At 72.4% G+C, this 57,671-nt stretch carries 39 protein-coding genes (1 of these 39 running past the window's edge); 19 read left to right on the plus strand and 20 right to left on the minus strand.

Annotated elements, in window-relative coordinates; genetic code table 11:
- Positions 1-615, minus strand: the 5' portion of a protein-coding gene (locus ACICHK_RS05010; protein WP_406835888.1) for an NAD(P)H-dependent oxidoreductase. 165 nt of this gene lie to the left of the window's left edge; 615 of the gene's 780 nt are visible here — the first part of the coding sequence; the start codon lies at positions 613-615; the stop codon falls past the left edge of the window.
- A gap of 138 nt (positions 616-753) precedes the next feature.
- Here ACICHK_RS05010 and ACICHK_RS05015 point away from each other — a divergent pair, with 138 nt between their 5' ends.
- The gene (locus tag ACICHK_RS05015; RefSeq protein WP_406835889.1) at positions 754-1,656 is read left to right on the plus strand and encodes a helix-turn-helix transcriptional regulator; all 903 of its coding nucleotides are present in this window, start codon (positions 754-756) and stop codon (positions 1,654-1,656) included.
- A gap of 73 nt (positions 1,657-1,729) precedes the next feature.
- Positions 1,730-2,467: a hypothetical protein gene (locus tag ACICHK_RS05020; protein WP_406841163.1), complete on the plus strand. Its 738-nt coding sequence runs from the start codon at positions 1,730-1,732 to the stop codon at positions 2,465-2,467.
- A 132-nt stretch (positions 2,468-2,599) separates the two neighbouring features.
- Here ACICHK_RS05020 and ACICHK_RS05025 read toward each other — a convergent pair whose 3' ends face one another.
- The 3 genes from ACICHK_RS05025 to ACICHK_RS05035 form a co-directional block, all read right to left on the minus strand.
- Positions 2,600-2,917: an antibiotic biosynthesis monooxygenase family protein gene (locus ACICHK_RS05025; protein WP_384796641.1), complete on the minus strand. Its 318-nt coding sequence runs from the start codon at positions 2,915-2,917 to the stop codon at positions 2,600-2,602.
- Positions 2,918-3,038: 121 nt separating this feature from the next.
- A complete protein-coding gene (gap, locus tag ACICHK_RS05030) occupies positions 3,039-4,037 on the minus strand; it encodes a type I glyceraldehyde-3-phosphate dehydrogenase (RefSeq protein ID WP_406835890.1) in 999 nt (332 codons plus the stop codon).
- A gap of 119 nt (positions 4,038-4,156) precedes the next feature.
- On the minus strand, positions 4,157-5,113 hold the full coding sequence (locus ACICHK_RS05035) for a GlxA family transcriptional regulator (RefSeq protein ID WP_151467265.1): 957 nt from the start codon (positions 5,111-5,113) through the stop codon (positions 4,157-4,159).
- A 361-nt stretch (positions 5,114-5,474) separates the two neighbouring features.
- On the opposite strand from ACICHK_RS05035, the gene ACICHK_RS05040 reads away from it, so the two are divergent.
- Positions 5,475-6,647, plus strand: a complete 1,173-nt coding sequence (locus tag ACICHK_RS05040; protein WP_151467264.1) for an amidase domain-containing protein — start codon at positions 5,475-5,477, stop codon at positions 6,645-6,647.
- 87 nt (positions 6,648-6,734) lie between these two features.
- Here ACICHK_RS05040 and ACICHK_RS05045 read toward each other — a convergent pair whose 3' ends face one another.
- A complete protein-coding gene (locus ACICHK_RS05045) occupies positions 6,735-7,100 on the minus strand; it encodes a DoxX family protein (RefSeq protein ID WP_406835891.1) in 366 nt (121 codons plus the stop codon).
- A gap of 107 nt (positions 7,101-7,207) precedes the next feature.
- On the opposite strand from ACICHK_RS05045, the gene ACICHK_RS05050 reads away from it, so the two are divergent.
- The 7 genes from ACICHK_RS05050 (at position 7,208) to ACICHK_RS05080 (ending at position 15,158) form a co-directional block, all read left to right on the plus strand.
- Positions 7,208-7,585 carry a helix-turn-helix domain-containing protein gene (locus tag ACICHK_RS05050; protein WP_151467262.1) on the plus strand — a complete coding sequence of 126 codons (378 nt, stop codon included), beginning with the start codon at positions 7,208-7,210 and terminating at the stop codon, positions 7,583-7,585.
- A 112-nt stretch (positions 7,586-7,697) separates the two neighbouring features.
- Positions 7,698-8,873 (plus strand): epoxide hydrolase family protein, encoded by a 1,176-nt coding sequence (locus tag ACICHK_RS05055; RefSeq protein ID WP_406835892.1) that lies wholly within the window; start codon positions 7,698-7,700, stop codon positions 8,871-8,873.
- Positions 8,874-8,985: 112 nt separating this feature from the next.
- Entirely contained in the window at positions 8,986-12,312 is a 3,327-nt protein-coding gene (locus tag ACICHK_RS05060) for an ATP-binding protein (RefSeq protein WP_406835893.1), read from the plus strand.
- A gap of 131 nt (positions 12,313-12,443) precedes the next feature.
- Entirely contained in the window at positions 12,444-12,818 is a 375-nt protein-coding gene (locus ACICHK_RS05065; RefSeq protein WP_406835894.1) for a hypothetical protein, read from the plus strand.
- Positions 12,815-13,228 carry a hypothetical protein gene (locus tag ACICHK_RS05070; protein ID WP_406835895.1) on the plus strand — a complete coding sequence of 138 codons (414 nt, stop codon included), beginning with the start codon at positions 12,815-12,817 and terminating at the stop codon, positions 13,226-13,228. Before ACICHK_RS05065 ends, ACICHK_RS05070 begins: the two co-directional genes overlap by 4 nt.
- 326 nt (positions 13,229-13,554) lie before the next feature.
- Positions 13,555-14,625 carry a hypothetical protein gene (locus ACICHK_RS05075; protein ID WP_406835896.1) on the plus strand — a complete coding sequence of 357 codons (1,071 nt, stop codon included), beginning with the start codon at positions 13,555-13,557 and terminating at the stop codon, positions 14,623-14,625.
- Positions 14,626-14,699: 74 nt separating this feature from the next.
- Entirely contained in the window at positions 14,700-15,158 is a 459-nt protein-coding gene (locus ACICHK_RS05080; RefSeq protein ID WP_406835897.1) for a potassium channel family protein, read from the plus strand.
- 17 nt (positions 15,159-15,175) lie between these two features.
- Here the strand turns inward: ACICHK_RS05080 and ACICHK_RS05085 are convergent, their stop codons facing one another.
- Both ACICHK_RS05085 and ACICHK_RS05090 read right to left on the minus strand, forming a co-directional pair.
- The gene (locus tag ACICHK_RS05085) at positions 15,176-15,508 is read right to left on the minus strand and encodes a carboxymuconolactone decarboxylase (protein WP_151467257.1); all 333 of its coding nucleotides are present in this window, start codon (positions 15,506-15,508) and stop codon (positions 15,176-15,178) included.
- A gap of 326 nt (positions 15,509-15,834) precedes the next feature.
- On the minus strand, positions 15,835-18,222 hold the full coding sequence (locus tag ACICHK_RS05090; protein WP_406835898.1) for an ATP-binding cassette domain-containing protein: 2,388 nt from the start codon (positions 18,220-18,222) through the stop codon (positions 15,835-15,837).
- Between the two features lie 190 nt (positions 18,223-18,412).
- On the opposite strand from ACICHK_RS05090, the gene nhaA reads away from it, so the two are divergent.
- Positions 18,413-20,314 (plus strand): Na+/H+ antiporter NhaA, encoded by a 1,902-nt coding sequence (nhaA, locus tag ACICHK_RS05095; RefSeq protein WP_406841164.1) that lies wholly within the window; start codon positions 18,413-18,415, stop codon positions 20,312-20,314.
- A 2-nt stretch (positions 20,315-20,316) separates the two neighbouring features.
- Here nhaA and ACICHK_RS05100 read toward each other — a convergent pair whose 3' ends face one another.
- Positions 20,317-21,228, minus strand: a complete 912-nt coding sequence (locus tag ACICHK_RS05100) for a GlxA family transcriptional regulator (protein WP_406835899.1) — start codon at positions 21,226-21,228, stop codon at positions 20,317-20,319.
- Between the two features lie 10 nt (positions 21,229-21,238).
- Positions 21,239-21,838 carry an isochorismatase family protein gene (locus ACICHK_RS05105; RefSeq protein WP_151467254.1) on the minus strand — a complete coding sequence of 200 codons (600 nt, stop codon included), beginning with the start codon at positions 21,836-21,838 and terminating at the stop codon, positions 21,239-21,241.
- A gap of 490 nt (positions 21,839-22,328) precedes the next feature.
- Here ACICHK_RS05105 and ACICHK_RS05110 point away from each other — a divergent pair, with 490 nt between their 5' ends.
- The 6 genes from ACICHK_RS05110 to ACICHK_RS05135 all read left to right on the plus strand — a co-directional run bounded on the left by ACICHK_RS05110 (position 22,329) and on the right by ACICHK_RS05135 (position 30,162).
- A complete protein-coding gene (locus ACICHK_RS05110; RefSeq protein WP_406835900.1) occupies positions 22,329-22,781 on the plus strand; it encodes a phospholipase in 453 nt (150 codons plus the stop codon).
- 246 nt (positions 22,782-23,027) lie between these two features.
- Positions 23,028-23,708, plus strand: a complete 681-nt coding sequence (locus ACICHK_RS05115; protein ID WP_406835901.1) for a lipoprotein — start codon at positions 23,028-23,030, stop codon at positions 23,706-23,708.
- A gap of 300 nt (positions 23,709-24,008) precedes the next feature.
- Positions 24,009-24,500 carry a three-helix bundle dimerization domain-containing protein gene (locus ACICHK_RS05120; protein WP_406835902.1) on the plus strand — a complete coding sequence of 164 codons (492 nt, stop codon included), beginning with the start codon at positions 24,009-24,011 and terminating at the stop codon, positions 24,498-24,500.
- Between the two features lie 51 nt (positions 24,501-24,551).
- Positions 24,552-25,541, plus strand: coding sequence for a polyphosphate kinase 2 family protein (locus tag ACICHK_RS05125; protein ID WP_406835903.1), 990 nt, complete (start codon positions 24,552-24,554; stop codon positions 25,539-25,541).
- Positions 25,542-25,611: 70 nt separating this feature from the next.
- Positions 25,612-28,329 (plus strand): cation-translocating P-type ATPase, encoded by a 2,718-nt coding sequence (locus tag ACICHK_RS05130; protein ID WP_406841165.1) that lies wholly within the window; start codon positions 25,612-25,614, stop codon positions 28,327-28,329.
- A gap of 51 nt (positions 28,330-28,380) precedes the next feature.
- Complete coding sequence (locus ACICHK_RS05135) at positions 28,381-30,162, plus strand: SulP family inorganic anion transporter (protein ID WP_406835904.1); 1,782 nt, start codon at positions 28,381-28,383, stop codon at positions 30,160-30,162.
- Positions 30,163-30,250: 88 nt separating this feature from the next.
- Here the strand turns inward: ACICHK_RS05135 and ACICHK_RS05140 are convergent, their stop codons facing one another.
- Complete coding sequence (locus ACICHK_RS05140) at positions 30,251-32,743, minus strand: SpoIIE family protein phosphatase (RefSeq protein ID WP_406835905.1); 2,493 nt, start codon at positions 32,741-32,743, stop codon at positions 30,251-30,253.
- Positions 32,744-32,994: 251 nt separating this feature from the next.
- Between ACICHK_RS05140 and ACICHK_RS05145 the strand changes: the two genes are divergently transcribed.
- The gene (locus ACICHK_RS05145) at positions 32,995-35,061 is read left to right on the plus strand and encodes a SpoIIE family protein phosphatase (RefSeq protein WP_406835906.1); all 2,067 of its coding nucleotides are present in this window, start codon (positions 32,995-32,997) and stop codon (positions 35,059-35,061) included.
- A gap of 2 nt (positions 35,062-35,063) precedes the next feature.
- Here ACICHK_RS05145 and ACICHK_RS05150 read toward each other — a convergent pair whose 3' ends face one another.
- From ACICHK_RS05150 to ACICHK_RS05180, 7 genes are all read right to left on the minus strand, one after another.
- Positions 35,064-35,912, minus strand: coding sequence for a YhjD/YihY/BrkB family envelope integrity protein (locus ACICHK_RS05150; RefSeq protein ID WP_151467246.1), 849 nt, complete (start codon positions 35,910-35,912; stop codon positions 35,064-35,066).
- 175 nt (positions 35,913-36,087) lie between these two features.
- Positions 36,088-38,181, minus strand: coding sequence for a SpoIIE family protein phosphatase (locus ACICHK_RS05155; RefSeq protein WP_406835907.1), 2,094 nt, complete (start codon positions 38,179-38,181; stop codon positions 36,088-36,090).
- A gap of 145 nt (positions 38,182-38,326) precedes the next feature.
- Positions 38,327-39,526: a glycoside hydrolase family 64 protein gene (locus tag ACICHK_RS05160; protein WP_406835908.1), complete on the minus strand. Its 1,200-nt coding sequence runs from the start codon at positions 39,524-39,526 to the stop codon at positions 38,327-38,329.
- Positions 39,527-39,660: 134 nt separating this feature from the next.
- Positions 39,661-40,929, minus strand: a complete 1,269-nt coding sequence (locus ACICHK_RS05165; RefSeq protein ID WP_406835910.1) for a family 16 glycosylhydrolase — start codon at positions 40,927-40,929, stop codon at positions 39,661-39,663.
- Positions 40,930-41,263: 334 nt separating this feature from the next.
- Positions 41,264-43,018: a tetratricopeptide repeat protein gene (locus ACICHK_RS05170; protein ID WP_151467242.1), complete on the minus strand. Its 1,755-nt coding sequence runs from the start codon at positions 43,016-43,018 to the stop codon at positions 41,264-41,266.
- Between the two features lie 130 nt (positions 43,019-43,148).
- Positions 43,149-46,976 (minus strand): S8 family peptidase, encoded by a 3,828-nt coding sequence (locus ACICHK_RS05175; protein WP_406835911.1) that lies wholly within the window; start codon positions 46,974-46,976, stop codon positions 43,149-43,151.
- A gap of 213 nt (positions 46,977-47,189) precedes the next feature.
- Positions 47,190-48,359 (minus strand): serine/threonine-protein kinase, encoded by a 1,170-nt coding sequence (locus ACICHK_RS05180; RefSeq protein ID WP_406835912.1) that lies wholly within the window; start codon positions 48,357-48,359, stop codon positions 47,190-47,192.
- A 422-nt stretch (positions 48,360-48,781) separates the two neighbouring features.
- Here ACICHK_RS05180 and ACICHK_RS05185 point away from each other — a divergent pair, with 422 nt between their 5' ends.
- Positions 48,782-49,936 (plus strand): S1 family peptidase, encoded by a 1,155-nt coding sequence (locus ACICHK_RS05185; protein WP_406835914.1) that lies wholly within the window; start codon positions 48,782-48,784, stop codon positions 49,934-49,936.
- Between the two features lie 83 nt (positions 49,937-50,019).
- Here the strand turns inward: ACICHK_RS05185 and ACICHK_RS05190 are convergent, their stop codons facing one another.
- The 3 genes from ACICHK_RS05190 to ACICHK_RS05200 all read right to left on the minus strand — a co-directional run bounded on the left by ACICHK_RS05190 (position 50,020) and on the right by ACICHK_RS05200 (position 57,657).
- Positions 50,020-52,830 carry a hypothetical protein gene (locus tag ACICHK_RS05190; protein WP_406835915.1) on the minus strand — a complete coding sequence of 937 codons (2,811 nt, stop codon included), beginning with the start codon at positions 52,828-52,830 and terminating at the stop codon, positions 50,020-50,022.
- Between the two features lie 264 nt (positions 52,831-53,094).
- Complete coding sequence (locus ACICHK_RS05195; RefSeq protein ID WP_406835916.1) at positions 53,095-56,037, minus strand: hypothetical protein; 2,943 nt, start codon at positions 56,035-56,037, stop codon at positions 53,095-53,097.
- 180 nt (positions 56,038-56,217) lie between these two features.
- Positions 56,218-57,657: a lipase family protein gene (locus ACICHK_RS05200; RefSeq protein ID WP_406835918.1), complete on the minus strand. Its 1,440-nt coding sequence runs from the start codon at positions 57,655-57,657 to the stop codon at positions 56,218-56,220.
- Positions 57,658-57,671 lie beyond the last annotated feature (14 nt).

A 57,671-nucleotide genomic window follows, 5' to 3' on the forward strand; every position in this document is an offset into this window, starting at 1 on the left:
CGGGTAGTCCTCGCCGGTCATCCGGTCGGTGCCGTACAGCACGAACGGGGGCAGCACCTCGATGCCCGGGTAGTAGAGGATGCCGTGGTGGATCGGGAACAACAGGTCGTCGATGGGACCGTTGATCCCGCGAGCGGCGTAGTGCGACCGCGGGCCGCCGGCGGTCACCGACAGCAGGGCCTTCCTCCCCGCGAGAGTTCCCTCGCCGAAGCGCTCGCCGTACCTGGTGTCGCTGTGCTCGCCGACGCCGTACGCGAAGTTGTAGGTGAACACCCGGTCCACCCAGCCCTTGAGGATCGCGGGCATCGAGTACCACCACAGCGGGAACTGGAAGACGACCGTGTCGGCCCACAGCAGCTTCTCCTGCTCGGCGAGGACGTCCGGGGTGAGCGTCCCGGCGTCGAAGGCCCGGCCCGAGTCCGCCGCGACCTTCAGCGGACTCGAGGCGGCGGGACCGTAATCCGCGGCGTCCACCACCGCCTTCCAGTTCATCGCGTACAGATCGCTCACCCGTACCTCGTGCCCGGCGCCCTCCAACGTGGACACCGCGAGGTCCTTCAGCGAGCCGTTGAGCGACTTCGACTCCGGGTGGGCGTAGACGATCAGCGTCTTCACGGGAACTCCTTCGGATCGGATGCCTTCGATCCTGGACGCCCTGCCGCCCGGCGTTCAGGGACGCCTCTTCCACAGGACCGGACTTCCTGGTAACGGCAGGACCACCTTCACGGGCGCCGCCGAAGCGACACTGGGGGCATGGACGATCTCGCGGGCTTCCTGCGGACCCGGCGTTCCCGGGTCGACCCGGCGGCCGCCGGCATCCCCACCGACAGCCGCCGCCGGGTCGCGGGGCTGCGCCGCGAAGAGGTCGCCCACCTGTCCGGGGTCAGCGTCGACTACTACGTACGCCTGGAGCAGGGCCGCGCGACCCAGCCCTCCGAGCAGGTCCTCGACGCGCTCGCCCGTGTCCTCGGCCTCGACGAGACCGAGCGCGGCCACCTCCACCGGCTCGCGCGGCAGCGCCGCCGCCGCGCGAAGGCGCCGGGCGGGAAGGTCCGGCCGGAGCTGCTGCGCGTCCTCGACCTGGTCGCCGACGCGCCCGCGCTGCTCATGAACCACCGCCTGGACGTGCTCGCCGGGAACCGCCTCGCCGGACTCCTCTTCGGCCGGCCGATGCCGGGCCTGAACATCGCCCGGCACATCTTCCTCGAGGAGGCCGAGCACGGCCTCTACGCGGACTGGGAGAACTGCACCCTCGACGTGGTCGGGCATCTGCGCCTGGCCGCCGGCAAACACCCCGAGGACCCCCGACTGGCCTCGCTCATCGGCGAACTGGCGATGGGCAGCGAGCGCTTCCGCCGCCTCTGGGCCCGCGCGGACGTGCGCGCCCGCACGCACGGACGCAAGGCGTACCGGCACCCGCTGGTCGGGCTGCTGGAACTGCACCAGGAGAACTTCGCGTCGCCGGACGGGTCGGACGTGGAGCTGCTGGTGCTGTCCGCGGCCCCCGGCAGCCTCACCGAGGACGGGCTGCGCCTGCTCGCGGGCCTGGACGCGGACAGCGGCGACGCGCGTCCCTCGACACCCGCCCGCAGCCGGGATCCCCTCGGCACCGGCGGCTTCCCGGTCCCCGGGCCGGACTCCGCTTCCGGCCGGTGAAACGCCTCCTGCCGGCACGACGGTCGGCAGGACGGCCCGCGGGCGGCGGGCGGCGGCCAGCGGGGCAGCGGCCCTGTTACTGGCGACGGCGACCGGAGCGCACGCGGAGGGGCGCGGCGACATCCGGGTGGTGAAGACCGTCGTCAACAACGGCGGCAACGTCATCGTGGGAACGTCGAAGACGGTCCGGTACCCGATCGACATCACCGTCAAGGACGGCTCGGGCGTGAAGGGGCTGACGCACGTCAGCACGTACAACACCTCCAGCGCCGTCGGCGGCGGCTTCGTGGAATGGACCGGCGCCTCCTGCACCGAGAAGTCGGCGACGACGTCGGTGTGCAGGGCCACGATGTCCGTCACGCCGGCCTGGATCCCCGACTACAGCGACAGCGACAGCAACAAGGCCGCGGGGGTCTGGCAGGTCAACGCCACCGTCAAGGCGAACGACGGCGACTACTGGATCTCCGACCGTATCGCCCTGTACAAGGTCAAGCGCGCCGCCCGGCTCACCACGGTGATCGCACCCGAGAAGGTCACCAGGGGCACCAAGGCGACCGTCACCGGCAAGCTGTCGCGGGCCGACTGGGAGGACCTGAAGTACCACGGGTTCACCGGGCAGAAGGTGGAACTCCAGTTCAGGAAGAAGGGCGCCGCCCACTACGGCACGGTCAGGACCGTGACGACGGGTGACGCCGGAAAGCTGACCACCAAGGTGACCGTCACCTCGGCGGGCAGCTGGCGCTGGTACTTCCCCGGCACCACGACCACCTCGCGGAAGACGTCGACCGCGGACGTACTCGACCTGAAATAGCCGGCCTCGACCCGAGGTGACCGGCGTGGAAACGGGAAGGGCCCGGGCCGGCAGTGCCGGCCCGGGCCCTTCCCGGTGGGCTTCCTCCGGTGTCCGGAGCCGGGGCCCACGGACGTTCCGTTCGCGAGGGTGTCACGCGTTCTTGGGCGCCGCCTGCTGCACGACCTCGAACGACCAGACCGAGGACCCGCTGGCGGCGGGCTTGGGACGGTCGCCGCCGCCCTGGTGGGCCGACTTCATCGGGCCCTCCATCCACGCCTGGAACGAGGCTTCGTCACGCCAACGCGTGTACACCAGATAGTCGTCGGTGCCCTCGACGGGGCGGAGAAGCTCGAACCACTCGAAGCCGTCGGAGCTCTCCACGGCGCCGGCGCGCGAGGCGAAGCGCTTCTCGAGGGTTTCCCGCTGTTCTGCGGGCACGGTCAGGACGTTGATCTTGACTACGCTCATGGGTCCATCCTGCCGCACCGCGGCCCGCGGGAGGTTCAGGGGCCGCCCGACGCCCGCGCCGGACGGCCCTTCCGCTCCCGTGTCGCCCGGCCCGGGCCCGGCGGTGCCCCGTCGGCCGGGGTCAGCCCGCGGCCAGGAGCTGCAGCGTGTCGATGACACGGTTGGAGAAGCCCCACTCGTTGTCGTACCAGGCGACCACCTTGATGTGGCGGCCGTCGACACGGGTGAGGGCCGAGTCGAAGATCGACGAGGCCGGGTTGCCCGTGATGTCGGACGAGACGAGCGCGTCCTCCGAGTATTCGAGGACACCGGCGAGCGGGCCCTCGGCGGCCGCGCGGTAGGCGGCGAGGACCTCGTCGCGCGTCACGTCACGGGCCACGGTGGTGTTGAGCTCGACGATCGAACCCACCGGAATCGGCACCCGGATCGAGTCGCCCGACAGCTTGCCGTCGAGGTTGGGCAGCACCAGGCCGATCGCCTTCGCGGCGCCGGTCGTGGTCGGCACGATGTTGACGCCGGCGGCACGGGCCCGGCGCGGGTCGCGGTGCGGGCCGTCCTGGAGGTTCTGTTCCTGGGTATAGGCGTGCACCGTCGTCATGAAGCCGTGCTCGATGCCCGCGAGATCGTCGAGCACCGCGGCCAGCGGGGCGAGCGCGTTGGTCGTGCAGGACGCGTTCGAGACGATCGTGTGCAGGGCCGGGTCGTAGGCGTCGGTGTTGACGCCGAACGCCAGCGTCACGTCGGCGCCATCGGCAGGGGCGCTGACGAGCACCTTGCGCGCACCGGCGTCGAGGTGCGCTCCCGCGGCCTTGGCCGAGGTGAAGCGGCCGGTGGCCTCCAGCACGACGTCGACGGAGAGTTCGGCCCAGGGCAGCTGCGCCGGGTCGCGCTCGGCCAGCACCTTGATGCGCCTGCCGTCCACGACGAGGGTGTCCCCGTCGACGGTCACCGGTCGGCCGAGCCGGCCGGACGTCGAGTCGTAGGCGAGCAGCCGCGCGAGGGCGGCGGGCTCGGTCAGATCGTTCACCGCGACGACTTCCAGGTCCGTGTCGCGTTCGAGCAGGGCCCGCAGAACGTTGCGTCCGATGCGGCCAAATCCATTGATGGCGATACGAGTCATGAGTGATGTCCCTTCGGCTCCCTTCAAGACTCGCGCGCCGTGCCGGGCGGTGACAGCGGCGAGATCGCCATGGTCCGCAAGGATCGCGCCAGCCGCGGGAGCGGGCCGTCCGCGACCGCTCACTCACCCTGGGTGAAGGTGCGCCGGTACTCGCTCGGGGAGGTGCCGAGGATCCGGTGGAAGTGCAGCCGCAGATTGGCACCGGTGCCGAGGCCGACGCCCGCGGCGATCTGCTCGACGCTCCATTGCGAGCGCTCCAGGAGTTCGCGGGCCATGTCGATGCGGGCCCGCATGACCCATTGCATCGGCGTGTATCCCGTGTCCTCCGCGAAGCGCCGCGAGAAGGTGCGCGGCGACACGGCCGCGTGCTGGGCGAGCATTTCCAGGGAGAGGGGTTCGCCGAGCCGGTGCAGTGCCCATTCGCGGGTGGCGGCGAACCGTTCGCCCAGCGGTTCGGGCACGCTGCGCGGCACGTACTGCGCCTGGCCGCCGCTGCGGTACGGAGCCGCGACCAGACGGCGGGCCGCGTGGTTCGACGCGGCCACGCCGAGATCACCGCGCAGGATGTGGAGGCACAGGTCGATGCCGGAGGCGGCGCCGGCCGACGTGAGCACGCTCCCCTCGTCGACGAACAGGACGTTCTCGTCGACGTTGACGAGCGGGTGCTTCGCCGCGAGCGCACGTGTGTAGTGCCAGTGCGTCGTGGCACGTCTGCCGTCGAGCAGTCCCGTGGCGGCGAGCGCGAACGCGCCCGTCGAGATGGCCGCGAGCCTCGCGCCCCGGGCATGGGCCTCGATCAGCGCGTCGACGACGGCGGGCGGGGGGTCCTCACGGTCCGGGAAGCGGTAGCCGGGGACGAAGACGAGGTCGGCCCAGGCGAGTTGCCCGAGGCCGTGGGCGACGTGGTAGGACAGGCCGTCGCCGCCGGTCACGAGACCGGGTTCCGCACCGCACACCCGCACCTCGTACGGCATGCTCGCCCGAGTTGTGAACACCTGCGCGGCAATACCGACATCGAGCGGTTTGGCACCCTCGAGCACGAGAACGGCGACGCGGCGCAGGGGGGATGGTGGCACGGTGAAGAGGGTACGCGGGCGGGCCGCCCCGCCGGGTCGCCCGCAGGAGCGGCCCGCCGGAGTCGTCCGGCAGAGCTGTCCGGCAGAGCGCCTTCCCCTCCAGCACTCCGGCTCACACGCGTATGTGACGCTCCGGCACTGAAATCGGCGTAAGCTCCGTCGTCACGGTCCGGACGCCCTTCGGCCGGGCCGCCGGTCGCCGACAGGACGGCCGGCTGCCGGGATTGCCCTTTCGAGCGCGGAGCTGCGGCTTTCCGTCTCCGTGCCTCGGTACCGCTTCGGCAACCCCCTTCACAGGAGCCACACACGCCGTGCGAGGATGCGGCTCCGGTATTCAATACCGGTGTAGAGGGGATCCCCATTGAAATCAAGGAAACTGAGCCGTAAGCGGCAACGCACAGCCATAGTCACCGCGGCGGCGGCCTCGGTCGTCGCCGGCGCGGCCCTGCTGCCCAACTGGTCCGCGGGCGCGGCGAGCGTCAACGCCGACCCCACGGTGGACGCGGCCACGAAGGCGACCTTCCAGCGGCTGGCGGACGCGGTCTTCACCGACCGCACCGACGCCCTGGTCGGCGACGACGGAACGAAGCAGAAGACGTCGCGGTTCTCCGGCGACGTACGGCTGTCCTCGACCCAGTCGCGTGCCGAGAAGTCCGCGCTGGCGAAGCTGGAGAGCCGCAAGGCCCGTCTGGCGGAGCTCGGCGAGGAGTACCGTTCGGGCGACACCAAGGTGACGCTGGACCGTACGCGGGTGAAGGGCCGTAACGCCACGGTCGACGTCACCGAGACGACGACGCTGGCCTACGACAAGGCGACGGGCACCGAGCCGAAGACCACCGGCTTCGAGGCGCACCACACGCTGACCTTCAAGGCCGACCGCAAGGGCGACTGGCAACTCACGGGCATCCAGGACACGGACGACGGGGTCGCGGTCAACCAGGTCGAGGCCACGACGTTCGTCGCCACGCCGATGACCGGTGACACCACGCCGCCCTCGGCGACCCGTTCCGCCACCACGTGGCCTGCGCCGGCCAAGCCGAAGAACCTCTCGGCCACCGGCTACGACTACAAGGCGATGGCCGCGTACGCCGCGAAGTACTGGAAGAACTACAACCCGGCGTACCCGAACTTCAACGGGGAGGGCGCGGGCGGAGACTGCACGAACTTCGTCAGCCAGTCCCTGAAGGCGGGCGGCTGGAAGCACGTTCCCGGTTACGTGAACGACTTCCACAAGTGGTTCGGCAACGCCGACATCCAGTCGGACTCGTTCGTCGGTGTGAACGAGTTCTCGTGGTTCGCCCTGTCCTCGAAGCGGGTCACCAGCCTCGCGAACGTCTATCAGGCCGACATCGGTGACGTCGTCCAGGTGGACTTCAACAAGGACGGGTCCAAGGACCACACGATGATCGTCACGTACCGCAGCCCGCAGGGTGTGCCGTACCTGTCGTACCACTCGACCAACACCTACAACCGGTCGTTGGCGAGCATCATCGCGTCGTACCCGAACGCCGCGTACTACGCCTACCGCACCTGAGCGGTCGCGTTCCCGGGGCGGGAGTCCGGCACCACGTGCCGGGCTCCCGCCCTTCGCGTGGTGCCGGAGCCGTTGTCCGCCGGACGGTCAGAGCCAGGTGGTTCCCAGCCAGACGGCCGCGGCGGCCGCCGCCAGCAGGGCGATGTTGAGGCCGGTCATCCGTGCCTCGCCGCGCGAGACGTGGACGGCTATGCCGCCGACCTGGATCAGGACGAGGCCCGTCGCCGCGGCGACGGCGAGCCAGGGCGCGATCCCGGTGAGCGGCGGCAGGACCAGGCCCGCCGCGCCGAGGACTTCCAGCGTCCCGATGATCCTCACGACCGGCATGGGGACGCGGTCGACCCAGCCCATCATGGGCCGCAACTGCTCCTGGGTCCGCAGGACCTTGATGCCTCCGGCATAGAGGTAGAAGGCCGCCAGCAGCGCTGCGACGATCCAGTAGGCGACGTTCATGGCGGCCCCTCGCACAATGGTTACCAGGCGTAAGTGGCCCCATGATGAGTTACTGACGAGGGGCTTACAAAAGGCACATGGATGTGCGCTACCCACAGGGAGCTGTCGTGTCGCAGTACGAGCACACCTGCATGATCCGCGGGGACGGCGGACGGACGATCCGCGCCGTCCTCGACCGGATCTGCGACAAGTGGACGCTGCTGATCGTGACGACCCTCGAACAGGGCCGGCTGCGTTTCACGGACCTGCAGCGGCAGATCCCCGGCATCTCGCAGCGGATGCTGACGCTGACCCTGCGGAACCTGGAGCGCGACGGCCTGGTGTCGAGGACGGTGTACGCGGAGGTCCCGCCCCGCGTCGAGTACGCGCTGACCCCCACCGGCGAGAGCCTCATCCCGCCCGCGCTCGCGCTGGCCGGCTGGGCGATGGAGCACATCACGGAGATCGAGGCCAGCAGGGCCGCGTACGGGGAACGGGCGGGCTGACGCCGACGCGTCATCTCGGTCTCACCGCGCCGCGGCCGTCCGGAGGGGCGCGGCGTCACGGTGTGAGGCCGCGTCACGCGAACCGCCCCGCGGCTTCCCTAGGATGCGACGCATGCCCGATCTCCCGCCCCGCCCCGAGCCGTTCACCGCGCGGACCGATCCGTCCGCGCTCGACGACCTCCGCTCACGGCTGCGCGCGACGCGCTGGCCGGACGCCCCCGAGGACGCCGGATGGTCGCTGGGAACCGACCTCGGTTACCTGCGTGAGCTCGTGGCGTACTGGGCCGACGGGTTCGACTGGCCGGCCCGGGAGGCGGAGCTGGCCCGGTTTCCCCGCTTCCGCGTCCGGCTCGGCGGTCTCGGGATCCACTTCGTGCACGCCCGGGCCGTGGCACCGGCGGGCCCGGTCCTTCCGCTGGTGCTCGGCCACGGCTGGCCGGACTCGTTCTGGCGGTACACGAAGGTGATCCCGCTGCTGACCGATCCGGGCGCACACGGGGGCGATCCCGCCGACGCGTTCGACGTGATCGTGCCCGACATGCCGGGCTACGGATACTCCGACCGCCCGACCGGACCGCCGCTCGACTCGATCGCCGTCGCCGGTCTGTGGGCCGAACTCATGGGCGTCCTCGGGTACGAGCGGTTCGGCGCGGCCGGCGGTGACATCGGCAGCCATGTGAGCCGCTACCTCGCGCTCGACCACCCCGACCGTGTCGTGGCCGTCCACCGCATGGACGGGGGGCTGCCCGTGTTCACCGGGGACCCGGCCGACCTCACGCCCGAGGAGCGCACGTGGCTGGAGGGCGCCGCGGCCTGGGGCGCCACCGAGGGCGCCTACGCCGCGATGCACCGCACGAAACCCCAGACCGCCGCCGTGGGGCTGAACGACTCACCGGCCGCGCTCGCCGCCTGGATCGTCGAGAAGCTCCGGACGTGGAGCGACTGCGCCGGCGACGTCGAACGGGCCTTCACGAGGGACGAGATCCTCACGAACGTGACGCTCTACTGGCTCACGGGGACGATCGCGTCGTCGATGCGGATGTACACCGCGAACGGGGCGATCCCGCGCGCCCAGTTGGCCCGCCGGGTCGAGGTGCCCTCCGGCTTCTCGCTGTTCCCCGCCGACCTGGTCCGGCCACCGAGGGCGTGGCTCGAGCGCACGACGAACCTCACCCGCCTCACCGAGCCGCCGCGCGGCGGCCATTTCGCCCCGTTCGAGGAACCCGGACTCTACGCGGAGGAACTGAGCGCGTTCTTCCGCCCCTACCGCACGGCGACCGCGGACTGACCCCGCCCGGCCCACCGCGCGCGTCCCCGGCGTGCCCGTGCCTCGCGGTCCTCGTGCGTCCTGCCTAGGCTCTACGGGAGGGTGCGGTGGAGATGGACCGACGAGGACTGCCATGGTGACGGGTCTCCCGTTCGTGGGACGCGAGGACGTACTCGGTGAGCTCCGGGGGGCGTGGGAGCGCGCCGCCGCGGGCCGGGGCGGACTCGTCACCCTGACGGGACCGGCCGGCGCGGGCAAGACCCGTGTCGCGGAGGAGGCCGCCGCCCGCGCCGAGGGCTTTCGCACGGTGTGGACGTGGTGCCCGCCGGACGCCGTGGAACACGCGCTCGGGCCCTGGTCACGGCTGCTGCGCGAACTCGTCGTGGACGACGTGCGCTGCGGGCGGCTGGTCGCCGCGTCCCCCTCGCTGCGGGCGGTGCTGGCCGGGTCCGCGGCGGGCGGGCGGACCGAGGCGGACCCGGGAGCGGCGCGGGTGAGACTGGCGGGGGACGTCACCGAGATCCTGGCGACGGCGGCACGGCGGCGGCCGCTGCTGCTGGTCGTCGACGACGTCCACGCGGCGGACGCCTCCTCGCTGCGCCTGCTCCTGGAGACGGCGGACGCCGTGCGCGTCTCCCGGGTCCTGCTGCTGGCCACGGCCCGCGACGAGGACACCGCCTGGCAGGACCGCTCCTGGGCGCGTGCCCAACTGATGCGCCGCGGAAGCGTGTTGCCGGTGGGACCGCTGAGGGACGAGGACGTGGGGGCGCTGCTCGACGCGGCGACGGGCGGCACTTCCGCGCCTTCGGCCGTGCGCGCCCTGGCCCGGTACACGGGCGGTGAGGCGTTCTTCGTGACCGAGCTCCTCCGGTCGGGCGGAGGCCGGGGCGGGCCCGCTTCCGAGATCCCGGAGACGGCCGTCTCCGTCCGGGTCCGGGACGCGGTGCGCGCCCGTACCGCCGAACTGTCGCCCCGGGCCGCGCGGTTGCTGGACCTCGCCGCCCTGCTGGGAACACGGTTCCGGCTCGACGTGCTCGCCGATGCCGCGGCCGTGCCCCTCGACGAGGTGCGTGCGCTGCTCGGGGAGGCGGCGGGGGCCGGACTGCTGACGGAGGCCGGGGCGGACGAGGGCCGCTTCCGGCACGATCTTCTGCGCGAGGCCGTCTCCGGGAGGCCGGCCCCCGGTGAGCGGGCCGGGCTGCACCGCGCGTTGGCGGCCGTACTGGCCGACCACTCCGGGCGCGGCCGCGACACCGGCCCCGCCGAGGTCGCCCACCACCTCCTCCTCTCCGGTCCGGAACACGCGCGCGAGGCCGCCGGGTACTGCCGGGAGGCCGCCGACCGTGCCGCCGCGCTCCTGGCGTTCGAGGAGGCGGTCCGCTGGTACGAGAGGGCCGTGGAGGCGCACGCGACCGCCGGAGCCGTCGAGGACGGCGGGGCGGCCGGCCAGGAGCCCGGTCACGCCGAGGAACTCGTCGAGGTGCTGCTCGGGCTCGGGGCGGCACGGCTCGGGTCCGGGGACTGGGCGAAGGCCCGTACCGCGCTGCTGCGTGCCGCTTCGCTCGCGCGCCGGGCGGGCCGCCCCGATCTGCTGGCACGGGCCGCGCTGGGTCTGGGCACGGGTCCCGTCGGCTTCGAGGTCGACGTGGCCGACCGCGAACAGGCCGATCTGCTCGGCGAGGCGCGTTCCGCCCTGGCGGGCGATCCGGCGCACACCGCGCTGCGCGCCGCCGTCACCGCCCGGCTGTCCCTCGCGACGGCGTTCCTCGAACCGGAGGAACACCGGGTCGCCCTCGCCGAGGAGGCGGTGGCCGCGGCCCGTGGGGCCGGCGACCCGGCCGCCCTCGGACCGGCGCTGGCGGCGCTGTGCGACGCCCGGTCCGGCCCCGACCACTGCCGCGACCGCCTCGACAGGTCCCGGGAGATCATCGACGTGGCCCGTGCCCGGCGCGACCTCCCGCTCGAACTGCTCGGCCGGCGGCTGCGGTTGGTCGCGCTCATGGAGACCGGCTCGTTCGCCGGGGCGGATGCCGAGGCGGCCGCGTACGACACCGCGGCCCGGCCGCTGCGACAGCCGCTGTACGCGTGGTACGTGCCCCTGTGGCGCGGCACCCGGGCGCTGATGGAGGGGCGTCACCGGGACTGCGCCGCCGCGCTCGACGAGGTGGAGGCACTGGGGAGCGCGGCGGGCAGCCCCAACGCCGTGCTGCTCGCGGAGACACAGCGCTGGTGCCTGTACGCGGACTCCGGTGACCGCGAGGGCCTGCGGAGGCTGCGGGAGCGGGCGCCGTTGGAGCGGATGCCGGGAGTGTGGCCGCGCGTCACCCTGGCGCTGCTCGCGGCGCAGCTGGGGCGGCGGGAGGAGGCGTCGCGTCGTCTGGCCGGGGTGATGCCGTCGCTCCTCGGGGCTCCCCGGGACAGCGAGTGGCTGCCGATGATGGCGCAGGCCGCGGAGACCGTCGGCGCGGTGGGCACCCATCCGTCGGCGCCCGCGCTCTACGACGCCCTGGCACCGTACGCGGGGCTGTTCGCGGTGGAGGGCATCGGCGCGGCGATCCGGGGCCCGGTGGACCGTCATCTGGCGCTTCTGGCCCGGTCCTTGGGTGACGACCGGGCGGCCCGCGACCACCGCGACCGCGCCGTGCGGGCCGCCGTGGAGGCCGGAGCGGTCGCGCTCGCGGAGCGCATCGCGGAAGAGACGGCGGGGAGCGGCGGCGTGCCCGGGGCAGCCGTTTCGGCACCGCCGGAGTTCCGCGACGGCACCGTCCGGGCGCAGGACGGCCCGGGCGACGGCCCTCCGGTCCCGGTCTCCGGCGACGCGCGGTCCGAGGACCCGGCGGACCTCGCCGCGACGGGGCCCACCGCGGACGGACGGCGGACGGACGTTCCGCCGCCCGCACCACAGTTCCGCCGTGAAGGACCGCTGTGGCTCCTGGTGTACGCGGGCCGGGAGGTCCGCCTGCCCGACAGCAAGGGCCTGCACGACATCGCGGTGCTCCTCGGCCGCCCGGGCACCCCGGTCCCGGCGGTCGATCTGGCGGCGTCCGGTGCCGGCGCGGGCGACGTCGGAACGGGCGGCGACGGCCTGCACCCTCCCGGTGACCTGGGTGAGGTGATCGACGCGACCGCGCGCGCCGCGTACCGGCGACGGCTGCGGGAGCTGGAGGAGGAGGCCGAGGACGCCGACGCGGGCGGTGACGCGGCGCGGTCGTGCCGGATCGCGGAGGAGAAGGACGCGCTCGTCCGTCAGCTGTCCGCCGCGTACGGCATCGGCGGCCGCGTCCGCCGCGCCGGTTCCCCCGCGGAACGCGCCCGTACGGCCGTGACGGCCCGCGTCCGCGCCGCCGTACGCCGTGTCGCCGCGGTGCACCCGGAACTCGGACGCCATCTGCGGGCCGCCGTCCGCACGGGCACCCTGTGCGTCTACGAGCCCGAGGACCCGCCCGCCTGGCGTCTGTGAACCCCGGGGCCGCGCCCCGGCGGGCCGGGGCCGGGTGAGCGGTCGCCTCACATCGTGCCGTCCGGCCTCACGCCTGAGGGGTGAGGACGCCGTACGAAACCGGGTACGGCCGGGAAGGAAGGGCAGACATCATGCCGCGCACAGCCAAGGCGGAAGCGGAACTCAAGGTGGACGAGCCGGTGATCGAGGGCCGGTACGCCGAGGTCGGCCCGTACACCGTCTCGTACGAGACCATGAAGGCGGACATGGACCCGGGCCCGCTCTTCCGGGGGCTGCCCGACGACCGGTGCCAGTGCCCGCACTGGGGTCAGGTGATCTCCGGAAAGATCGTGTTCCGTTACACCGACCACGACGAGGTCTTCCACGCGGGAGACGCCTACTACGGCGCACCGGGGCACCTGCCCCTCCTCTTCGCCGGCACCGAAGTGGTCGAGTTCAGCCCCACCGCCGAACTGGACCGCACCATGCGGACCGTCGGCCGCAATCTCGCGGAGGCGGCGTCATGAGCACCCTCGACGCCCGCCGGGCCAAGGAACTCGCCGATCTGTTCGTGGAGTTCCTGCGGACGAACAGCGCTCCTGAGGGACTGTTCACGGACGACGTGTTCCTGGACCTCAGCCTGCCCCGGTGGCGGCTCCAGACGGCCGGCCGCGACGACCTCGTGGCCCTGCGCCGCGCAAGCCATCCCGCTCTCGGCACCGTTCCGCGCCACCGCGTCGACGTCACCGGGACCGGTCTCGTCGTCGAGTTCGAGGAGCGGTGGGAGGACGCCGACGGCAGTTGGTACTGCCGTGAACTGATCCGCGCCGAGGTGCGCGACGGCTCGATGAGCGAGGTGTCCGTCTACTGCACCGGCGACTGGTCCCCCGAGATCCAGGACGCCCACCGTCGTGAGGTGACGCTCATTCGGCCATGAGGCGATCGGAGCGGGGCGAGACCGTTGCTCCGCTCCCCCGCCACCTGGCTCGACAAGGATGCCCCAGGCGACTCATGCGGCCTACAACAAGTCACCCCAAAAGTCTTGATCACGACGCCACGTCCTGATATTCATGATCAAGTCTTGCTTACATGGTCTTCACATTCAGGTGACTTGAGAGAGCCCTTGACGACCCGTCCTCCCCGCGTGACACGGTTAGCGCCGGCCGCACCCCGGGCGACTCCCGGGGATCTTCGGCGGCACGCTCCGACGCGCCGGTGCCGCTCCCGGCGCGCTTGCTGCACCTTCCGGAGGTCACGCCGTCGGTGACCTGCTCACCACTGCGCGCGGCCTGGTGGACCTTGGCGCTGGCGTCCGCGGTGCTCTTCCCCACACTGTGCCGGACATCGTTGTCAGTCTGGGCCGCCCGTCGGCCGGGGCTCGGTGGCTGGCTCCGTGCGGGCCGCCGGGCGGGCGTGGCGCTGGCCGTGCCCCTCTCGCTGGCGGGCTTCGCCGCCGTGGTGTTCCTGGTGTCCGAGGGCGGCTTCCCCGCGCTGGTACCCGCAGTGCTCCTCGCCCCGAATCTCGCCACGACCCTCCTGGTCCTGGGCTCCGGAGCCTCCGTCGACTTCATCGGCACCCTGACCGTCACGGACACGTCGTCCTCGGGCCCGGGCGGTGCCGGGTCGGAGACGGCCGTCTCCCTGTTCGGCCTCCATGACCTCGGCGGATGGCTCTGGGGGTCCGTGCTGCTCGGCGTGGTGGCCGCGGTGGTGCTGGGCGCGGGTGTCCTCCGTGAGGCGGCTCGCCCCGCCGCCGTACGCGCCCCGGTGTGCTTCGTCGCGGGTTTCCTGCTGCTTGCGGTGACCTCGGGGATCGCGGTCGAGCTGCCCTCCTCCTTCGGCGGTTCGTCGATCCCGGCCCACGTGTTCGCGGCGGTCCCGAAGACGTCCCCGACGGACGGCGGCGCACCGGCGGTCGGACCGGCCGTCCTGCTCACGGCGACGGTGTGGGCCGCGCTCGGCGGCTCGGCATCACGCGCATCGAGGACGTGCCCGGGTTCCCGGCCCTCCGTGAGCGTCCGAGCGGTCGGCCCGGACCCACGCCGACCGCCGTGCCCGCGGTCCCCGCTCCGGCCTTCGCCCCCCGTCCTCGTCCCCGTCCCCGTTCCCGCCGTCGCCGCGTCCGTGCCGCGGACCGAACCCGTTCGGACGGCGGTGCGTCGCCCGCGCGCGGCGTGGGCGACGCACCGCCGTGTTCGTCCCGGGAGAAGGCACCGCCATCCCGGTGACCACGTGGTGCGCCTGCCGCGGGCCGCCCGTGGCATCGGGAAGGCTGGACCCGCGAGACGGCACGGCCGCACGGTCACGGCGGAAGGCGACGGGGCGAAGCGGTGATCAGGGGTCCGAGAAGGAGTCACCGAGAGGCGATCCGCTCCACCCTGCGATCACTCCTGACCTCGGCCGTCCTCGTGACCCTCTACTACCTGCTCCCGCTCGACAAGGCCTTCACCCCGACCACCGTCGTCACGCTCGTCGGCGGCGTCGCGGCGGTGGCGCTGCTCCTGTCCTGGCAGATCCGCGAGATCACCCGGGCCCGGCGGCCCGAACTGCGGGCCATGGAGGCGCTGGCGACCAGCGCCCCGCTCTACATGCTCCTGTTCTCCACGACCTACTACCTGATGGAGCGCAGCGCGGCGGGCAGCTTCAGCGAGACGCTGTCGCGGACCGACGCCCTGTACTTCACCGTGACGGTCTTCAGCACGGTCGGCTTCGGGGACATCACCGCGCGCAGCGAGACGGCCCGGTTGCTGGTCACGGGGCAGATGGTGGTCAACGTGCTGCTGATCGGCGTGGCCGCCCGGCTCCTCGTGTCGGCGGTCCAGCAGGGCAGGAGCCAGCAGAACCCGCCGGGGCCGGACACGCCCTAGGGCCTGTCCGGCAGGGCCTAGGCGTCGGGCTCGGTCTCGATCTCCGCCTCGGCCACCGCGATCGCCATGCCGAACGCCCTGGCGATGTTGCCGGCCGCCGTCATGACACGGGCCGTGCCCACGATGGGGGCGATGGCCACCAGGACGTCCTGCACCCGATCCATGGTCAGGTCGGCCTGGATGGCGGGCTCGATGTGCGCGAGGTAGGAGATGGGAGGCGCGTCCGAGGCCGCGAGCGCCGCGATGCGCGTGAGGAGGAGCTGGTCCGGGGGCAGTTCGCACCGCTCCACGGAGTCGACGGTCATGGCGGCGATGGTGTCGAGGACAGGGGTGTCGGATGCTGTGGTCATGGTGGCCGGCCTCCTGGTGCGCTGACGGGGCGCCGCGGGCGGAAGGAGCCGCTGTCCGCGCGCCGCTGTGTGCGTCAACCGTAGGTGCGATCCGGGCGAGGCGCGCGCGGAGCCGGCGGCTCCCGTCGTGACCGGACCGACGCCCGTCCCGGCTCCGCCGGCTCCTGGCGCACGGGTCTCCACCCGCGGTCCGGGCAGGCGCTGTTCGGTGTCCGGCGACCGGCCGACCGTCATCGGCACGGCCGTCGGCAGCCCGTGGCCGCCGGCCGCGGGGACGGCTTCCGGCGGCTGTCGGAAGCCGTCCCCCGCGTTCGCGCGGACCCCCGTCAGGCACCGACGTACGCCGCCAGGTGTTCGCCGGTGAGGGTGGAGCGGGCGGCGACGAGATCGGCCGGAGTGCCCTCGAACACGAGCCGGCCGCCGTCGTGGCCGGCTCCGGGCCCGAGGTCGATGATCCAGTCGGCGTGCGCCATGACCGCCTGGTGGTGCTCGACGACGATGACCGACTTGCCCGAGTCGACGAGCCGGTCGAGGAGTCCGAGCAACTGCTCGACGTCGGCCAGGTGGAGGCCGGTGGTCGGCTCGTCGAGGACGTACACGCCGCCCTTGTCGGCCATGTGCGTGGCGAGCTTGAGCCGCTGGCGCTCGCCGCCGGACAGCGTGGTGAGCGGCTGCCCCAGGGTGAGATAGCCGAGTCCGACGTCGGCGAGCCGGGCGAGGATCCGCTGCGCGGCCGGCGTGTACGCCTCCCCGGCGCCGAAGAACTCCCCCGCCTCGTCCACCGACATCGCGAGCACCTCGCTGATGTCACGGCCGCCGAGGTGGTACTCCAGGACCGAGGCGTCGAACCGCTTGCCCTCGCAGTCCTCGCAGGTGGTGGCGACGCCGGCCATCATGGCCAGGTCCGTGTAGATGACGCCGGCGCCGTTGCAGGCGGGGCAGGCACCCTCGGAGTTGGCGCTGAACAGCGCCGGCTTCACGTCGTTGGCCTTCGCGAAGGCCTTGCGGATCGGGTCGAGCAGACCGGTGTACGTCGCCGGATTGCTCCGCCGCGACCCGCGGATCGGAGCCTGGTCGACCGACACCACACCCTCGTCGGCCGGGATGGACCCGTGCACCAGCGAGCTCTTGCCGGAGCCCGCGACCCCGGTGACGACGACCAGCACCCCGAGCGGGATGTCGACGTCCACGTCACGCAGGTTGTTCGCCGACGCGCCGCGGATCTCCAGCGTCCCGGTGGGCTCGCGCGGCGTCTCCTTGACCTTGGCGCGGTCGTCGAAGTGCCGGCCGGTGACCGTGCCGCCGTTGCGCAGCTCCTCGACCGTTCCCTCGAAACAGACCGAGCCGCCGCCCGTGCCGGCTCCGGGGCCGAGGTCGACGACGTGGTCGGCGATCACGATGGTCTCCGGCTTGTGCTCCACGACGAGCACGGTGTTGCCCTTGTCCCGCAGCCGCAGCAGGAGGTCGTTCATCCGCTGGATGTCATGGGGGTGCAGACCGGTGGTGGGCTCGTCGAAGACGTAGGTGACGTCGGTGAGCGAGGAGCCGAGGTGGCGGATCATCTTGACGCGCTGTGCCTCACCGCCGGACAGCGTGCCCGCCGGGCGGTCCAGGGCGAGGTAGCCGAGGCCGATCTCCACGAACGAGTCGAGGGTCTGCCGGAGCGCGGCGAGCAGGGGCGCGACCGAGGGCTCGTCGAGACCGCGGACCCATTCGGCCAGGTCGCTGATCTGCATGGCGCAGGCGTCGGCGATGCTGATCCGCCCGATCCTCGAGGAACGGGCGCCCTCGCCGAGCCGGGTGCCCTCGCACTCGGGGCAGGCGGCGAAGGTGACGGCCCGGTCCACGAACGCCCGGATGTGCGCCTGCATCGCCTCCTTGTCCTTGGAGAGCATCGACTTCTGGATCCGCGGGATCAGTCCTTCGTACGTCATGTTGATGCCCGCGATCTTCATGCGGGTCGGCTCGTGGTGGAGGAAGTCGTGGAGCTCCTTCTTCGTGTACCTGCGGATCGGCTTGTCCGGGTCGACGAAGCCCGACTCCTTGTAGAGCCGCATGTTCCAGCCGTCCGAGCCGTAGCCGGGGATGGTGATCGCGCCCTCGTTCAGCGACTTGGAGTCGTCGTAGAGCTGGGTGAGGTCGATGTCCGAGACCGTGCCCCGGCCCTCGCAGCGCACGCACATGCCGCCGGTGCGGTTGAAGGTCGCCTTCACCGCCGTCTTGGCACCGCGCTCCACGGTGATGGCGCCGCTCGCGCTGACCGAGGGGACGTTGAAGGCGTACGCGCTGGGCGGGCCGATGTGCGGCTCGCCGAGCCGGCTGAACAGGATGCGCAGCATCGCGTTGGCGTCGGTGGCGGTGCCGACCGTGGAGCGGGGGTCGGCGCCCATCCGCTGCTGGTCGACGATGATCGCGGTGGTCAGTCCTTCGAGGACGTCGACCTCGGGCCGCGCGAGCGTGGGCATGAACCCCTGCACGAAGCTGCTGTAGGTCTCGTTGATCAGCCGCTGCGACTCGGCGGCGATCGTGTCGAACACCAGCGAGCTCTTGCCGGAACCGGACACACCGGTGAACACCGTCAGCCGGCGCTTCGGGATCTCGATGCTGACGTCCTTGAGGTTGTTCTCGCGCGCGCCGAGCACGCGGATCAGATCGTGGCTGTCGGCGCCGTGCGGCGCGAACGGGCCCGGGTCCGTCCTCGTGTCCTTGCTCATCGTGTCTCCATCTGTCGGGCGGGGCCGTCCTCATGGTCCCCGCCGGCATCGCCTGCCCCGATCCAACCAGCTGCGCTCGGCACGCGGGGTCCGCTTCGCGCCACGCTAGGCGAGACACGGCCCCGGGCGCTTCTCGGATCCTGACCGCCTGGGGAAGTACCGGGTCAGGGGCGAGAATCGGAGGGTGACCATGCCTTCCGCCACGTCGCCCATGTCAGGTCGCACCGAGTGCGGCGCCCGCGCCCGCAGCCCGTTGCACGCGTTCCTGCGGACGGAGACCGGCAGCGCCGCCGTGCTGCTCGCCGCCGCCCTGGTCGCGATGGCCTGGGCCAACCTCGGCCCCGGCTCGTACGAGAAGGTGTGGAGCACCGAGCTGTCGGTCCGCCTCGGATCGGGCGGGGTGTCGCTGGACCTGCGCGAGTGGGTGAACAGCGGCCTGATGACGTTGTTCTTCTTCGTCGTCGGTCTGGAGGCGCGCCGCGAGTTCGACCTGGGCGAGCTGCGGGAGCGGCGCCGGGTCACGCTGCCCCTGCTGGCGGGGCTGAGCGGCATGGTGGTCCCGGTGGTCGTGTACCTGGCCGTCACCGCGGGCCACGGCCCTGACGCGCACGGCTGGGGTGCCGCCATGTCGACGGACACCGCCTTCGCGCTGGGGATGCTGGCCGTCTTCGGCTCCCGGCTGCCCGGCGCCCTTCGGGTCTTCATGCTCACGATCGCCGTCGTGGACGACTTCCTGGCGCTGGCCGTCGTCGTCCTCGTCTACAGCGACACCGTCGCGGTGCCCGCGCTGCTGACGGCGCTCGCCCTGTTCGCGGTCGTCCTGCTGCTGCGGCGCACGATCGGGGCCCGGGTTCCGTCCCTGTACGGGGTGCTGGGCGTGGCGATCTGGGTGGCGCTGCTGAAGTCGGGCATCGACCCCGTGGTGACGGGTCTCGCGATGGGGATGCTGACCTACGCGTACGCGGCCGAGCGCGGCGATCTGGAGCACGCCAGCCGGCTGTTCCGGCGTTTTCGCGAGCAGCCGACGCCGGAGCTGGAGCGCACGGTGCGGCGGGGTCTCGCCTCGACGCTCTCCCCGAACGAGCGGCTCCAGCAGATGTTCCATCCCTGGACCAGTTACGTGATCGTGCCGCTGTTCGCCCTGGCCAACGCCGGGATCACCCTGAGCGCCGGTCAGCTGGCCGACGCCTTCACCTCGCCGGTGACCCTCGGCATCCTCCTGGGCTACGTGGTGGGCAAGCCCGTCGGCGTCATCGGCGGGGCCTGGCTCACCACCCGCGCCGCGCGGGGGCGGCTGCACCCGCCCGTGGGCTGGGGCGCCATCACCGCGGGCGGCACGCTGGCCGGGGTCGGTTTCACCGTGGCCCTGCTGATCGCGTCGCTGGCCTTCGAGGGCGACCGGCTGGAACAGGCGAAGATCGGCATCCTGGCCGCGGTCGCGGGCTCGTTCCTGCTGACCTGGCTCGTCACCCTGGTGCTCGGTGCCCTGACCGGGCGCTCCCGCGCGCGGGCGCTGCTCGGCAGCGGCCAGGCCATCGTCGACCTGAGCGAGCCCGTCGACGTGGAGCGCGACCATGTGCGCGGGCCGCTCGACGCGCCGGTGACCCTCGTCGAGTACGGGGACTTCGAGTGTCCCTACTGCGGTCTGGCCGAGTCCGTGGTGCGCGAGCTGCTCGCCGACTTCGGGGACGTCCGTTATGTGTGGCGGCATCTGCCGCTCAACGACGTGCACCCGAACGCCCAGCTCGCCGCGCAGGCCGCCGAGGCCGCGTCCCGCCAGGACCGCTACTGGGAGATGCACGACCTGCTCATGGGCCACCAGGGCGAGCTGGGCGCGAAGGACCTGTTCCGGTACGCGGCCCGGATCGGCCTCGACAGCGCCCGGTTCCGCGAGGACCTACGGGGCGGTGCGGGCGCGGCCCGGATCGCCATGGACGTGGAGTCGGCCGACCTCAGCGGCGTCTCGGGCACGCCGACGTTCTTCGTCAACGGCCGCCGCCACTACGGCGCCTACGACATCGTCTCGCTGACGGAGGCCGTGCGCGCCGCGCGGCAGCGGACGACGCTCACGGGGGCGGGCCAGGAGGGCTGAGGTCAGGTCGCGCGGGCCCGCAGGCGGCGCAGCATGCGGGCGTCCTCGAAGCCCACGGCACGGGCGGCGGCGTCGACGGTGACCCCGTGGCTGATGAGGTGCTCGGCGCGCTCCAGGCGCAGGGCCTGCTGGTAGCGCAGCGGTGTGAGACCTCCGGTCGCGCGGGCGAAGAGGCGGGTGAGGGTGCGTTCGCTCACGCCGACGGCCGCGGCCAGTTCGGGCAGGGGTACCGGACGGTCGAAGCGGGCGTCGAGCAGGTCCTGGGCGCGGTGCACGGTGTCGTCCAGGTGCGACCGGTGCCGGAGCATCTCGCTGGCCTGGGATTCGTGGCCGTTGCGCCGTGCGTAGACCACCATGTCCCGGGCCACCCGCGCGGCCGCCGCCGGGCCGTGCCGACCGGCGATCAGGTGCAGGGCGAGATCGATCCCGCTGGCGATGCCCGCCGAGGTGACCACCCGGTCGTCCTCGGTGTACAGGACGTCGCGGACCACCGTCGCCCGGGGGTGGCGGCGGGCGAGTTCGTCCTGGACGTCGTGGTGGGTGGTGCACCGGCGGCCGTCCAGCAGCCCGGCCCGGCCGAGCGCGTCGGCTCCGGCGCAGACGCTGGCGACGGTGCCGCCTCTCGCGTGGTGGTCCCGGAAGGCCCGCAGAGCCGCCTCGCCGATGAGGGGGCCGTCGCCGAGGGTGGGCGCCCGCCAGCCGGGCACGACGATCAGGTCCTCGGGGCCGAGCTCGGGCCAGTCGAGCCGGGTCACCAGCGGCAGTCCCTGGGCGGTGACGGTCGACGGCTGCTCGGCGACGTAGCCGAGGGTGTAGGGGTGCCCGAAGTCGGCGGCCGTGGAGAAGACCTGCGCGGGGCCGGCCAGGTCCAGCAGATGGACTCCGGGCACCAGGAAGAAGACGATGTGGCTCACGATCCGGTCATCATGCCCGAGAGGCGGCGGAGGTCTCCAGCTCGTCGACCGTGGCGATGGTGGCGAAGCGCCCGGACAGGGCGTACTCGGTGCGCCTGATGACGTCCTCGGCACTCAGTGTGCGGGGGTCGGCCAGCAGTTCCGCCACGCTCTGCCCGGCGGGGGCGTCGCGGTGCGGGACGGGGTTGGTGGCGGTGGCGTCGGTGACGAAGGTGACCCGGTAGCCGAGGTCGCTCGCGAGGCGGGTGGTGGTCTCCACGCACTGCTCGGTCCGGATCCCGCAGACCGTGAGCTCGCGGACACCGCGTTCCGTGAGGAGTTGCTGCAGGTTGGTGGTGGTGAAGGCGTTGTGCGAGGTCTTGTGGATCAGCGGTTCCCCGTCCCGGCGCGAGAGCTCGTCCATCAGCCGGACGTGGCCGAGGGCGGGGTCGAAGACGCCGCCGCTGCCGGGCTCCGAGTGCAGCACCCACACCACCGTGTCGCCGGCCCGGCGGGCGAGCCCGACGAGCCGGTCCACCTGGCGGGTGATCTTCGGGTCGGAGATGGTCTCCCACAGGGGGTGGGCGCGGAAGGATTCCTGGACGTCGATGACGATCAGTGCTCGGGTCATGTCTCCACTCTGACCGGCGCGCGGGGCACGGGGACAGGCCTCATCGGGTCGGGGTGCGGACCGATCCGGTCACGACGGGAGCCGGTCGGGGAACCGCCGACGGACACATGAACACGGGGGCGCCCCACCCATGTACACCGGACGGACATGAACGCTCGATGACATGCGACATGAACACCGCGGGACATGGGACATGGGACATGGGCCGCCCGGCACCGGGTCCGGTACCCGTCGCGGTCCGCGACCCTGCGGTCGCACATCGAGCGGGCGGGCGGCCAATGGGGTCCGACCAGGACACCCCCAACCCCAAGGAACAGATCCAGCCATAGACCGCCATGGTGGTCGCAGACATGAAACATGTCCCCCCAACTCCCGCGAGTTAATTGATTGTTGGGGTCCAAGCACTAGTCAAAGGGGGTCACGGTGCCGATCATTCCTGTCATGAACCTGCAGCCCGATGGGCGGGTCGCAGCCTCATGGAGGTGTTGGGATGCACCGAAAACTCGCCACCGGCCTCGCCGCATCGGCCATGGCCCTGGTAGCCGTCACGGCGACCGCTACAGCCGCTAGCGCCGCCCCCGCCGACAAGCCCCAGGTCCTTTCCAACTGGACCCAGACCAGCGCGTCGAGCTACAACGCCTGGGTCGCCGCCCGCGCCAATCAGTCGGCCTGGTCGGCGTACGCTTTCGACTGGTCCACCGACTACTGCTCCACGTCACCGGACAACCCGTTCGGCTTCCCCTTCGCCACCTCGTGCGCCCGCCACGACTTCGGCTATCGCAACTACAAGGCCGCCGGCACCTTCGATGCCAACAAGTCCCGTCTCGACAGCATGTTCTACGCGGACCTGGGGCGAGTCTGCGCCAACTACAGCGGCGCGACGAAGACCTCCTGCGACAGCACCGCGTGGACCTACTACCAGGCGGTCAAGGCTTTCGGCTGACGCCCGGCCCGTACATGGGGAAAACCCTTCACGGTGCGATCGGCCGGTGACACATGTCCGCCCGCACCTCGGTGTGATTCGAGCCAACCGTGCTCCGGCCGAACGCCGATGACGGACTGTCAGTTCTCAGTCCATCACGACGGGCACTGCCTTCCCGGTCTGCGGTCGGCCCCGTACCGCCCGCCCCACGCCCACCAGCCGTGCCTCGGTTACATTGTGCCCACTGGACCGCAGGGGGAACACATCATGGTTGCAGGGATACGGGGCGGGTGGCGGGGGGCGGTGTACGTGGCCTTGTCGACCGTCGTGGCGACGGGCTGCTCGACCACCGCCGACGAGGGTCCGAAGGCAGGCACGAGCGCGACGTCCACGGACCGGGCTTCCAGTGCCACCGGCACAACGGCCAAGAGCGGTGCCGCACTCGGTCCCGCGGGCTCGGCCTGCGAACTACCGGTCAGCTTCGACACGGCCGAGGACTGGAAACCACAGTCCATCGACGCGGCGGCGCAGGCCCCGATCGGAACGGACGGCACCAGGGACGTCACGGATCCGCTGTTCCGGCAGGGACCGGTCACCCTCGTCTGCGAGATCGACGCCAAGCCCGCCGGGAACATCGGCTACCTCCGGGTCTGGACCGGAAGACCGGGCGCCGATGACGCCCTCACCGTGCTCAAGGCCTTCGTGGCCGCCGAGCACGGAGCGGGCAAGGCGGTCTACCGCACGTTCGACGCGGGCGGCCTGTCCGGCGCCGAGGTGGAGTACGTCTACACCAGTGAGGCCTTCCAGGAGTCGAAGAAGGAGTCCGCCTTCGCCGTCACCACCGATGACGGCCCGGTCGTCGTGCACCTCGGCGGACTGGACACCGGGGAGCACACAGAGATGCTTCCCGCGTACCGACTCGCCCAGCGGACGCTGCGCACCACCTGACCTCCGCGAGCGCTCCGGCGACGAGCCGCCACCCCGCCCCGCAGGACCGGCCGCTGCGCGGGCGCGGCCCTTGCGCCGTCCCGCGAGCGGCCCGGTCGCGATGGCCGCGCCCGCGACAAGGCGGGCCCTGACACCGACGTGTCGCCCGTGAGGCGGTTTCGACCGGGCGGACCCAGAATGAAGGGGACGGCCTCGTACCCCGGCCGTCGAGCCGTCTCGGGGCAGCCGGATCGTGACCGTTGGCCTTGCGGTCCCGGCCCCTTGAGGCTCGGGACTTGCGAGCGCGCGGGTGGTCGAACGATGAAGACGGACGAGCCGGCAGCCACGGCCGACGGGAGCAGAGCGTCAGGCGGGGCGAGTCGCGCTCCCGCCCCGCCCGCGGACACCGATCCGGCGGAGGACCCGGCGGCTCCCGAGGGCGTCCGCCAGGACGAGGCGGTCGCCCTTCATCGCCTGGCCGTGAGGCTGAAGGCCGCTTACCCCTCGGTCGAGCCGTCCGTCGTGGACCAGGTGGTCGCCGCGGCCCGCGGTTCCTTCCGGCAGGCGAAGGTCAGGACCTACGTCCCGATCCTGGTCGAGCGCAGGGTCCGCGCGCTGCTCGCCGGCCTCGACGGGAACGGGAACGGGATCGCGTCCGCACGGCCGGCCGGGAACGGCCCGGGTCCCGGGGGGCCGGGGACGGCGCGGACCGCCCGCCGGGAACCCCCGGAGGCCTTCTTTGCCGGGCCGGTGGGTACCCGCAAGGCTCCGGCCCGCACCCGCCTCCGCCTCCGACCTGGGCGGTGCCGGTGAGGGCCCATGACCGTGCGGTGCCCACCGTGACAGGAGAAGAGGCGGGTCGTCATGACGGATTCCAGGACCGAACGCGTCGCGAGGTTCATCGAGCCGCTGCGGGTCGTGCCGGGATCGCGGGTGGATCTGGGCGAGGACTTCGACCCCCGGTACAAGGCCGGGCTGAAGAAGAAGCAGGGGGTCGAGATGCTGCGCACGGGCGTGTCGCTGCTCGCCGAGTACCAGGAACGGCTGGCGGCCCAGGACACGTACGGCGTGCTGCTGTGTCTCCAGGCGCTCGACGCCGGGGGCAAGGACGGCACGATCCGGCACGTCATGAGCGGGGTGAACCCGCAGGGCGTCAAGGTCAGCAGCTTCAAACAGCCCTCCGCCGAGGAGCTCGGCCACGACTACCTGTGGCGGTACTCCGCCCGGCTGCCTTCCCGCGGCGAGATCGCGATCTTCAACCGTTCGCACTACGAGGAGGTGCTCGTCGTCCGGGTCCATCCGGAGGTCCTCGACCGGCAGCGGCTGCCGGCGGACGTGTGCGGGCCGGACATCTGGAGCCGCCGCTACCGGGCCGTCAACGACTGGGAGCGCTACCTGACCGACAACGGGTTCAAGGTCGTGAAGGTCTTCCTGAACCTGTCCAAGGAAGAGCAGCGCACCCGTTTCATGAAGCGGCTCGACCTGCCGGAGCGGAACTGGAAGTTCTCCGCCGCCGACGTGCGGGAGCGCCGGCGGTGGGACGAGTACCAGCACGCGTTCTCCGAGATGCTCACGCACACCAGTACGCCGTGGGCGCCCTGGTACGTCGTGCCGGCGGACCGGAAGTGGTTCGCGCGCATCTCCACGGCGGCGGTCCTGGTCCACACGCTCATGGACATCGACCCCGCCTACCCGGTGGTCGGCAAGGAGGCGCGCAAGGATCTCCGGGCCGCGAGGCGGGAACTGGAGGCCGAGGCTCCGAAGGGTGCGCCGGCCGATCCGTACGCGGCCCGGCATCCGGTTCCGGGAGCCGACGGCGGGGCCTCGCGGGCCGGGAAGCGCAAACGCAAGTAGGTCCCTCACACCGCACGGGGCACGGGGCACGGGCGGCGGACCGGATCCGGATCGGAGAGCTGAGATGGCGATGCAGTCGAGCGGCCCGAAGGCTCCGGAGCGTGCCGCTCCGGAGCTCTGGTACGCGCGTGATCCGCAGGACGTCGCGTCGGCCTTCGGTGTCGACCCCGCCTCCGGACTCGGCGCCGCCCGGGTCGCCGAACTGCTGGCCGAGAACGGGCCGAACGCGCTGCCCGAGGAGAAGCCGAAGCCGACGTGGCGGCGGTTCGTCGAGCAGTACCGCAGTTACATGCAGATCGTCCTCGTGGTGGCGGCGGTGGTCTCGCTGGCGATCGCCGAGTGGACCACCGCGATCCTGCTCGTCCTGCTGACCCTGCTGAACGCGGTCGTGGGACTGCGGCAGGAGGGGAAGGCCGAGAGCGCCATGAACGCGCTCCAGTCCATGCTCACCGCGACGGCCCGGGTCAGGCGTGACGGGAGCGAGTCGGAGATCCCGGCGGAGCAGGTGGTCGTGGGCGACGTCCTGCACATCTCCGCCGGGGACCAGGTTCCGGCGGACGGACGGATCATCGAGGCCCACGCGCTGCAGATCGACGAGTCGGCGCTCACCGGTGAGAGCGTCCCCGCGTCGAAGGACGCCGCGACCCTGCCGAAGGTCGTGCTCGGGCCCGGGGACCAGTCGAACATGGCGTTCATGCACACGCCGGTCACCCATGGCAGCGGTCTCGTCATCGTCACCGGGACCGGTGAGGGAACCGAGCTCGGCAAGATCTCGGAGATGCTGTCGGCGACCGAGAAGGAGGAGGCGCCGCTCACCAAGGAACTCGACACGCTGACGCTGTGGATCACCGCCGCCGCGGGCCTGACCATGATCGTGATGTTCGCGCTGGGGCGCAGCCGCGACCAGGCGTGGGACGCCCTGTTCGTCAGCGCGGTCTCGCTGGCCATCGCCGCCATTCCCGAGGCCCTGCCCACCGTGACCCAGGCGATCCTGTCCGTCGGCAGCCTCAATCTGGCGAAGCGCAACGCGATCGTGAAGGAGCTGCCGTCCGTCGAGACCCTGGCGTTCACGTCGGCGATCAACTCGGACAAGACCGGCACCCTGACCATGAACCAGATGACGGCCGTGGAGGTGGTGACGCCGACCGACCGCTACACCGTCTCGGGCACGGGCTACGGCCTGGAGGGAAGGATCCACCACGCGGCGGGCTCCTCCGCGAGCATCGAGGAGGCGATCCTTCCCTACCTCGTCGCTAACGACGGCAAGCTGGTGGACGGCGAGGTCGTGGGCGATCCCACCGAGGGCGCGTTCCTGGTGCTGGCCCACAAGGCCGGGCTGGACATCGAGGCCACCCGCGAGCGGCTGCCCCGGCTCGCCACGCTGCCCTTCGACCCGACGTACAAGCTGATGGCCACCTTCAACTCCACCGTGGACGCCACCGGGCGTCCGGTGGTGCGCTGCTTCGTCAAGGGCGCGGCTCCGGCGGTGCAGGCCCGCGCGACGACCGCCCTGTCCGGCGACACGACGATCCCGTGGGACGCCGACCTGAACCGGCGCGCGGACGAACAGGGCGAGCGCATGGGCGGGGAGGGACGCCGGGTGATGGCGGCGGCCACCCGGGATCTGGATCCGGCCGACTTCGATCCCGGCGGCGACCTGCTCGGTTATGTCACCGGGCTGCGGATGACGAGTCTGGTGGGGATGGTCGACCCGCCGCGTGAGGAGTCCAGGGCGGCCGTGGCCAGCGCCCAGGCGGCTCACATCCGGGTCCGCATGGTGACCGGGGACGACGTCACCACGGGTGCCGCCATCGCCCGGCAGCTGGGGATCCCGGGCGAGGCCGTCCTCGGCGCCGACTTCGCCGCGCTGCCGGAGAGCGAGCGGCTCGCCCGTATCGACGGCATCGGGGTGGTCGGGCGGGTCGCCCCCGAACACAAGGTGATGCTCGCGGACACGCTCAAGAAGAAGGGTGCCGTCGTCGCGATGACCGGCGACGGGGTCAACGACGCCCCCGCCATCAAGGCCGCCGACATCGGCATCGCCATGGGCAGCGGCACGGACGTGGCGAAGAACGCGGCGCGGATGATCCTGTCCGACGACAACTTCACGACGATCGTGTACGCGGTGGAGCAGGGCCGCAAGCTCTACGACAACCTCACCAAGTACATCCGTTTCGTGCTGCTGTTGCTGGTCACGTTCGTGCTGACCTTCCTCGGGGCGACCGTCTTCAACATCGCGGCCGGTGAGCCCTTCACCCCGCCGCAGGTGCTGTGGATCCACTTCGTGGTCAACGCCTCGTTCGGCTTCGCGCTCGGCTTCGACCAGGAGAGCGCGGGGCTGATGCGGCGCAGGCCGCGCCCCCGGGGAGAGTCGGTGCTGACCCGGCCCGTGATGGTGACGGTCGGCCTCAGCGGGCTGGCGATCACGCTGATCCTGCTCGGGCTGATCAAGCTGGGCGAGTCCCGCTACGACAGTGTCGAGACCGGCAGTTCGATCGCGTTCACCGCGTTCGCGCTCTGTCTGATCGTGGCCGCGTTCGAGTGCCGCAGCGAGACGGACTCGGTGCTGACCGCGAGCACGTTCGACAGCAAGCAGATGAACTGGACGGCGCTCGCGCAGTTCGTCCTCGCGGTCGCGGTGACGCAGATGGACGGGTTCCGCCGCATCCTCGGCACCACCGAGATCGACGCACGACAGTTCGGCTGGGCCCTGCTGTCCGCGGTCGCTCTTCTGGCCGTGTGGGAGGTGGGTAAGCTCCTGGCTCGCAGGGCGCGGGCCACCGACTGACCACGCGGGCCCTGTCCATGAACCTGTCGGCGCGATCCGAAGGACTGGCCCGTGTCGAAGCACCACGGCATCCCGAGCGGAGGGTGGCGTCCCCCTGTGCCGGCGCTGCCCGGTCTCCCGGTGCTCAGGCACTACCGGCGGGACTGGCTGCGCGGCGACCTGCTGGCCGGGGTGACGGTGGCGGCCTATCTGGTGCCGCAGGTGATGGCGTACGCCAGTGTCGCGGGGCTGCCGCCCGTGGTGGGTCTGTGGGCGATCCTGCCCGCCATCGTGCTGTACGCCCTCCTCGGGTCCTCCCGGCTGCTGTCGGTGGGGCCCGAGTCGACGACGGCGCTGATGACCGCGACGGTCGTGGGGCCGCTGGCGGGCGGCGATCCGGAGCGGTACGCGGTGCTGGCCTCGGCGCTCGCCGTCGCCGTGGGGCTGATGTGCCTGGTGGCGTGGGCGGCACGGCTGGGGTTCGTGGCCGATCTGCTCTCCCGGCCCGTGCTGATCGGGTATCTGGCGGGCGTGGCACTGATCATGATGGTGGATCAGCTCACGAAGCTCACCGGTGTGCCGACGGACGGCGAGGAATTCTTCCCGAAACTCGCCTCCTTCCTCGGCAACCTGGACGAGATCCACCTCGCCACGGTGACCTGCAGCGCCGCGACGCTGGTCGTGCTGTACGTGGCCACGCGGCTGCGCTGGCGCGTCCCGGGGCCGCTGCTGGTCCTGGTCGCCGGTACGGCCGTGTCCGCGGCCTTCGACCTGAAGGACCACGGTCTCGCGGTGATCGGGGAGATCCCGGCCGGACTCCCCCGCCCGGACTTCCCCCCGCTCGACACACTGCCCCAACTGCTGCTGCCCGCGGTCGGGGTGCTGCTCGTGGCGTACACCGACTTCATCCTCACCGCGCGCGCCTTCACCACCGAGGACGGCGGTACGGCGATGGACGCCAACCAGGAGCTGCTGGCCCTGGGCGCCGCGAACCTGGGTGCCGGGACCCTCCAGGGGTTCCCGGTGAGCAGCAGCGCCAGCCGTACGGCCCTCGCGCAGTCCACGGGCGCGCGCACCCAGGCGTACGGGCTCACGGCCGGGCTCTCCGTGCTGGCCGTCCTGCTGTTCCTGAGTCCCCTGCTCACCGACACGCCCTCGGCCGTCCTCGGCGCGCTGGTCGTCTACGCGGCGATCCGGATGATCGACCTGGCCGGCTTCCGGCGGCTGGCGTCCTTCCGGCTCCGGGAACTCCTGCTGGCCGTCGGCTGCCTGATCGGCGTCCTCGCCCTCGACATCCTCTACGGGGTGCTGGTGGCCGTGGGGCTGTCGGTCGCCGAGCTGCTGAGCCGGGTGGCGCGCCCGCACGACGCGGTCCAGGGGCTGGTGCCGGGTCTCGCGGGCATGCACGACGTCGACGACTTCCCGGACGCCCGGGTGATCCCCGGTCTGCTGGTCTACCGCTACGACTCCCCGCTGTTCTTCGCCAACGCGGAGGACTTCCGGCGCAGCGCCCTCCTCGCGGTGGCCGAACAGGAGGTCCCGGTCAGGTGGTTCGTCCTGAACGCGGAGGCCAACGTCGAGGTGGACATCACCGCCCTGGACTCGCTGGACGAGCTGCGGCGCGAACTCCGGGAGCGGGGCATCGAGTTCGCGATGGCCCGGGTGAAGCAGGATCTGCGCGACGACCTGGACGCCTACGGGCTGAGCGGGTCCGTGGGCGAGGACCGGATCTTCCCCACCCTGCCCACGGCGGTCGCCGCGTACCGTTCCTGGTGCCGCGACCACGGTGTCGATCCGGGCGACGAGGACGGCGGCCCGGGCGGAACCGCCCGGCCGGAGGCGGGTCTCGGCTGAGCGGCGCCCCGCCCGCGGACCGTCCCGGACGGGCGGCGGATCCGGCCCGGTGCTCAGGGTCCCGAACGGTCCCGGGGGCCGGGAATCCTCACGGGATTTCCTGTTCGGACCAGATGATCTTCCCCTCCGCCGTGTGGCGGGCGCCCCAGCGGTGGGAGAGCTGGGCCACCAGGAACAGGCCCCGGCCGCCCTCGTCCGTGCTCCGGGCGTGCCGCAGCCGCGGGGCGGTGCTGCTGGCGTCGGAGACCTCACAGGTCAGGCGGGTGTCGCAGAGCAGCCTCAGCCGGACCGGCGGTACGGCGTAGCGGATCGCGTTGGTGACGAGTTCGCTCACGATGAGCTCGGTGGTCATGGTGAGTTCCCCGAGTCCCCACGCCTCGATCGTACGGGTGGCGCGGGCCCGCATCTCGGAGACCGCGGCCGGGTCCACCGGCACCTCCCAGGAGACGACGTGGTCGTCCCCGAGGCTGTGGGTGCGGGCCAGGAGCAGGGCGATGTCGTCGGGCTGGGGAACGGGCACGAGCTGTCGCACCGCGGCCGAGCACAGTGCTTCGAGATCGGGGTCCGGCCGGGCGAGCAGTTCCCCCAGCTGTGTCATGCCGAGTTCCATGTCGTAGTGCGCTCCCGCCACGAGGCCGTCGGTGTAGAGGCCGATGAGGCTGTTCTCGTCGAGCTCCACCTCCCGGCTCTCGAAGGCCATGCCGCCGAGGCCGAGCGGAGGACCGGCGGGCAGCTCCGGATAGGAGACGCGCCCGTCGGGGGCGACGAACACGGGGGGCGGATGTCCGGCCCGGGCCATCGAACAGCGCCTGGTGACAGGGTCGTAGACGGCGTAGAGGCAGGTCGCCCCGAGGAAGGAGGAGGTCGTGTCGCGGTCGGCCTCCCGCTCCGTGGCGCTCCGGCCGGCCCGCTGTTCCTGGGTGCGTTCCTCGCTGAGCCGGAGCACGAGGTCGTCGAGGTGCGCCAGCAGTTCGTCGGGGGGCAGCTCCATGTCGGCGAGGGTCTGCACCGCGGTGCGCAGCCGGCCCATGGTGGCCGCCGCGGTGATGCCGTGGCCGACCACGTCGCCGACGACCAGGCCCACCCGGGCTCCGGAGAGCGGGATGACGTCGAACCAGTCGCCGCCGACCCCGCCGCTGGGGTCCGCCGGCAGGTAGGAGGAGGCCACCTCGAGGGCCGTCCCGCCCGACAGGGCGTGCGGCAGCAGACTGCGCTGGAGGGTGACCGCCGCCGTGTGTTCGCGGGTGTAGCGGCGGGCGTTGTCGACGCACAGCGCCGCGCGGGCCACCACCTCGCGGGCCAGCAGGACGTCGTCGGGCTGGAACGAGACCGGGTTGAGCGAGCGGAGGAACGTGGTGAGTCCGAGGGCGGTGTTGCGCGCCCGCATCGGCACGGAGATGAGGGAGTGCAGCCCGTACCGGCGGATGCTGGCCGCCCTCTCGGGCTCCTCGGTGAGCCACAGGTCGTCGTCCGGGTCGAGGACCTGGATGAGGACCGGCTCGCCGCTGGTGAGCAGGTGCACGTCGTGGGGCGGCGGCAGGAAGTCCGCCCGGTCGCCGACCCGGGCCACGGCCTCCGGGCACCCCTCCCGCACCGAGCTCATGCCCGCGCGCCGCATCGTCGGCTTGACGGGTGCGGGACCCGCGTCCGACAGCCAGGCTCCGTGTCCCTCGGTGCTGAGGACCGATTCCAGGAGGTCGACGATGACGAAGTCCGCGAAGCGGGGAACGGCGAAGTCCGCGATCTCCTGTGCCGTCCGCATGACGTCGAGGGTCCCGCCGATGGTGGTCCCCGCTTCGTTGACGAGCGACAGGATCTGCCGGGCGTTCCACCGCTCGGTGACGTCCAGGACCATGTAGCAGACGCCCGTGTAGGAGTTGTCGGTGCCGAGCAGCGGGAAGAAGGAGGAGGAGTAGGCGTGCCGGCGGTGCGGGTCGGCCCAGCTCCATCCCAGGTACTCGTAGTCGATCATCGGCTCGCCGGTCGCCAGGACCTTGCGCATCAGTCCCTCGATGGTCTCCGCCTGCAGCCCCGGCAGCAGTTCGGTCAGCCGCCGCCCGAGCCGCTGCGCGCGGGGCACGCCGCCGAGGTGTTCCAGGGTGTCGTTCATCCAGACGTAGCGCAGCTGCAGATCGAGCACCGCCATGCCGACCGGCGAGCGGGTCAGGAACCCGTCGAGGAAGTTCGGGCCCACCGTCCACTGCCGTCTGCGGTCGCGCGCCGAGATCAGGAAGCACTCGCTCTCCCCCATGCGGAAGGACGCGGAGACGCGCAGGTCCGCGTCGACGCTCCGGCCGTCACGGTGCCGCAGGGGGATGTGACCGCTCCAGCCCGTTCCGCCGCGGCAGCGCTCCGCGACCGCCGCCGCGCGCGCGGGGTCCCTGGGCAGGGCGAGCAGACGGGCCGCCGGGGTGCCGACCGCCTCGGCCGCCGGGTGGCCGAGAAGTGCTTCGGCTCCCCTGGTCCAGCCCATCACCACCCCGTCGCCGGACACCACCGCCGCCGCGTCGCTGGACGCGTCAAGGGGACCGCCCGGTCCTTCGGACACGGGCGCGTCGGAACCTTCCTGCGCAGAAACCATGAAGCTCTCATCCTCTACACGACCATGTTCCTGCTTGTCCGCCCGATCTGCAGGCCCGGCCGGCGGTCCGCGCCCCGGGACGGGACCGCATGGAAGCCCGCCCCGCGGTCCCGGACCCACCGGCGAAGAGCCCTGGAGTGGGCAAGCCCGGAGGCAGGGCGCAGCATGGAAGGGCCGGAGTCGGCACACAGGTGCCCGACGGCGGCGACGGAGCCCGGCACACCGCGCCGGCCGGTGGAGGAGGGCCAGGGATGACAGCCGAGTCCACACAGTCCGATGGTGCGGGCCATGGATCCGCGGCCTCCCGGCCGACCGGCCTGCTGGACCTGCTGCGCGTGGGCGCGCTGGTCCTCGACGCCGACGGACGCATCGTGTTCTGGACCCCTCAGGCCGAGGAACTCATCGGGTACACGGCGGAGGAGGCCCTCGGCAAGTACGCGGCGCGGCTGATCATCCACCCCGAGAACCTGCAGTCCGTCACCGAACTGTTCACCGACGTGCTGGAGACGGGGCGCAGTTGGGCGGGCGCGTTCCCCATCCGGCACAAGGACGGCAGCACCCGTCTCATGGAGTTCCGCAACATGCGGCTCCTGGACGACCTCGGGGACGTCTACGCCCTGGGCATCGCGGCCGACCACACGCTGCTCCAGCGCGTCGAGACCGACCTGGCCCTCTCCGAGCAGCTGATCAACCAGTCCCCCATCGGGCTGGCCCTGATGGACCCCGACCTGCGCTACCTCATGGTCAACCCGGCGCTGGAACGGATCGACGGCATCCCCGCCGAGGACCACGTCGGCCGTCATCTGCGCGAGACACTGCCCTTCCCCGACGTGGACACCGTCGAATCGGCGCTGCGTCAGGTGCTCACCACCGGCACACCGCTGCTCGACCAGTACCACGTGGGCCGCCCGCCGTCCGATCCCGACCACGAACACGCCTGGTCCCTGTCCTTCTACCGGCTGGCGGACCCGGGCGGACGCGTCCTGGGCGCGGCCACCTCGGTCGTCGACGTCACCGAACGCCATCGCGCGGCGGCCGAGGCCGACCGCGCCCGGCGCCGCCTCGCGCTCGTCGCCAGCGCCTCCACCCGCGTCGGCACCACCCTGGAGGTGGAGCAGACCGCCCGCGAACTGGCCGAGATCGCCACCCCCGAACTGGCCGACGTGGTCGCCGTCGACGTCCTCGACTCCGTCCTGGCCTGCCGCCGCAAGCGCAGGCCGGACAACGGCCCGGAGTTCTTCCGCGCCCTCGCGCTCAAGGCCTCGCACCCCACCGTGGCACTGCGCGCCGCCGACCCTCCCGGCGACCTGACGACGTACGACGGCGACCGCCTGGTGACCCTGTGCGTCCACACCGGCAGGCCGGTCCTGGTGCCGCACGTCGGTGAGCGCGACCTGCCGCGCATCGCCCGCGACGCCGAGGGCACGAGCCTCCTGGCCCGGGCCGGTGTCCATTCGTACCTCGCGGTGCCGCTGATCGCGCACGGGGAGGTGCTCGGCGCCCTCGACCTCAAGCGCACCCGCAACCCGCGCCCCTTCGACGAGGACGACGTGGTGCTCGCCGGTGAGCTGGCCACCCGTGCCGCCGTGGCCATGGACAACGCCCGCTGGTTCCAGAGCGTGCGCAACACCGCGGTCACGCTCCAGCGCAGCCTGCTGCCCGAACATCCACCGCACCTCACCGGCCTGGAGGTCGCGTCCCGTTATCAGCCGGCCCAGTCCACCAGCGAGGTCGGCGGCGACTGGTACGACGTGATCCCGCTGGCCGACGACCGGACCGCCCTGGTCGTGGGCGACGTCATGGGCAACGGCATCGACGCCGCCGCCACGATGGGCCGGCTGCGCACCGCCACCTGCGCCTACGCCGATCTCGACCTCGACCCCGGCGACGTGCTCCAGCACCTCGACAAGATCACGTGCGATCTGGAGCACTACATCGTGACGTGTCTCTACGCCGTGTACGACCCCCACAGCAGACGGTGCCGCATCGCCAACGCCGGACACATGCCGCCCGCGCTGGTCCCCTCCGACGGCACCCCCTCGCTGCTGGAGCTGCCCCCGGGCGCCCCCCTGGGCGTCGGTGGCATCTCCTTCGAGGCCACCACGGTCGAATTCAACCCCGGTGACCTGCTCGTCCTCTACACGGACGGTCTCGTCGAGACCCGGCTGCACCCCATCGACGACCGTCTGAACGTCCTTCTCGACTTCCTCGACGAGGCGGACAGACCGCTGGAGGAGATCTGCGACCTCCTCCTGTACGGCCTGCGCACCTCCGACGACCACGACGACGTCGCCCTCCTGGTCGCCCGCGCGAAGTAGCCCTACGGCTCCTTCGTGTCCTTGGAGCGGCGGCGGGAGGAGACCTGCTCCCGTGTGGTGCGCCAGCGTGACCTGGCCTGTTCGACCACGCTGTCCCACTCGCGGCGGACCTCGTCGTCGGAGGGGCGGTCGCCCGCGCGGATCCGGTCGAGTTCGTCGCGCATCTCGCGTCCGAGGGCCGCCGAGGCGACGACCACGAACATCGCGGCGAAGAGCGCCGAGATCATCGCGAAGACGGCGCCGATCGCCCCGTAGCGTTTGGAGTAGGAGTTGAAGAGGCGCGGCAGGTAGACGGCCGCGCCCACCGAGTAGAGCGCGGTCAGAGCGCCCGCCGTGATGCCGAAGGGCAGCAGGTCGCGCCAGGGGATCCGCTTCGCGGACAGCGCCCAGCCGGTCCAGACGAGGAAGGCGACGCTCACCGGGATCTCGCACACCGAGGCCACCACCCCCAGCTTGCTCCCCCCGAGAACCGCGTGCAGCCACCCGGTGACGACCGCGTAGCCGCCGAGCCCGAGGATCCACCACAGCCCGTTCCTCGTGTTGCGGACGCTCAGCGGGGTCAGCTGCCATGTCTGCTCGAACAGCCGCTGCGAGGCGCGCGCGAAGCTCAGCACGGAGATGACCAGGAACAGGCTCCCGAAGACGCCCACGCTCGCGCCGGCGCTCTCGGCGGGGTCCAGCAACGACTTGACCGCCTCGGCGCCCTGGCCGGTGAGACCATAGCGCTGGATGATCCGTTCGGCGGCGTCGTAGTCCGAGAAGCTGCTCAGCAGGGCGCCGATGAGGATCGTGAGCGGGATGAGCGCGGTGAGCGCGCTGGAGGCCAGGGCCATCGAGCGGTCGAAGCCCACGATCTTCTGGAACCGGTTGACGACCCGCAGCGCGAAGGCGGGGCGCAGCCAGAACGTCAGCGTCCGGACGAGGCGCTCGCGATTGATCCCCGTTGTCCTGCCCTCCGTGTCCTCGGGCCCGGTGTGGCGCTGCGAGCGTAACGGACGGCCGTCCGGGCGGGGACGGCCGACGCGCTCACCCGTCCTCGGACAGGGCGACTTCCGCCCAGATCGTCTTGCCGCGGGACTCGGGCCGGGTCCCCCAGCGCCGGCTGACCTGCCAGGTGAGGTAGAGGCCCCGGCCGCCCTCGTCCACCTCTTCGGCGTGCCGCAGGTGCGGCACGGTGCTGCTGTCGTCGGTCACCTCGCAGACGACGGACGGTCCGTCGAGGATGAGGCGCACCGCGATGGGACCGTCCGAGTACCGGACCGCGTTGGTGACGAGTTCGCTGACCACCAGGGTGACGGTGAAGGCGTGCGGCTCCAGCCCCCAGTCCGCCAGCGCGCGCTCGGTGCGGGTGCGGGCCTCGGAGACGGACGCCGGGTGGTTGGGCAGTGTCCACGACGCGACCTTGTCCGGCCCGAGGCTCCGGGTGCGGGCCAGCAGCAGGACGGCGTCGTTCTCCATCTGTTCCGGTGTCAGCTTGTAGAGCACCTCGTCGCAGATCTCCTGCAGCGGCCGGCCGATCGGCAGCAACGCGTCCCCGATACGGCTCAGTTGTTCGTCCGGGTCGTCCGAGACGGCGCGCAGCATGGCGGTGTTGGACATCAGGAGGACGCTGTCCTCGGCGATGTCGAACTCGGCGGTTCCGTACTTCGCCAGGCCGCGGCCCAGCGGCGGCCCGGCGGTCACCATGGCGTACTCGACGGTCCCGTCGGGCCGGGCGAGCACCGGGGGCGGATGCCCGGCACTGGCGACCGCGCAGCGGCGGGTGACGGGGCTGTAGACCAGGTAGAGGCACGTGGTGTCCTGGCGCCCGTCGTCCGCCATGGCGTCCGCGCGCCGCAGCCGTTCCCCGTGGAGCCGGGTCACCAGGGCGTGCAGCCGTTCCAGGACCTCTTCGGGTGCCAGGTCGAGGACGGCCAGCGCGCTGATCGCGGCCCTCACCTCGCCCATGGTGGCGGCGGCCTCCAGGCCCCGGCCCGCCGTGTCGCCCGTCACCAGGGCCACCCGCGCCCCGGACAGCGGGATCACGTCGAACCAGTCCCCGCCCGCGCCGAGCGGATGGTAGCTGTAGGCGGTCTCCACCGCGTCGTGTCCGAGGACGCGGGCCGGCCGCAGGCTGAGCTGGAGGACGCGGGAGGCCGACCGCTCCCTGGCGTACAGCCGGGCGTTGTCCAGGCACAGGGCCACGCGGTCGGCGAGTTCGGCGGCCAGCGCGAGCTCGCCCTCGTCGAAGGAGTGCGGAGTGCGGTCCCGGTAGCAGTGGGCCACTCCGATCACGGCCCCGCGGGCGGTGAGCGGCAGCACGAGCAGCGAATGCGCCCCCGCCTCGGTCAGGCGCCGTCCTCGCACCGGCTCCCGTTTCAGCCAGTCCGCGTCCGGGCCCAGGTGCTCGACCATGCGCGGCCGGAGGTCGGACAGGCACTGCGTGAAAGGTGTCGCCGAGGAGAGGCCCACGGCCTCACCGATGGAAGGAAGGTACCGCTCGGCGTCCAGGGCGGTGGAACGGCGGCTCGTGCACCGCAGGGCCCCGTACTCCATGGCGGTGCCCGGAGCGCTGACCTCGCCCCGCAGGACGGAGTCCAGGACCTCGACCACCACCGTGTCGGCCAGCGCGGGAACCATCTCGTCGGCGAACTCCTGCGCCGTGCGGAAGATGTCCAGCGTCGTGCCGATGCGCCCGCCCGCCCGCTCCAGCAGGGCCAGTCGTGCCGCCGCCCGGGTCCGCTCCGTGATGTCCACGACCGCTGTCGCGAGCCCCAGGACGCCGCCGGCCGAGTCCTCCAGGCGGAAGCAGGAGAGCGACAGCACGAGCTCGGGCCGGTCGGGACTCAGATGGCCCCGCACCTCCACGTCCAGCGCCGGCACGCCCGTGTCCAGCACCTGGAGCAGGATCTTCTCATAGTTCCCGGTGTAGAAGTCGCCCGCCCACTCCCTCGGATGACGCCCCAGGGCCTCCTCCAGGGCGAACGCCTTGACGTAGCGGGCGGCCGTGTTGAAGCGCACCAGACGGAGCTGTGTGTCGAGGACGTGCAGACCCACGGTCGACTCGGAGAAGAGTGCCCCGAGAACGGCCTTGTCCAGCTCCGCGTCCAGTCGGCCACGTCCGCCCAGCGATGCACCCATGACACTTCCGTAGGCCGTTTACCACCTATACATTCCGGTTTGTCAGGCTTCCACCATATTCGCTCACCGACGACGCGCGACCGGAGCGCCGCCGGACCGGGTGCCCCGCGCCGGGCGGGGCGGGGCGGGGCGGGGCACAGGGGCCCTAGAAGGCCGACAGGGTCAGGCGGATCGCCGTCGGTGCGTTGTCCTGGATGAAGGAGGCGAAGTCGGCGACGTCGTCGAAGGCGAAACCGTAGGCCTTGCCGTCCTCGGTGGCCGCGTGGATGGCCTTGGAGTAGTGGTTGGTCAGCTCGGTCCGGTAGAAGTCGGCCGCGGAGGTGGTCGGCTGCGCCGGGTTGCTGAGCAGGGTGGAGCGGTTGAACCCGGCGCCGAGCACGGCGGCCACCGGTCCGGTCGTGCCGTCGTTGGGCGCGGCGAGGTTGCCGTCGCAGAACAGGACGTCACGGGTGGAGGGCTTGGCGAACGAGACGGAGGCGGGTCCGTCGAACGTGAACCTGTCCCCGCGCACCCGGCCGGTGAACGTGCCCGCGTTGGTCTTGACGGTCAGATCCTTGCCCGTGTAGGTGCTCCACACCTCGTCGATGTACGGGGCGAAGTAGTCCTTGGCGAACAGTCCGGCGTCCAGACCGTGGCCGGGCGCCATGATGCGCAGGTCGTCCACCACGAGGGGCGCGAAGTCCTCGTTCTGCTTGATCGCGGCGAAGGCGGCGGCCCGTCCGCCGTCGCGGATGGTGCCGATGGTCTGCTGCCTGCTCCCGTCCAGCCGGATGTCCATGGGCACGCTGAACATGTCGACCATGGTCGTGTTGCAGAACATGCCGGCGGAGTTGAAGGTGAACTCGGCGCAGTCGTGCAGCACCCCGAAGCTGGGGTCGGACTTGACCCAGCCGGCCGGGAACTGGAGAGCGGCGTTGCCGTTTCCGTCCTGGACCGCCTTGAACTTCAGCTTCGCGCCGAGCGAGACGTAGATGCGGCCCGACATGAACGGCAGGTCGATCCGCGTCTCCCCGCCGCCGGCCAGGGGAATCGCGTAGTCGGTGAACCCGTCGGCGCCGTTGTCCGAGAGGGAGACGGGCGCGAGCTTGCCGTCCTGGGTGACGCGGACCTGCTTCCCGTCCTGGTTGCCGACGATGTACACGTGCACCGAGCCGTTGCCGAACGAGCCGCTGTTGTTGACGATCGTCAGCGGGAGCGAGCCCGTGGCGGCCTTGGTGGAGGCGTCCGTCTGGCCCGCCATGGCGTACGGCGCGATCGCCGCGATGGCGGGTGCGGCCACGGCCGCGCCGCCGAGGGCGAACAGGGCCTTGCGGCGGGTCAGGTTCCGCTGGTGACGAGGCGTCATGTGTTCTGTGCTCCTTGGTGCTCGTGCCTCTGGGAGGCGGTGGGGGGATGGCGGGAAGGGCGGGCGCCGGAAGGACCGGCCGAGGCCGTGTCCGAGGGCGGCGGGCCGTCCGCGCCGGGCCGGGTGACGACCGGTCAGCCGAGCGTCCACTTCTGGTTGGCCGTTCCGGCGCAGGTCCAGATCTGCAACCGGGTGCCGTCGGCCGAGGAGTTGTCCTTGGCGTCGAGGCACTTGCCCGAGCCGGTGTTCGTCAGGTCACCGGCGGAGGTGAGGTTCCACGCCTGCGCCTTCGTGCCGTTGCAGCCGTAGAGCTGGACCGGGGCGCCGTTCTCGGTGGAGGCGGCCCGTACGTCGAGGCACTTGCCGAGGGCCCGTACGGTGCCGTCGGCGCCCACGGTCCACTTCTGGGCGTCGGCCCCGTTGCAGTCGTGCAGTTGGATCGGCGTCCCGTCGGCGCCGGAGGCGCCGGCCACGTCGACGCACATGCCGCCGATGCCCTTGATGGCGCCGGTCCCGGCGGCGGGCTTGCCGGTGTCCGCGGCGGTGACCCGCACGTAGTCGACGGTCATGCTCTGCGGGAGGGAGGTGCCGGAGTCCGGGCTGCCGGGCCAGTCGCCGCCGACCGCGAGGTTCAGGATGACGAAGAACGGGTGGTCGTAGACCCACTTGTTGCCGTTCACGTCGGACGGCTTGCGGGTCTCGTAGGTCTGTCCGTCCACGGACCAGGTGATGGCGGTGGGGCTCCAGTCGACGGCGAAGACATGGAAGTCGTCCGCGAAGGCCTTGCCGTTCGGCAGCGTGTACGCGGCGCCGATGCCGCCCGCACCGGAGTACCCCGGACCGTGGATGGTCCCGTGCACCGTGCCGGGCTCCTTGCCGATGTTCTCCATGACGTCGATCTCGCCGCTGTTCGGCCAGCCCGCGCTGCCCAGGTCGTCGCCCAGCATCCAGAAGGCGGGCCAGACGCCCTGTCCGCGCGGCACCTTGATGCGGGCCTCGAAGCGGCCGTACGCCTGGGTGAAGGTCCGTGCGGTGTTGAGCCGGGCCGAGGTGTACTGGCAGGTCCCGTTCCAGCACTGGAGCCCGCTGTCGCCGTTCTTGCGCGCGGTGATGACCAGGTGGCCGTTCCCGTCGAGGGCAACGTTGTCGGCGCTCTTCGTGTAGTACTGCAGCTCGTGGTTGCCGTTGCCCGAACCACCGGTCTCCAGGGTCCACTTGGCGGAGTCCGGCGCGGTTCCGGCGGCTCCGTCGAATTCGTCGGACCAGGTCTGGACGGCCGGGGCCGCGTTGGCCCTGTTCGCGGCGGGGCCCGTGGCGGTGAACAGGACACCACCGGCGGCACCGGCGGCGAGCAGCAGCGCCAGCCCGCCGAGGGACCATCTGCGTGCGCGATGAACAGCCATGGCTGGACACCCCTTGTCTGTGCGGCTGTGGGGGAGCGTGAACCGGCACGGCGACCACGCCCGCTGCGCGAGCGGGGAGAGCGGCCCTCCGTCCTTGAGAGCGCTCTCTGTCCGTACTGGTCCGTACCGGTGGGCCCCGATGCTACGCACGAGTCACGGGGAGACCAACTGCCGCCGACGCGCCCCAAATCGCCCTGACCTGCGGTTACTTGATGAAGCGGATGACGCCCACAGTTGTTTAAGACGTGTTTAACCCGCACTTAAGAAGGAGCGTTCCGCTTCGGGGCTCGATCCGTCCGGTCTGTCGCGGATCCGCCCGATCGGCCGCCGGGACTCAGTTCCCGCCCGGCGGTCGCTCCCCGCTCACGGTCCCGGACGGACGGTACACGAACGTGGGGAAGTCCTGTCCGGTCGCCCGGGTCCAGGCGGGTACGACCGTGTCCCGGTACTCCGCGCGGGTGTCGGCGAAGGCGGTGACACAGCGGGCGTGGACGTGCGTCCCGTCGGCGCGGCGGGTGAGCGCCAGCAGGGAGCGCAGCGCCGCGACCGCGTCGTCGGCACGGCCCTCGGCCAGGTGGGCGCGGGCCTCCGCGTCGAGCGCGAGGGAGAGACCGGACCGCGCGGCGGCCAGGGACTCCGCGTACCGGCCGGCCCCGGAATCCGCCGACTCGTCGACGAGGATGGCCTCCGACTCCGCGTAGCAGGCGACGGCCGCGCCGTGATCGCCGGCACGGTGCAGGGCACGGCCGAGCACCCGAAGACGCCCGGCCGTCAGGGCGTGGTGGACCGGCCAGTCGGCTTCGGCCAGACGCCGGGTGAGGGCGACCGCCTCCCGGGCGTCCCCGATCGCGCCGTCGAGGTCTCCGTCGTCCTGCCGCAGCCGGCTCAGGTCCGCGAGCACGCGCGCGAGTTGCGGCTCGTGCACCGGAGGGTCGAGGGCGGCCGCACGCCGGTACGCGGCCACGGCGCGTTCACCCGCCCGGACCGCGTCACGACGGTCGCCCGACGCCTCGTGGCAGTCGGCCAGCCGCTCGAGACAGACGGCGAGGAGGGGGTCACAGACGTCCGGCCGCTCGGAGGCGAGGGCGGCGGACAGGTCCACCAGCTCCCGCCGTACGGCCAACTCCGCCGCCCGGTCACCCAGTTGACCGAGCTGGTCGCCGAGACGGTCGAGCGCCATGACGAGCAGCGGCTCACCCACCGCCCGGTCCCGGCCCGCCAGGGCCCGGGCCTCGGCCACGGCCTCCGCGGCGGTCGTCCGCGCCGCCGCCAGGTCCCCGGTGACCTCCAGACAGCGGGCCAGGTCCGCGAAGAGCCTCACCCTCAACGGCCGTACGATCTCGGGCGCGACCCGCACCATGACCGGGTCCGCGGCGTCCCGGGCCTCCCGGCCGACGGACAGCGCCTCTTCGTACCGGCCCAACGCCTCCAGGCCGGAGGTGAGTTCGCACAGCGCGCGTACGCGCACCAGGATCGCGTGGCTCAACTCACCCATGGACATGTCCCGTAACAGCCCGACGCACTCCTCGTAGGCGGCCACCGACTCCTCCGGGCGGCGCAGGGCGGTCAGCACCAGCGCGTAGGTGCGCAGCGCGCCCGGCAGACCCCCCAGGGTCCGGTCCCGGCGGGTGGGAACGAGACGACGGTACGCGGCCACGGCCTCCCCCGCCGAGTCCAGCGCTTCGTCCAGCCGTGCCAGGCCGAACAACGCCTGTGCCCGGAGATGCAGTTGGAGGGCCCGTTGCGCCGGCGGCCACCGCGCGCCCGGTACGGCCGAGGAGTCGTCCAGCACCGTGTACGCCTGTTCGCAGCGGCCGACGAGCACCAGCGTGTAGGCGTGCCAGACAAGACTCCGGGCCAGCAGGTCCCGGTCCCGCGGGCGGGCGCCCTCCGTCTCGGCCAGCGCCCGGTACACGGCCGTCGCCTCCTCGGCCCAGGCCAGCCGGCGCGGTGCCGGGGGCGGCCGCAGCAGCACCCAGCCCGGCGCCAGGCAGCGGGTCAGCGCGGCGCCGAGCAGCCGCCGCCCCGGGCCGGGGCCGAGCCGGGCCGCCGCACGTGACAACGGCAGCAGTGCACGCACCAGGCCCATCGGCGCCTCCCGTTCCGGGATCCTTGACCAAAGGACGACCGAGCACCCGTATTGGTTGCCCGGACCGCGGCGAGGACGGGGCGCCGTCCTCGCCGCGGTCCGGGAGCCCTCCGGGCCCTCCGCACACGGGCTACCTCAGCCCGTAGGCGCGGATCACCTCCTGGTCGATGCGGTTGCCCGCGTCGTCCCAGCCCTCGGCCTTCAGTGACACGTAGCCATGGTGCGGGGCCAGGTAACGGGCGGTCCAGGTACCGGACTTGCCGGTGGTCCTGACCGGCTTCCAGGTGGCACCGTCGTCGAACGACACCGACAGCGTCGCGCCCTGGATCTTCCCGGCGCCGGCCGCGCCGTCCAGGTGGTGCGGGGTGAGCCGGAGCGTCTGGCGGCCGCCACGGGCGTCGCCCGCCAGGTCGGTGACGACGTCGTAGTCCATCTGCAGCACCGCCACCCGGTCGATCACCGTCGGGTCGGTGACCGGGTCGGACTCGACCTGCCACACCGTGTGGGTGCGGGGGGACAGCCGGTAGGTGTCCGCGTCGCGTTCGGCGGTCATGTCGAGGGTGTAGACCGACGGGACGGCCGGCGGGTTGGTGAAGTTGGCGGCCGACGTGTTCGAGGTCTTGAGCAGGGTGCCGTCCTGGTAGACCTTCAGGCTGACCTTCGCCGGACCGTTGCTCTGGATGACTCCGCCGTGGCCTTCACCGCTGTCGGACCAGGGCTGGATGTTGAACGCGAGCGAGGTCTTCTGCCGCTGCGACCACCAGTAGGTGCCTCCGTTGGCGGGGCGCGTCACCGGCTTGAACCAGTTGCGGACCTGGAACGAGCCGGGCTTGTACGCGGTGCGCGTGCTCTGGCTCGACAGGAGCACCCCCGGCCCGGTGCCCTGGCTCTCCACCCACCGCGTCCCCTCCTGCGCCGAGACGTAGTCGGTGCGGGTGCCGGGCATGTCCTGGCGCAGCAGGAAACCGGAGCCGTACTTGCGGTACGGACGGAAGCCGGACCGCCACTCGCCGCTCGGCGTGGTGGTGGCGCCGTGGAACCGCATCTCGACCGTGGCCAGTTCGGACGGACGGGGACGGTAGGTGAGCCCGGTGGACGGGATCTGGCCCGGGTGCGGGTCGGAGAGGTCGTACACGTACGGGGAGTTGGGCACGCCCTCGACGTCCAGCCGCAGCCGGCCGCGCCTGGCGTCGGCGATCAGCGGCGCCCCGTCGCGGGCGGTCAGGGAGAACACGGGCACGGCGCTGTTGGCGGCGGAGGTGCCGACGGACTCGATCAGCTTGCCCGGCTCGTCGTTGACGACGAGCAGCAGCGCGGCCCCGGCGTCGGCCGCCGCCTGCGCCCGCTGGGCGCCGGTGAGCGCGTCCGCGCGGGTCACCAGCGCCACCTTGCCCTTGACGTTCAGCCCGGTGTACTCGGCGGGGGTGCCGGTACCCGCGTACACCGCCTCCAGGCGCTTCCTCCCGTCGTACAGGGCGGTGCGTGCCTGGCCGATGACCCGGACGGGCTTGCCGTCGTCGGTGACGGTGAGCAGCGGGAGGGCCTTGCGCCAGCGGGTCTCGTACTCGAAGGTGCCCTGGGTCACCTTGCGGGTGGGCAGCACGAACATGCTGTCGTAGTAGGCGTTCAGCAGGTACTGCACCTCGACGACGCCGACGCCCCAGGCGTTGCTCGCCTGGCCGTCCGCGCGGTACCAGTTCATGGACAGCGACCGGTCCTCGGTCCTGCGCGGGACCTCGGCGGTGACCTCACGGGTGCGGCTCGCGTCGAGATCGACGTCCCGGTCCTGGTCGAGGACGACCTCCGGGTCGCCCATCACCGCCATGCCGACCGAGTCGGGGCCGTGGCTGCCGGCCACGTCCAGGTACGTCAGGAGGCTGTAGGTGCCCTCGCGCAGGCGCAGGTTCACCTCGCCGCTGTCGTCAATGGTCGCGGCGTACGGGTCCTCGGTGCTGCCGAGGCGCTGGATCTCGACCCAGCCCGCGGCCGGCTTGCCGGAACGGTCCTTCAGGGTGACGTGCAGGTCGTGGCGGGCGTCCTCCCGGTACAGGCCGAACCGGGTGCGGACCGGCGCCGCGCCGGAGCCGTCCGTCGCGGTGATCTGGCCCAGGTAGCGACGGCCGTCGGCACCCAGGCCCGGCCGGGCGGTCGCGGTGACGGTCGCGGTGCCGTGGGCGGGCACGGTCACGGTGTCGGCGGAGAGGGTGAACATCCCCTCCGGGGCGGGCTTGCCCTTGTCGGCGGTGGGGTTCGTGTCGACGGGGCCGCCGGTGACGGCGGCGTTCAGGGACAGGTGCAGCTCCGCCGGCTCGTCACCGGAGTTGCGGTAGGTCACCGTGCGGTCGACGGCCTTGGAGTCGGCGTGCGGCCAGGAGTCGATGCCGAAGTCGACCGAGCCCGTCGCGGTCACCGTCGCGGCGGTGGCGGCGGCGAGGTCGGCGCGGCCGCTGCCCACCTGGTGGGTGGTGTACGCCGGGAGCTCCTCGGAGGTGCTCATCAGCGCGTCCTTGAGCTCCTGCGCCTTCCAGTCCGGGTGCTCCTGCGCCAGGATCGCGGCGGCTCCGGCGACGTGCGGGGTCGCCATCGAGGTGCCGCTCATCTTCTGGTACCAGCCGGTCGCGGCGCTGCCGCCGGCCTTGGCGGCCAGCACGTTCACTCCCGGGGCGGAGATGTCCGGCTTGAGGCCGTAGTCGCCGTAGCGCGGGCCCTGGGAGGAGAAGGACGCCCGTTTGTCGGCGGAGTCCACGGCCGCGACGGTCAGCGCCTTGTCGGCGGCGCCGGGGCTGCCGATCGTGCTCTCGGCCCCGGAGTTGCCGGCCGCGATGACGAACAGCGCGCCGGTCTCGTCGGTGAGGCGGTTCACCGCCTGGCTGATCACGTCGGTGCCGTCGGAGGGCGTCGAGGTGCCCAGGCTCATGCTGACGACCTTGGCGCCCTGGTCCGCCGCCCAGTCCATGCCGGCGATGATCCAGGACTCGTCGCCGTATCCGCTGTCGGCGAGCACCTTGCCGATCAGCAGGTCGGCGCCGGGCGCCACGCCCTTCTCGGCGCCGTCGGACGCGGCGCCGCTGCCGCCGACGGTGGAGGCGGTGTGGGTGCCGTGGCCGTGGCCGTCCTGGACGGCCTCGCCCGGTACGAAGCTCCGCGTCCCGCCGATCCGCCCGGCGAGGTCGGGGTGGTCGAGGTCGGCGCCGGTGTCCAGCACGGCGACCTTGACGCCCTTGCCGTCATAGCCCTTCTGCCAGGCGGTGGCCGCGCCGATCTGGGCGGTGGTGTCCGCCAGGGTGGCCTTGACCTTGCCGTCCAGCCAGATCTTGGACAGGCCGTCGCCGAGCCTGGGCGCGGCGGAGGCCGTGGCGGGGGCGACGGACTTCCACAGCTTGCGGGCGCTCTTCTTGGCGGCCCGGACGGAGGTGGCGCGGATGGCGGGCAGCGAGCGCACCCGGGTGGTGCCGGCCGGCGCGGTCCGGTCGGCGGCCGCGGTCCTGGGTCCGTAGCCGAGGATCAGCGGGATGCCGGTGCTGTGGGCGTCGTCGTAGCCCTGCTCGATGAGGGAGGTGACGTCGAACAGCCGCTTGTCGAGGCGGTTCGCGGCCAGGTAGGGCAGCACCTCGTCCGGGTAGACGTAGAGGTCGCCGTCGACGGTCTCGGTGCGCACGCCGCCGGTGGCGCCGGACGGACGGGTCACGTCCGCGGTCTGCCTGCCGTCGCCCGCGTCGGTGACGCGGACGACGTCACCGGTCAGGAGCGTCACGGTGTGCTGCCCCGTGCCCGCGTACGCGGCGGGTCGGGCCGCGGCGAGTCGGGCCGCGGCGAGTCGGGCCGCGCCGGTTCCTTCCGGGACGTCGGCCACGGCGAGACCGGGCGGCCAGGCCAGGGATGTCAGGACCGCGAGGGTACCGACCGCTGCCGCGAGCGCTCTTCGGCTGCTTCGGCGGGGAGGTATGGGGGAGATCATGGAGCGTTTTCTATCGGCCCCGGACCTGCGGAGGGAACAGCGGGCGCTGGCACGAAAGCGCCACGTCTCACATGTGCCAGATTGGCGAACTCCCCACAAAGACAGGGGATTTATCTCATTTGCCGCCCCCTCGGCCACATCCGGCACCGACCCGCCCGTGCGCCCTGGCCTGGCTCCGGACCGCCCCGCCGCCCCCGGCCCACGTCCCGCCGGTCACGAACCGGCGGGAGGGCCGGCCGGTGCCGTGGCGGCGGGAGAGGACGTGCTCACCCCTCCGGTGGAGCCGGGCTCCGGGGTCTCCGCCGAGCTGCTGTCCGGCGAGAACACCGCCACGCCCACGAGCACCGCCAGCAGGAAGACCACGGCTCCGGCGGCCGCTCCCACGATCCTCCTCCGGTCCGCGAGGAGGTCGGAGACTCCCGAGGAACGCTGCCGTCTGCGCGACCGGTGACCGCCGCCCGAGGTGTCCCTCACCACCGACGGCAGGGCGTACGTGGTCGCGGGGCCCGCGGCCCTGACGTCCTGCCGGCGCCGTCCCGGTTCCGGCATCGCGGCCGGAAGCGGCTCGGGGCGCCCCCGCCAGGCACCCGAGCCGTACCAGGCGGCCGCCTGGAGCGCGGTGGGCCGGTCCTCGGGCTGCTTGGCGAGAAGGCCGAGCAGGTAGTTCTCGAAGGCGGGCGGCAGGTCGGCGCCGAGCTCCCGCGGCGGGGTCGGGGCGGTGTCGAGGTGGTGGTGCAGGACCGCGACGGGGCTTCCCGCCTGGAACGGCGGTCGGCCGGTGAGGAGTTGGTACAGGACGCAGCCCAGGGAGTACATGTCGGAGGGCGGCCCGGCGGTCTTGCCGAGGGCCCGCTCGGGAGCCAGGTACAGACTGGTGCCGACGATCTGCCCGGTCGCGGTCAGACCGCCCGCCGGGTCGTCCATGAAACGGGCGATCCCGAAGTCGCCGATCTTGACGCTCCCCTCGGCGTCCAGGAGCAGGTTGCCGGGCTTGATGTCCCGGTGCACGATGCCCTGCTGGTGCGCGGCGGCCAGTCCCGCGGCGGCCTCGGCGGCGATCCGCGCGACCCGGTCGGCGGGGAGCCTGCCGGCACCGGTGAGGACACCGGCGAGGCTGTCGCCCTCGACCAGCTCCATCACGAGGAACAGCCGGTTGTCGTAGGCCCCGAAGTCCAGGACGCCCACCACATGGCGGTGGTTGAGCAGGCCCGCGGTCTGGGCCTCCAGACGGAACCGGGCCGCCGCCGTCGGGTCGGCGTCCTGGGAGAGGAGCAGCTTCACGGCCACGGACCGGCCGATCATCTCGTCGTAGGCCCGCCACACCTCCCCCATCGCGCCCCGCCCGAGAGTGGTCTGCAGCCGATACCGCCCCGCTATCAGCACTTGTGCTTCATCCTCACACTGTTGGGTTCCCGTCGGTCACCACGGCTCGATGCCCTACCGAGCATGAGTGATCATCGGGGCGCCGCAGCAGGTCGAGCCTACTGCCAACGAGGCAGTGATCAGACGCTGTTCACCCTAGGCCTCAAGATCGCGGAGAACCCTTCGGTACGCCATCGGACGCTGACCGAACGTGACTCCGGGAGCCACCCCGGGACCCTCCGGACAGGGTGCGGAAGGGCTTCCCGACGGCCGTGAACCACGAGAACCCCCCGCACTTCGGACACGAACCGACCGAGCAGCCTCCGCATTTGGTATGGACCTGGTCGGAACCTGACACTACCCTCTTTCACGCAACTCTGAGAGCGCTCTCTCCTGCCCTTCGCCCCACTCACCGACCATCGGATCGACGAAAGGCAACCACCGTGAGACGCACCACAGTTCTGCGCATCGCCTTATCCGCCGGCCTGCTCGCCTGCGCCACGACGCTCGGCCTGACCCGGGCCGCCGCCGGCGAGGCCCCCCTCACCGCCACGGCGTCCCGGGCCCCCGCCTCCTCGGCGCTCGTCTCGGCCATGCAGCACGACCTCGGACTCACCAGACAGCAGGCGATCACCCGGCTCGCCCGGGAAGCCGCCGCACGCGGCATCGAGCCCGCCGCCCGGCACGCGGCCGGATCCTCCTACGGGGGCTCCTGGTTCGACGCCGGGAGCGGCAGGCTCGTCGTGGCCGTCACCGAAGCCGCCGCACGCGACGCCGTCGAGGCGACCGGGGCGCGCGTCACCCTCGTCGAACACAGCCGGCGACAGCTCGACGCCGCCATGGCGCGCCTCGACGCGCTCGACGCACCGGCGGGCGTGGGCGGTTGGCACGTCGACCCCAGGGCCAACTCGGTGGTCGTCGACGTGGTGTCCGCGCACCAGGACGACAACGATGTCCGGGCCTTCGTCACCCGTGCCCGGGCGGCCGGTCCCGTCGCCGTGCAAAAGACCGACGAGGCACCGAGGACGTTCGCGGCCGGCACGGTGGGCGGGGACCCCTACTACACCGGCAACGTCCGCTGTTCCATAGGCTTCTCGGTGTACGGCGGCTTCGTCACCGCCGGGCACTGCGCCCAGCCGGGCGCCGGCGTCCGCGGCTGGGACGGCAGCTACATCGGCACCTTCCAGGGCTCCTCGTTCCCGGACAACGACTACGCCTGGGTCAACGTGGGCAGCGGCTGGTGGACCGTACCCGTCGTCCTCGGCTGGGGCACCGTCTCCGACCAGCTCGTCCGGGGGTCGGCCGAAGCCCCCGTCGGAGCGTCGATCTGCCGCTCCGGTTCGACCTCGCACTGGCACTGCGGCACCGTCCTCGCGAAGAACGAGACCGTCAACTACAGCCAGGGCGCGGTGCACCAGATGACCAAGACGAGCGTCTGCGCCGAACCCGGCGACTCGGGCGGCTCGTTCATCAGCGGTGACCAGGCGCAGGGCGTCACCTCCGGCGGCTGGGGCAACTGCAGCAGCGGGGGCCAGACCTGGTACCAGCCCGTGAACGAGATCCTGAACCGCTACGGGCTGCGGCTGCACACCGCCTGAACCGGACGCGCCTGTCCGCCCGCGCGCCGGCCGAGGGCCCCGAGGGGTCCGGAGCCGGCCGGCGCGCGGGTCGGCGGCAGGTGCTACGCCGGGTCGCGCACCGTGCCGGTGAACTCCGGCCCGTCGTGCCGCGTACCGCTCTCGTCGTAGACCCGCAGCCGCAGCCGCACCGTCTCCGCGGGCTCGGTCACGGTGTCCGCCACCGTGGGAACGGTGATCTCCACGCTCGTCCGGCCGGGCGGGACGTCGGCGTACAGGGAGAGTCCGCGCAGCCGGGACAGCGGCCGTGACGGCAGCGGCCCTTCTCCCGAGTTCGCCTCCAGCCACCGGGGATCGACGTCGGTGGTGGACAGTTCCGTGCCGGAGGTGACGGGCAGGACGGCGACGTCGGCCGAGATCTCCACGTCGGCCGCCTCGGAGAGGGTGATCCGCCAGGTCAGCTTCCCGCCCTCGGTGGCGCTCGCGGAGGCCGGGGTCACCCCGACGGTGGGTGCCGGGTCGTCGTTCCGCGCCGTGACGCCGCCCCGGTAGGCACCGGCCACCGCGCCGCGGACCGCCTTCACGAAGACGTCGTGGGACACGTCGTAGCCGTAGCGGGTGTCGCCCTGGACCTCCACCCGCACGTCGGGGACCGGACCACCGGGGGTCACGGTCACCTCGCGCGAGGTGGTCCGGCCCGTGCCGGGGTCGGCGACGAACAGGCGGACCCGTCCGCTCCCGCGGCCGGTGACCTTGACCGGCACGTGGTAGGTCCGCACGCCCGTGCCGCCCTCCTCGACGGTCAGCCGGCCGATGTCGACGCGTGCCAGGTCCGCGGCCCGGACGGCGGGAGTTCCGGCGCGCCATCCCCACGAGTCGACGAGCCACGCCCGCCCGGAGCCGGTGCGCGGGACGATCTCCAGGGACTTCAGCCGGCGCAGGTCGACTCCCGCGCGGACGGCGGCGGCCAGCGGCAGCCGGACCTCCTGTCCCCAGTAGGAGGCGGTGCGGTCGGTTCCGGGCAGGCCGTCGAGACGAACGCGTCCCAGGGTCGCCCGGTGGCCGAAGGTGTCGGTCAGTCCGACGTCGAGCCGGGTGTCCCTGGTGTTCGGCGGAACGATCAGGCGCATCGCCAGGGCCCGGGAGCCGGCGATCGAGACCGGCCCCGCCGAGCGGACCCGGACCGTGGAGCCGGCGGCCGACCACCGCAGTGCCACGGCACGCCGGCCCGGCTCCTTCGACGCCTCCCAGGGGACGAAGTGCGGCGAGACCCCGCTCCCGCCGGAGCCGAGGCAGGCCGCCGACACGACGTCGGTCACCTCCTCGCACAGCCTGCCGCCGTCGACGCTGACCCGCCCGTCCGGCAGGAACGCCGGAGCGCGGCGTCCGCCGACCGCGTGGGTGAGGACCCGCACGGGACCGGCGGAGGGCGCGCGCCGCCCCGAACCGTCGAGCAGCGGCCGTACGCGGTCGTCACCGGCGACGAACAGCCGCGCGGCGGCGGCGATGTAGACCGCGCCGGCGGTGTGCTGCTGACGGGCCGTCAATCGCGTGCCGGTTCCCGGCGAGCACACCCGGTCGCGCTCGTCCCCGCTCCAGAAGTCGTCCTCCGCCGGTGCCTGGGCCTGACCCGGTGTCCACTCGCTGTTGAAGAAGTTGTGGTTGGCGCCGACCATGTAGACGGCGCTGTGCAGGGCGGCTCCGCGGCTGACCCCGCGTGTCGCGTCCGCGTACATCTGGCCCTGGAGATCGGACACGTCGCCGTCGCAGCCGGGCAGGATCGTCACGGAGGGCACGTCGGGCGTCGGGTTGTGCCCGAAGACGGTGGGGCCGATGAGGACGGTGCCGCGGATGTGCCAGCGCACCGGCCCGTGGTAGCCGTCCTGGTCGGCCGGGGCGGGGTACAGGCTGTCCATGGCGGCCCGGTTCACGCCCTCGCCGCCGCGCGAGTGGCCGATCAGCAGGACGCGCGAGAGGTCGGCGGGGGCCGTCCGCCGCACGATCGGGGGCGCGGAGGCCGGATGCGCGGACCAGGTGGCCCAGCGGGCCAGGTGCTGCCGCACCAGGGAGGAGCGGGCCTGCGCGCCGCCGTCCTCCGCCGCGTAGTCCTGCCCGTTGATGCCGTTGGCGGCGATGGACACGGTCACGTACCCCTGGGAGGCCAGCAGTTCCTGGTCGGCGAGGTAACCGCGGTGGCTGGGGACGGACCGGGTGCCCGCGGGGCAGGGCCACGCGCCGCTCGTGTCGTCGCCGCGGCCGTAGCAGGTGGCGTGGCGGCCGTGCAGGAACAGGGCCAGCGGCCGGTGTCCCGGGGCGTTCGTGGGCGCGACCACGACGGCGCGCATCTCCACGCGCGCGGCGAGGCCGGGCAGGCGGACCGAGGGGAGCCGGTAGTCGCCGGTGGCCGTCCGGTAGGAGCCCGGCCTGCCGGGGTCGACGGCGTTCGCGGGAAGCCTGGTCGCGGGCCGGGCCGACAGTCCGTGCCGTTCTCCGGGCCGGCCCGGCCCGGCGGGCCGGTCCTGTCCGGTGCCCGCCGCGTCCAGGCGCCGTTCCCCGGTCCGCGCCTGGAGAGCGGACGGGTTCCCGAGCCGTGCCGGACCCAGTGCGAGCCGGAAGGAACGGCCGTCCGGCGCCCCGACGGGCCGGCCGAGGAACCGGTCCCCGGCGTAGAACGCGACGCCCGAGTCGCTGATGGGCACCGGCTCGTCCGAGTGCCAGACCAGCTGTCGCGCCGCTCCCTCACCGGTGACGCTCCACCCCGCGGGGAGTCCGCCGTCGGCGTCCGCGGCCGGCGCGGATCCCGCGGGCCGTGCGGAGCCGGCCATGTCCTGCTGTGCCTGGGTCGATCCTGGTGATCCCGCGACCGCTGCGAGCAACACCGCAGCGACGATCCCTATCCGCCGGACACGGAACAAGGTTCTTCTCCTCCTGGTCGGCATGCACCCCCGTCGCCCCGTCGGTCCCGAAGCGCTCCCCCGTCCCACGAGGACGGAGGAGGAAGCCGGGGGGTTGCCTCGTGCCACCGGTGTTTCTCGGCCTCAACTCCCTTGCGGAGGAGTGACGTCGGACATCGCGGTGGGGCACGGGGTGCGTGACGGGAGGGCGGGGGTGCCGACGGGGGAACCGGGGCCGTCACGCGTCCGGGCCGCCGTGCCCGGACGCGTGACGCGGGGCCGCCCTCAGTCGTCCTCGGGACAGAGGAAGTTCCCGGAGGGGCCCCAGCGCGTCACCGGGGCCGCTTTCGCGACCACGGCTCCGCACGTCAGGTCGGTGATCGTGGTGCCGTCCCCGGTGATCTCCCGGATGTCGATCTCCTTGTTCACCGGGTACTTGTGTCCCTTCCCGAAGGTCATGATCCCCGACTCGCCGACGTAGTCGGTGACTCCGGTCGACTGGAGGAAGGTGACCACGGCGCTGGGGGTGAACTGCGGGTCGGTGACCGCGATCTCGTTCATCACCTTGAAGAAGACCTTCAGCGCGTCGTAACCGGAGGCGGCGTCGCCGTCGGAGGAAACCCCGTAGGCCTTCCGGAAGTCGGCGCCGAAGGGGCCCTTGTCGTCGGGCAGGCTGAACTGGTTGTAGAAGAGGCTGAGCGAGCCGTACTCCCGCGCCATCAGTTCCGGATGCAGCACCAGACCGGGGGCGGCGCTCTCGGCCAGCACGGCGATGCGGCCCCGGTGCGTACGGCACTGCTTGTCGTTCTGCAGGTAGTAGAAGAGGTCGTACATGACGCTGGACCGGCCCGCGTAGAGGACGAAGCCGTCGGTCCGGTGGATCAGCGCGCAGATACCGGCCGCCACGGAGGGCGTCCGGCTGTCGTTGCCCGATTCGCCGTACGGCACCGGGTGGACGGGCCCCGCCGAACCGTAGGCGTCGGTGAACCGCTTCTTCAGGTCCGCGCTGAAGTAGGTGTCGTGCGGGTCGAAGACCAGGACGGCGGCGGGGGCGGTGTGCCCCTGGGGGACCTTGGTCAGGGCCGCGAGCCGGGGTGAGCGCCGGGCGAAGGACGCCATGACGCGCGCGACCCGCGCGTCCGGTGCCGAGAGCTGGAAGTACGACACCGGGGAGTCGCCCTCGACCATGGGCTGGCCGGAGACCCCGGTACCGAGGACCGTGACGCCCCGGGCGTCGAGTTCGACCGCCGCCTGGAGGGACTCCGGACGGCTCTGCGTGAGACCGATGACACCGGCGATGCGGTCCCGGTGGATGCGGTCGACGATCATGCGGGCCACGTCGACGCGGCTGTGGTTCTTCGTGTTGAGTCCGCCGCGCGACCCGAACGTGAAGTATTCCCCCGCGTTGGCGACGAGCAGCCGGACCGGCATCTGGGACTTGAGGTTCAGGCCGTTCACCTGTTTCTGCGCGAGCAGGGCGCCCCGCAGCATCTGGAAGCCCGTGGGCACGGCCCGGCGCGAGGTGGAGCCGACGCTCAGCGGAGCGAAGAAGACCAGCGTGCGATACGGCCCGGTGCGGTCGACTTCCGCGTTCTGGCGGCCCAACCGGGCTTCGAGCGAACGCAGTTCGTCCGCGTACAGACCATGGGCGAGCTCGCAGCCGTCGCTGCCGTCGGTGATTCCCACCCGTTCGCCGGTGGCGACCTTCGGGCACCAGGTGTCGGTGGCACGGGGTGCGGGGGCGGCTCCGGCGCGGGTGTGTGCCGCACCGGGCCACGGCACCTGGAACAGTCCGGCGACCACCGCCAGCACGGCCGCGGCGGCCACGACGGGACGCAGCCAGTCGCTCGCGCGCCGCTCGCGGGAGCGCACCGTCCGCTGCGTCGCGGGCCGTTCGGCGCTCGTCCCATTGCCGGGCACCCGGGACAACGGCACCGCGCGCACCGCTTCGGCCGACTGCCCGGAGGCACCCGCGGCGAGCACCGAGGCCACCGCACGGGCCGTCGCGCCGTAGGTGCTCGGCCTGGAGTCCTGGCTCGGGACCCCCGGCCCGGGCAGGCCGACGGCGTAGGGCGGGATGTCCGCCGTGGCGGCGCCGAGGACGAGCAGCGGACAGTTCCCGGTCTCCTCTGCCACGGCGGAGAAGGAGTTGAGGAGTCCCCGGCTCGGAGACCCGTCGCCGCCGACCGTCGGCAGCAGCAGGACGAAGGGCCATCGCCTCCGCGGCCTGCGCACGCTCCACACCGGCGGGCGGGCCGCCCGTGCCAGGTCGTGGATGAGCGCGGTCAGCAGGACCTGCCGGACCACGGCCTCGTCGCGGGCCGACACGGCGGACGCCGCGGACCTGGCCGGGTCCGCCGGGGCCCCCGCGTCGGCGGGCGCCTCCCGGTCGGCCCTGTCCTGGGCCCGGGACCGCAGGTGGGCGTCGCGCAGGGACAGGGCGGCGTCGAGGAAGCTGCGCCCCGGCTCGTCCAGCATCACGCCGACCCAGCGGAAGCGGGCACCGCGGTCGACCCGCAGACCGTACGACCACCGCCACAGCCAGGCCAGTGGTGTGGTCACCAGTCTCACGAGGGCCGACCAGTGCCTGGCGCCGAGCTCCTCGCCGAGGGCGCCGACCTCGGCGGCGAACCCGAACTTCCAGGCGTACTTGTCGTAGATCCGGTCGCGCAGCGCCCGCCGCTCGTCCCGCACGTCCCCGTCGACGATGGGGGCGCGCAGCACCGACAGGCAGGCGTCGAACTCGGGCAGCCGCAAGGTGCCGGAACCGTCCGGCATGGTGACGCGCAGCTGTCTGGCCACCCGGTCCAGCAGCCGTACGTGGGGGCCGTCCCGCCCCTCGGCGCCCTCCCCGGGGTGTTCGCAGGCGAGCAGTTCCTCGTCGACCAGCGCGTGGGGGGCGAGGCTGGCCAGGTGGCCCGTCCCGCCCGCGTCGAGGCGCACCAGACGATGGTGGTAGACGTGCACCAGGGCCGGGAGCGCGGGGTCGGGCTCGCCCTGTCCGGTGTCCGTCGGCGGGGCGCCGGGCGCGGTGGCGGCGTCCGCGGTCGTGCCAGGCGCGGGTTCGCGGGTGAGGAGCAGGGCGGGCAGCCGGTGCCTCGGGTGCCGCCGCCCGTGCGGGACGCCCGTCCGGCGGTCGGCAACGTACCGGTCGATCACTCGGACGATGTCGTCGAAACCGCTGGGGAGGACGAGATCGTTCTCGTTCGTCCGATGGTGTTGCGGCACGCGGGTCCTCCCGGATGCTGAGAAACAGGAGGCGAGCCTAGGAATTCCCGGACGGTTTCACGGTGCTTTGCTGCTAAAAGGCACTCCTTGAACGATGGCGACCGCTTGCCTTTCGGATCGGACCCGCGCGTGCGGACGGGCCCGGCGCCGTGGACCGGCGCCGGGCCCGCACCGCGCGGGTCAGGGCTGGAGGGGCATCGTCCAGCAGTTGGAGAAGGCGGGCTTGCCGGAGAGGCGGTCGGTGATCCAGTCGATGGCGTCGCCCTGGTCGGTGATGAAGGGTGCCATGTGGTTGGTGGCCAGTTTGTCGCCGAGGTTCGGCAGGATGACGGCGTCGTAGGTGATGTCGACGCCCTTGCGGCACCAGTCGACGGCGAGTCGGCGCGCCTGGGCGTGCGGGACGATGTCGTCCTGGACGCCGGTGACCAGGCGCACGGGGCTGGTCGGCTTCAGGTTTCCGATGCGCTGGTTGTCGACGGTGGCCTGGAGCGCCGGCGTGTTCGCGACGAGTTCGCTGACGGACTCGCCGTCCTTCGTCCAGAACGTGCTCTTCTTGAACGCGTATCCGAGGATCGCGTCGCCGACGCACGTCGTGGAGAGGTCGTTCAGCGCGGCCTTTCCCGCGGCGTTGAGGTGCTCGTCGGCGATGGCCCGCAGGGCGGGGTCGGCCTGCATGAAGCCGTTGAGGGACCAGCCGAGGGCTCCGGCGAGGGAGCTGCCGTCGATGCCCTTGATCACGTCGGTGAGGTCGGCGGGCGGCGCTCCGGCATAGGTGCCCGCCAGGGTGATGTCCGGGGCGTAGGAGGGCTGGAGTTCGGCCGCCGACGCGCTCGCGCCGCCGCCCTGGCTGTAGCCGAAGAGGCCGACGGGCGAGGCGGAGGTGACCGACGCCCCGGTCAGCGCGCGTGCCGCGCGGACGGCGTCGAGCAGCGCGTGACCACTGTCCAGGCGGTTGACGTACGTGTGGAGCCGGTCGGTCGCGCCCAGCCCGACGTAGTCGGTGACGACCACCGCCGCGCCGGTGGCCAGGAGCCGGTAGATCGCGAGGTCCTCGTAACCGACCGAGACCGTCTCGTCGTTCAGGGTGATCGGGTGCTGCAGGCCTATCGAGGCCGCGCACTGGTCGCCCTGGCCCATGGTGCCGGGGGCGACGGCCACCAGGGGGCGCGGACCGTCGCCCTTCCAGTCGGCCGTGGGCTCGATGTAGGCGCCCGTCACGGCGACGGGCTTCCCGTTGGAGTCGGTCGACTTGTACATCAGCCGGGTCGCGGTGCCGGGGAGCGGACCGTCGACGCCGGGCAGGCTGAGCGCGAGGGGGAGGGGTTCGCTGCGGATCAGGGCGCCGTTGGCGGCGGGGAGGTTCGCGGGCGGCGTGTAGAACGCGGGGATGGTCACTCCCCTGGACACCACGTCGTCCGCGCCGGCCGCCGCCGCGGGGAGCGCCTGGACGCCCAGGCAGGCGAGCACCGCGAGTGCGGTGGCGAGGAGGCGGCCGCGGTTCCGTGCGGCGGGACCGGGGGGCGTGGAGGGCGAGGGCCGCTCCGCGCGAGGACGCCGGCCGGACACCGGATGCGGCTGAGGGGTGCTGTGGGGGGCACGAGTGCTGTGGGGTCGTTCCATGCGGCTCACTCCCT

This window comes from Streptomyces sp. AHU1 (genome assembly GCF_045343905.1).
GTDB lineage: Bacteria > Actinomycetota > Actinomycetes > Streptomycetales > Streptomycetaceae > Streptomyces > Streptomyces triticiradicis.

Excerpts from the sequence above, each read along its gene's own strand:
- ACICHK_RS05015 (WP_406835889.1), top strand. The coding sequence starts at position 754 with ATGGACGATCTCGCGGGCTTCCTGCGGACCCGGCGTTCCCGGGTCGAC.
- ACICHK_RS05025 (WP_384796641.1), bottom strand. The coding sequence starts at position 2,917 with ATGAGCGTAGTCAAGATCAACGTCCTGACCGTGCCCGCAGAACAGCGG.
- gap (WP_406835890.1), bottom strand. The coding sequence starts at position 4,037 with ATGACTCGTATCGCCATCAATGGATTTGGCCGCATCGGACGCAACGTT.
- ACICHK_RS05045 (WP_406835891.1), bottom strand. The coding sequence starts at position 7,100 with ATGAACGTCGCCTACTGGATCGTCGCAGCGCTGCTGGCGGCCTTCTAC.
- ACICHK_RS05055 (WP_406835892.1), top strand. The coding sequence starts at position 7,698 with ATGCCCGATCTCCCGCCCCGCCCCGAGCCGTTCACCGCGCGGACCGAT.
- ACICHK_RS05060 (WP_406835893.1), top strand. The coding sequence starts at position 8,986 with ATGGTGACGGGTCTCCCGTTCGTGGGACGCGAGGACGTACTCGGTGAG.
- ACICHK_RS05065 (WP_406835894.1), top strand. The coding sequence starts at position 12,444 with ATGCCGCGCACAGCCAAGGCGGAAGCGGAACTCAAGGTGGACGAGCCG.
- ACICHK_RS05070 (WP_406835895.1), top strand. The coding sequence starts at position 12,815 with ATGAGCACCCTCGACGCCCGCCGGGCCAAGGAACTCGCCGATCTGTTC.
- ACICHK_RS05085 (WP_151467257.1), bottom strand. The coding sequence starts at position 15,508 with ATGACCACAGCATCCGACACCCCTGTCCTCGACACCATCGCCGCCATG.
- ACICHK_RS05090 (WP_406835898.1), bottom strand. The coding sequence starts at position 18,222 with ATGAGCAAGGACACGAGGACGGACCCGGGCCCGTTCGCGCCGCACGGC.
- nhaA (WP_406841164.1), top strand. The coding sequence starts at position 18,413 with ATGCCTTCCGCCACGTCGCCCATGTCAGGTCGCACCGAGTGCGGCGCC.
- ACICHK_RS05105 (WP_151467254.1), bottom strand. The coding sequence starts at position 21,838 with ATGACCCGAGCACTGATCGTCATCGACGTCCAGGAATCCTTCCGCGCC.
- ACICHK_RS05110 (WP_406835900.1), top strand. The coding sequence starts at position 22,329 with ATGCACCGAAAACTCGCCACCGGCCTCGCCGCATCGGCCATGGCCCTG.
- ACICHK_RS05115 (WP_406835901.1), top strand. The coding sequence starts at position 23,028 with ATGGTTGCAGGGATACGGGGCGGGTGGCGGGGGGCGGTGTACGTGGCC.
- ACICHK_RS05120 (WP_406835902.1), top strand. The coding sequence starts at position 24,009 with ATGAAGACGGACGAGCCGGCAGCCACGGCCGACGGGAGCAGAGCGTCA.
- ACICHK_RS05125 (WP_406835903.1), top strand. The coding sequence starts at position 24,552 with ATGACGGATTCCAGGACCGAACGCGTCGCGAGGTTCATCGAGCCGCTG.
- ACICHK_RS05130 (WP_406841165.1), top strand. The coding sequence starts at position 25,612 with ATGCAGTCGAGCGGCCCGAAGGCTCCGGAGCGTGCCGCTCCGGAGCTC.
- ACICHK_RS05140 (WP_406835905.1), bottom strand. The coding sequence starts at position 32,743 with ATGGTTTCTGCGCAGGAAGGTTCCGACGCGCCCGTGTCCGAAGGACCG.
- ACICHK_RS05145 (WP_406835906.1), top strand. The coding sequence starts at position 32,995 with ATGACAGCCGAGTCCACACAGTCCGATGGTGCGGGCCATGGATCCGCG.
- ACICHK_RS05155 (WP_406835907.1), bottom strand. The coding sequence starts at position 38,181 with ATGGGTGCATCGCTGGGCGGACGTGGCCGACTGGACGCGGAGCTGGAC.
- ACICHK_RS05160 (WP_406835908.1), bottom strand. The coding sequence starts at position 39,526 with ATGACGCCTCGTCACCAGCGGAACCTGACCCGCCGCAAGGCCCTGTTC.
- ACICHK_RS05165 (WP_406835910.1), bottom strand. The coding sequence starts at position 40,929 with ATGGCTGTTCATCGCGCACGCAGATGGTCCCTCGGCGGGCTGGCGCTG.
- ACICHK_RS05170 (WP_151467242.1), bottom strand. The coding sequence starts at position 43,018 with ATGGGCCTGGTGCGTGCACTGCTGCCGTTGTCACGTGCGGCGGCCCGG.
- ACICHK_RS05175 (WP_406835911.1), bottom strand. The coding sequence starts at position 46,976 with ATGATCTCCCCCATACCTCCCCGCCGAAGCAGCCGAAGAGCGCTCGCG.
- ACICHK_RS05200 (WP_406835918.1), bottom strand. The coding sequence starts at position 57,657 with ATGGAACGACCCCACAGCACTCGTGCCCCCCACAGCACCCCTCAGCCG.